This window comes from Geobacter argillaceus (genome assembly GCF_007830735.1).
Classification (GTDB): Bacteria; Desulfobacterota; Desulfuromonadia; order Geobacterales; family DSM-12255; genus Geomobilibacter; species Geomobilibacter argillaceus.
In genome coordinates this window covers 1-56,811 of sequence record NZ_VLLN01000024.1, presented here as the reverse complement: position 1 = coordinate 56,811, position 56,811 = coordinate 1, and the positions used below count along the sequence as shown (strand labels likewise).

General features: G+C 56.8%; 54 protein-coding genes and 1 pseudogene (1 of these 55 only partly in view). 23 read left to right on the top strand and 32 right to left on the bottom strand.

The genetic code is table 11. The features are described from left to right. The 3 genes from tnpA to JN12_RS16270 form a co-directional block, all read right to left on the bottom strand. Positions 1–108 carry part of the coding region annotated (gene tnpA / locus JN12_RS21125) for an IS200/IS605 family transposase (RefSeq protein ID WP_145024678.1) on the bottom strand (this coding region is incomplete at its 3' end). Its footprint begins 170 nt before the window's first position, so 108 of the 278 annotated nt are shown. A 460-nt stretch (positions 109–568) separates the two neighbouring features. Continuing rightward, the gene (locus JN12_RS20855; RefSeq protein WP_246125894.1) at positions 569–1,021 is read right to left on the bottom strand and encodes a hypothetical protein; all 453 of its coding nucleotides are present in this window, start codon (positions 1,019–1,021) and stop codon (positions 569–571) included. Between the two features lie 51 nt (positions 1,022–1,072). Next, positions 1,073–1,339, bottom strand: a complete 267-nt coding sequence (locus tag JN12_RS16270; RefSeq protein ID WP_145024677.1) for a hypothetical protein — start codon at positions 1,337–1,339, stop codon at positions 1,073–1,075. An 89-nt stretch (positions 1,340–1,428) separates the two neighbouring features. Between JN12_RS16270 and JN12_RS16265 the strand changes: the two genes are divergently transcribed. Together JN12_RS16265 and JN12_RS20535 are read left to right on the top strand one after the other, a co-directional pair. Beyond that, the gene (locus JN12_RS16265; RefSeq protein ID WP_211360565.1) at positions 1,429–2,013 is read left to right on the top strand and encodes a hypothetical protein; all 585 of its coding nucleotides are present in this window, start codon (positions 1,429–1,431) and stop codon (positions 2,011–2,013) included. Between the two features lie 225 nt (positions 2,014–2,238). Continuing rightward, positions 2,239–2,382 (top strand): hypothetical protein, encoded by a 144-nt coding sequence (locus tag JN12_RS20535; protein ID WP_170241982.1) that lies wholly within the window; start codon positions 2,239–2,241, stop codon positions 2,380–2,382. Positions 2,383–2,398: 16 nt separating this feature from the next. Here JN12_RS20535 and JN12_RS16260 read toward each other — a convergent pair whose 3' ends face one another. The 6 genes from JN12_RS16260 to JN12_RS16235 all read right to left on the bottom strand — a co-directional run bounded on the left by JN12_RS16260 (position 2,399) and on the right by JN12_RS16235 (position 11,620). Beyond that, on the bottom strand, positions 2,399–4,810 hold the full coding sequence (locus JN12_RS16260) for a glycosyltransferase (protein WP_145024675.1): 2,412 nt from the start codon (positions 4,808–4,810) through the stop codon (positions 2,399–2,401). A 192-nt stretch (positions 4,811–5,002) separates the two neighbouring features. After that, positions 5,003–5,806: a metal ABC transporter permease gene (locus JN12_RS16255; RefSeq protein ID WP_145024674.1), complete on the bottom strand. Its 804-nt coding sequence runs from the start codon at positions 5,804–5,806 to the stop codon at positions 5,003–5,005. An 11-nt stretch (positions 5,807–5,817) separates the two neighbouring features. Next, complete coding sequence (locus JN12_RS16250; protein WP_145024672.1) at positions 5,818–6,699, bottom strand: metal ABC transporter substrate-binding protein; 882 nt, start codon at positions 6,697–6,699, stop codon at positions 5,818–5,820. Between the two features lie 12 nt (positions 6,700–6,711). Continuing rightward, positions 6,712–8,064: a TonB-dependent receptor gene (locus JN12_RS16245; RefSeq protein WP_145024670.1), complete on the bottom strand. Its 1,353-nt coding sequence runs from the start codon at positions 8,062–8,064 to the stop codon at positions 6,712–6,714. Positions 8,065–8,619: 555 nt separating this feature from the next. After that, a complete protein-coding gene (locus JN12_RS16240) occupies positions 8,620–10,806 on the bottom strand; it encodes a hypothetical protein (RefSeq protein ID WP_246125893.1) in 2,187 nt (728 codons plus the stop codon). 85 nt (positions 10,807–10,891) lie between these two features. Further along, positions 10,892–11,620, bottom strand: coding sequence for a hypothetical protein (locus JN12_RS16235; RefSeq protein WP_145024668.1), 729 nt, complete (start codon positions 11,618–11,620; stop codon positions 10,892–10,894). A gap of 139 nt (positions 11,621–11,759) precedes the next feature. Here JN12_RS16235 and JN12_RS16230 point away from each other — a divergent pair, with 139 nt between their 5' ends. Then, complete coding sequence (locus JN12_RS16230) at positions 11,760–12,224, top strand: DUF2062 domain-containing protein (RefSeq protein WP_145024666.1); 465 nt, start codon at positions 11,760–11,762, stop codon at positions 12,222–12,224. On the opposite strand, the gene phoU is transcribed toward JN12_RS16230, so the two are convergent. The 7 genes from phoU to JN12_RS16195 form a co-directional block, all read right to left on the bottom strand. Next, the gene (gene phoU, locus JN12_RS16225; RefSeq protein ID WP_145024664.1) at positions 12,221–12,892 is read right to left on the bottom strand and encodes a phosphate signaling complex protein PhoU; all 672 of its coding nucleotides are present in this window, start codon (positions 12,890–12,892) and stop codon (positions 12,221–12,223) included. The genes JN12_RS16230 and phoU overlap by 4 nt on opposite strands. 151 nt (positions 12,893–13,043) lie before the next feature. Then, complete coding sequence (gene pstB / locus JN12_RS16220; protein ID WP_145024662.1) at positions 13,044–13,826, bottom strand: phosphate ABC transporter ATP-binding protein PstB; 783 nt, start codon at positions 13,824–13,826, stop codon at positions 13,044–13,046. Positions 13,827–13,841: 15 nt separating this feature from the next. After that, positions 13,842–15,431: a phosphate ABC transporter permease PstA gene (pstA, locus tag JN12_RS16215; protein WP_145024660.1), complete on the bottom strand. Its 1,590-nt coding sequence runs from the start codon at positions 15,429–15,431 to the stop codon at positions 13,842–13,844. Between the two features lie 10 nt (positions 15,432–15,441). Next, on the bottom strand, positions 15,442–17,673 hold the full coding sequence (locus tag JN12_RS16210; RefSeq protein ID WP_145024658.1) for an ABC transporter permease subunit: 2,232 nt from the start codon (positions 17,671–17,673) through the stop codon (positions 15,442–15,444). A 79-nt stretch (positions 17,674–17,752) separates the two neighbouring features. Next, positions 17,753–18,721: a PstS family phosphate ABC transporter substrate-binding protein gene (locus JN12_RS16205; protein WP_145024656.1), complete on the bottom strand. Its 969-nt coding sequence runs from the start codon at positions 18,719–18,721 to the stop codon at positions 17,753–17,755. Positions 18,722–18,825: 104 nt separating this feature from the next. After that, entirely contained in the window at positions 18,826–20,607 is a 1,782-nt protein-coding gene (gene pnpS, locus JN12_RS16200) for a two-component system histidine kinase PnpS (protein ID WP_342795417.1), read from the bottom strand. Next, on the bottom strand, positions 20,604–21,278 hold the full coding sequence (locus tag JN12_RS16195) for a response regulator (RefSeq protein ID WP_145024652.1): 675 nt from the start codon (positions 21,276–21,278) through the stop codon (positions 20,604–20,606). Before JN12_RS16195 ends, pnpS begins: the two co-directional genes overlap by 4 nt. A gap of 230 nt (positions 21,279–21,508) precedes the next feature. Between JN12_RS16195 and JN12_RS16190 the strand changes: the two genes are divergently transcribed. Then, entirely contained in the window at positions 21,509–22,588 is a 1,080-nt protein-coding gene (locus JN12_RS16190) for an alpha/beta hydrolase (protein ID WP_145024650.1), read from the top strand. 18 nt (positions 22,589–22,606) lie between these two features. After that, on the top strand, positions 22,607–24,214 hold the full coding sequence (locus tag JN12_RS16185) for a GH3 family domain-containing protein (protein WP_145024648.1): 1,608 nt from the start codon (positions 22,607–22,609) through the stop codon (positions 24,212–24,214). A 61-nt stretch (positions 24,215–24,275) separates the two neighbouring features. Here JN12_RS16185 and JN12_RS16180 read toward each other — a convergent pair whose 3' ends face one another. Together JN12_RS16180 and JN12_RS16175 are read right to left on the bottom strand one after the other, a co-directional pair. Continuing rightward, a complete protein-coding gene (locus tag JN12_RS16180; RefSeq protein WP_170241980.1) occupies positions 24,276–24,650 on the bottom strand; it encodes a response regulator in 375 nt (124 codons plus the stop codon). After that, on the bottom strand, positions 24,640–25,842 hold the full coding sequence (locus JN12_RS16175) for a sensor histidine kinase (RefSeq protein WP_170241978.1): 1,203 nt from the start codon (positions 25,840–25,842) through the stop codon (positions 24,640–24,642). Before JN12_RS16175 ends, JN12_RS16180 begins: the two co-directional genes overlap by 11 nt. Positions 25,843–26,239: 397 nt before the next feature. On the opposite strand from JN12_RS16175, the gene JN12_RS16170 reads away from it, so the two are divergent. The 4 genes from JN12_RS16170 (at position 26,240) to JN12_RS16155 (ending at position 29,244) form a co-directional block, all read left to right on the top strand. Beyond that, positions 26,240–27,136: a M28 family peptidase gene (locus JN12_RS16170; RefSeq protein WP_145024642.1), complete on the top strand. Its 897-nt coding sequence runs from the start codon at positions 26,240–26,242 to the stop codon at positions 27,134–27,136. Between the two features lie 36 nt (positions 27,137–27,172). Then, positions 27,173–28,216: an alpha/beta fold hydrolase gene (locus tag JN12_RS16165; RefSeq protein ID WP_145024640.1), complete on the top strand. Its 1,044-nt coding sequence runs from the start codon at positions 27,173–27,175 to the stop codon at positions 28,214–28,216. Between the two features lie 123 nt (positions 28,217–28,339). Continuing rightward, complete coding sequence (locus JN12_RS16160) at positions 28,340–28,999, top strand: ParA family protein (protein WP_170241975.1); 660 nt, start codon at positions 28,340–28,342, stop codon at positions 28,997–28,999. Then, positions 28,996–29,244: a ribbon-helix-helix protein, CopG family gene (locus JN12_RS16155; RefSeq protein WP_145024636.1), complete on the top strand. Its 249-nt coding sequence runs from the start codon at positions 28,996–28,998 to the stop codon at positions 29,242–29,244. The genes JN12_RS16160 and JN12_RS16155 overlap by 4 nt, the downstream gene beginning before the upstream one ends. A gap of 21 nt (positions 29,245–29,265) precedes the next feature. Here JN12_RS16155 and JN12_RS16150 read toward each other — a convergent pair whose 3' ends face one another. The 3 genes from JN12_RS16150 to JN12_RS16140 are packed head-to-tail and all read right to left on the bottom strand — an operon-like array spanning position 29,266 to position 33,670. Next, positions 29,266–30,318 (bottom strand): prolipoprotein diacylglyceryl transferase family protein, encoded by a 1,053-nt coding sequence (locus JN12_RS16150; RefSeq protein WP_145024634.1) that lies wholly within the window; start codon positions 30,316–30,318, stop codon positions 29,266–29,268. After that, on the bottom strand, positions 30,315–31,325 hold the full coding sequence (locus tag JN12_RS16145; RefSeq protein ID WP_145024632.1) for a phosphatidylserine decarboxylase: 1,011 nt from the start codon (positions 31,323–31,325) through the stop codon (positions 30,315–30,317). Before JN12_RS16145 ends, JN12_RS16150 begins: the two co-directional genes overlap by 4 nt. After that, positions 31,322–33,670, bottom strand: a complete 2,349-nt coding sequence (locus JN12_RS16140) for a hypothetical protein (RefSeq protein WP_145024630.1) — start codon at positions 33,668–33,670, stop codon at positions 31,322–31,324. Before JN12_RS16140 ends, JN12_RS16145 begins: the two co-directional genes overlap by 4 nt. 386 nt (positions 33,671–34,056) lie before the next feature. Between JN12_RS16140 and JN12_RS16135 the strand changes: the two genes are divergently transcribed. The 7 genes from JN12_RS16135 to JN12_RS16100 all read left to right on the top strand — a co-directional run bounded on the left by JN12_RS16135 (position 34,057) and on the right by JN12_RS16100 (position 39,826). Continuing rightward, entirely contained in the window at positions 34,057–34,581 is a 525-nt protein-coding gene (locus JN12_RS16135) for a helix-hairpin-helix domain-containing protein (RefSeq protein ID WP_145024628.1), read from the top strand. Then, positions 34,578–34,979 carry a hypothetical protein gene (locus JN12_RS16130; protein WP_211360564.1) on the top strand — a complete coding sequence of 134 codons (402 nt, stop codon included), beginning with the start codon at positions 34,578–34,580 and terminating at the stop codon, positions 34,977–34,979. Before JN12_RS16135 ends, JN12_RS16130 begins: the two co-directional genes overlap by 4 nt. 338 nt (positions 34,980–35,317) lie before the next feature. Next, the gene (locus tag JN12_RS16120; protein WP_145024624.1) at positions 35,318–35,875 is read left to right on the top strand and encodes a SixA phosphatase family protein; all 558 of its coding nucleotides are present in this window, start codon (positions 35,318–35,320) and stop codon (positions 35,873–35,875) included. 40 nt (positions 35,876–35,915) lie between these two features. After that, positions 35,916–36,605, top strand: coding sequence for a dTMP kinase (locus JN12_RS16115; protein WP_145024621.1), 690 nt, complete (start codon positions 35,916–35,918; stop codon positions 36,603–36,605). A gap of 10 nt (positions 36,606–36,615) precedes the next feature. Then, entirely contained in the window at positions 36,616–37,296 is a 681-nt protein-coding gene (locus JN12_RS16110) for a dTMP kinase (protein ID WP_145024619.1), read from the top strand. Between the two features lie 107 nt (positions 37,297–37,403). Then, entirely contained in the window at positions 37,404–38,288 is an 885-nt protein-coding gene (locus tag JN12_RS16105; RefSeq protein ID WP_145024617.1) for a CHAD domain-containing protein, read from the top strand. Further along, positions 38,285–39,826: a Ppx/GppA phosphatase family protein gene (locus tag JN12_RS16100; protein WP_145024615.1), complete on the top strand. Its 1,542-nt coding sequence runs from the start codon at positions 38,285–38,287 to the stop codon at positions 39,824–39,826. The genes JN12_RS16105 and JN12_RS16100 overlap by 4 nt, the downstream gene beginning before the upstream one ends. Positions 39,827–39,844: 18 nt before the next feature. Here the strand turns inward: JN12_RS16100 and JN12_RS16095 are convergent, their stop codons facing one another. From JN12_RS16095 to JN12_RS16080, 4 genes are read right to left on the bottom strand one after another with little or no spacing between them, the layout of a single operon-like run. Next, a complete protein-coding gene (locus JN12_RS16095; protein WP_145024613.1) occupies positions 39,845–40,462 on the bottom strand; it encodes a DsbA family protein in 618 nt (205 codons plus the stop codon). Between the two features lie 3 nt (positions 40,463–40,465). Continuing rightward, positions 40,466–40,966 (bottom strand): response regulator, encoded by a 501-nt coding sequence (locus JN12_RS16090; RefSeq protein WP_145024611.1) that lies wholly within the window; start codon positions 40,964–40,966, stop codon positions 40,466–40,468. A 49-nt stretch (positions 40,967–41,015) separates the two neighbouring features. Further along, positions 41,016–41,219: a hypothetical protein gene (locus JN12_RS16085; protein ID WP_145024609.1), complete on the bottom strand. Its 204-nt coding sequence runs from the start codon at positions 41,217–41,219 to the stop codon at positions 41,016–41,018. A gap of 45 nt (positions 41,220–41,264) precedes the next feature. Continuing rightward, on the bottom strand, positions 41,265–41,681 hold the full coding sequence (locus JN12_RS16080; protein WP_145024607.1) for a hypothetical protein: 417 nt from the start codon (positions 41,679–41,681) through the stop codon (positions 41,265–41,267). A gap of 141 nt (positions 41,682–41,822) precedes the next feature. Here JN12_RS16080 and JN12_RS16075 point away from each other — a divergent pair, with 141 nt between their 5' ends. The 5 genes from JN12_RS16075 to pap all read left to right on the top strand — a co-directional run bounded on the left by JN12_RS16075 (position 41,823) and on the right by pap (position 47,943). After that, a complete protein-coding gene (locus tag JN12_RS16075) occupies positions 41,823–42,659 on the top strand; it encodes a sensor histidine kinase (protein ID WP_145024605.1) in 837 nt (278 codons plus the stop codon). Then, complete coding sequence (locus JN12_RS16070; protein WP_145024602.1) at positions 42,659–43,558, top strand: DNA-binding transcriptional response regulator; 900 nt, start codon at positions 42,659–42,661, stop codon at positions 43,556–43,558. The genes JN12_RS16075 and JN12_RS16070 overlap by 1 nt, the downstream gene beginning before the upstream one ends. Before the next feature lie 41 nt (positions 43,559–43,599). After that, positions 43,600–44,271 (top strand): VPLPA-CTERM sorting domain-containing protein, encoded by a 672-nt coding sequence (locus JN12_RS16065; protein WP_145024596.1) that lies wholly within the window; start codon positions 43,600–43,602, stop codon positions 44,269–44,271. Between the two features lie 409 nt (positions 44,272–44,680). Then, positions 44,681–46,453: a SulP family inorganic anion transporter gene (locus JN12_RS16060; protein ID WP_246125892.1), complete on the top strand. Its 1,773-nt coding sequence runs from the start codon at positions 44,681–44,683 to the stop codon at positions 46,451–46,453. Between the two features lie 2 nt (positions 46,454–46,455). Then, entirely contained in the window at positions 46,456–47,943 is a 1,488-nt protein-coding gene (gene pap, locus JN12_RS16055; RefSeq protein WP_145024594.1) for a polyphosphate:AMP phosphotransferase, read from the top strand. A gap of 149 nt (positions 47,944–48,092) precedes the next feature. Here the strand turns inward: pap and JN12_RS16050 are convergent, their stop codons facing one another. The 6 genes from JN12_RS16050 to JN12_RS21235 form a co-directional block, all read right to left on the bottom strand. After that, positions 48,093–49,454: a hypothetical protein gene (locus JN12_RS16050; protein WP_145024592.1), complete on the bottom strand. Its 1,362-nt coding sequence runs from the start codon at positions 49,452–49,454 to the stop codon at positions 48,093–48,095. 87 nt (positions 49,455–49,541) lie between these two features. After that, positions 49,542–51,008 carry a fibronectin type III domain-containing protein gene (locus JN12_RS16045; protein WP_145024589.1) on the bottom strand — a complete coding sequence of 489 codons (1,467 nt, stop codon included), beginning with the start codon at positions 51,006–51,008 and terminating at the stop codon, positions 49,542–49,544. 106 nt (positions 51,009–51,114) lie between these two features. Further along, positions 51,115–51,879: a formylglycine-generating enzyme family protein gene (locus JN12_RS16040; protein WP_145024587.1), complete on the bottom strand. Its 765-nt coding sequence runs from the start codon at positions 51,877–51,879 to the stop codon at positions 51,115–51,117. Positions 51,880–51,894: 15 nt separating this feature from the next. After that, complete coding sequence (locus JN12_RS16035) at positions 51,895–52,485, bottom strand: hypothetical protein (protein ID WP_145024585.1); 591 nt, start codon at positions 52,483–52,485, stop codon at positions 51,895–51,897. Positions 52,486–52,755: 270 nt separating this feature from the next. Then, a complete protein-coding gene (locus JN12_RS16030; protein ID WP_145024583.1) occupies positions 52,756–53,991 on the bottom strand; it encodes an ATP-binding protein in 1,236 nt (411 codons plus the stop codon). Positions 53,992–54,220: 229 nt separating this feature from the next. Then, positions 54,221–54,496, bottom strand: a complete 276-nt coding sequence (locus JN12_RS21235) for a hypothetical protein (protein WP_170241973.1) — start codon at positions 54,494–54,496, stop codon at positions 54,221–54,223. Positions 54,497–54,684: 188 nt separating this feature from the next. On the opposite strand from JN12_RS21235, the pseudogene JN12_RS16020 reads away from it, so the two are divergent. Further along, positions 54,685–54,975, top strand: a pseudogene (locus JN12_RS16020) (type II toxin-antitoxin system RelE/ParE family toxin); the annotation flags it as partial. Between the two features lie 58 nt (positions 54,976–55,033). After that, complete coding sequence (locus JN12_RS16015; protein ID WP_145024579.1) at positions 55,034–55,387, top strand: helix-turn-helix domain-containing protein; 354 nt, start codon at positions 55,034–55,036, stop codon at positions 55,385–55,387. A gap of 137 nt (positions 55,388–55,524) precedes the next feature. Here the strand turns inward: JN12_RS16015 and JN12_RS16010 are convergent, their stop codons facing one another. Continuing rightward, positions 55,525–56,673, bottom strand: coding sequence for an IS4 family transposase (locus tag JN12_RS16010; protein ID WP_145024577.1), 1,149 nt, complete (start codon positions 56,671–56,673; stop codon positions 55,525–55,527). Positions 56,674–56,811 lie beyond the last annotated feature (138 nt).

Below are 56,811 nucleotides of genomic sequence, written 5' to 3'. Positions count from 1 at the left end.
CCGAGTGCCCACTTCTCCTCGTAATACAGGCTTCCGATACTTGGTGATCCACACAAAATGGCACTTTAGGTCAAACCGTGTATGCGATGATGTTCGATAGTGTTCCATCCAGCGAGTTTAACTGAAGTTTTCGCCTGAAGGCGAGGGTTTTTCTCCCATAGTCGGACAATAAATGGCTGAAGCCTCGAAAAGACCTTTTTCTAACACCAACAATAGTAGAAATGAAATTCGTTGCCGAAATATTTTCGATTCCCCACTTTCACAAGCTCATAGGAGATAAGCAACGATTAAACGGATGGCCGGTTGCTGACCCTTTTGTAATTGCCTGTGCCAAGGTTTTTGGAGGAACACTGGTAACGGAGGAACAAGCAAAGCTTCGAAATGTTCTTCATCTGTTACGCTCATACGTAACCTCGACCATACAGGGTGATCGAAATTGCCGATCTACTCTCTCTTTGATCGGGACAGCAACCAAGGTTATCTGTGTCTCGCTGGTCATAGTTTTTCCATGCCTGCCATCCTTGACGGCAGGCATGGAAAGTTGTTGTTTGATTTCAGCTTGCCATGCCTACTTGAATGCACCCAACGCCCGGCGCTTTTCGAGGACGAAACCGTCATCGACCCAGGAGCACACGCCATTAATTATGGGCTTGGTAAGATCCGGGAAGCGCTGGCGGAGTTCCTTTTTGCCGGTGGTTTCCGAATACGTGAGAACATCGATCATTGACAGGCGGAAAAGCACGCCTACGACAATCGATTCCTTTTCCTGGAGATAGCGACAGATCCTCCGGAAGTCGTTCACGGAAATGCCGATTCTCTCGCTATGGAACGCTCTTACGCCGGCAACCTGCCACCCATCGGCTGTCTTCCTCCACACGGGCAGTTGCATGTAATCGACTGGAAGCTCATGCACCATCTGTTTGCCAAACAATGCCGTCGAATTGACCAAGGCGCGCGAGAACTTTGCCAGTAATGTGAAGTCGGCTGATGTCATGTCTTTTCTGTGGACTGTTGTGCTCATGTCATTGCTCCTCTCTGTAAGGACTGAAGAAGGTCAGATAGACCTCCTCGGTTATGGTTCTTGGGTCGAAGAAAAGTTCGGATACGGCTGATGACGGTTGCTGTCGAGGTGCTGGTGCCACTGGTAGACGAGCTCGTTGGGCAGCTTCTTTAACTCCCGGTTGTTTCCCGCCAGCCCCCGGACCTTGGTGCCCAGCCACTGCTTCAGTTCCATGATCTCGTCCCCGGAAGAGCGGGCGAACTTTGCCCGCTCGCACAGGTCATGGATCTCCTCCCGAATCCGAAAGAGTTTGTGCTCCGGATTCGCACTTCCCCGCACGATCTCCTTGACCGCTGATCTACAGCTGGCAAATTTCAAATTGCTGAATTTGCCGTCACGGAGTCAGGTTCTGGGTTGGCGGACGCGGATTGGACGATGCCCGGCAGATGCTGAAGGATTTGACCGCTCGCTGTCAAGGCAAGCCCTTGTTTGTCTCTGATGAACTGCCCCATTACGGCACTGTACTGGGTGAGCTGTTTCACGAACTAGTTCCGCCAGTGCCGACGGGTAAGCCGGGACGACCTCGGAATCCAGAGAGAGTCATTGATTCGGATCTGGATTATGCCACGGTTCATAAGACACGCCAGGGTGCGCGGGTGATCAAGGTCGAACGCAAGGTGATCTACGGGAGCGAACAGCAAGTTCTCGCGCGATTGGAGGATTCACCAAGTCAGACGATCAACACCGCATATATCGAACGTTCCAATCTGGACTGGCGATTGTGGGATGCCCATCTGGCGCGCAAGGCACCAACGGTCGCCCGTTCAATAGACTGGTTGAAGGCCAAGTTCGCCATCTGCGTGGCCTGCTACAATTTGATCCGACCCCACGAAACGCTCAGTCGCGGCGAGGATCGTATTTTCCGGCCTAAGACCCCGGCTATGGCCGCAAGCGTGACGGATCATCGGTGGACGTTTTCTGAACTGCTGGCTTACCCATCACTATGTCAATGATATGGGGACATCACCACACATTCATCATGCTTTTTATAAAGCTCTTGGAGGCCAAACTTCACAGATAAGTGCACTGACAAAAAAGGCATAAACCGGCTGAGTGGGCAACAATTCAGGGAAATACGTATAAGGCGGAGCTGGATTCAGGACCAAATGGAGGAGTTGACAGGGACGACAAGAGGTTATATCGCTGCCATTTAAAACGGCCGCGGCATCGGCAAGAGAATGCTCAACCGGCTTTGCGAGGTGTTTGAGGTTGAAGAAGAGGCGTTCACAACGCGTGAGATTCCGAAAAGTTATCCGGTGACCGATACCCTTCCCAAGGTCACGCTCGTGATTCTGGATGAACTGGAAACCATGCTGGCCTGAATGTCTCGGCTGTTTATCACGCGGCCCCGGCCAGCGGTTGTCTGCTCGTGAGAATGGTGCTGTAGGTTTCGGCGCTGTCCGGCGCTTTCTGCTCGGTGAATAAGCGGGCGTTTCTCCCCATTTGATCAAGCAGGCCCCGGTCCGCCGCCACTCCGGCTATCGACCTAACCAGGCTTTCCCGGTCACCCGCCTGAAACACCACCCCGGTCTCTCCGTCCACCATCAACTCCCTGGGGCCGCCGGCATCGGAGACGATGACCGGCAGGCCGGAGGCCTGCGCCTCCAGGACCACGTTACCGAAGGTGTCGGTGGCGCTGGGGAAGACAAAGAGATCGGCCGAGGCATACGCCCGCTGCAGCTCTTCGCCCTGCATGAAGCCGGTGAAGTGCACGGGAAGGCCGGCCAGGAGCGTCTCCATCTCCTCGCGGTACGGACCGTCGCCGATGATTATGAGAGACAGGTCCGCGTTGTTGTTCACGAGTTCCCGGAACGATTCGGCGAGCAGTTCGAGTGATTTTTCCCGCGAGACCCTTCCGACATACAGGAGCTTGGTGGCACCGTTGACGCCGCGTCCCTCCCAGTAGCGGGGCGTTTTCCTGGCCGGCGTGAACAGGTCCGTATCCACCCAGCGGGGGAGGGGCTGCATCTTGTCCGCCGGCAGGCCGTGCGACAGCAGCTGTTCCCGGGTTCCCGACGAAGGGACCATGACCTCTTCCATCTGGTTGTAGAACCAGATCATGTAGCTCCAGGCGGCCTGTTCCAGGAATTCGTCGTCGGTGAGGCTCCGGACGTACTGGGGAATATCGGTGTGGTAGGTGCCGGCCACCGGAATATCCATCATTCGGCCGATCAAAAGGCCCAAGAGCCCCACCGTCCCCGGCGTGCTGACGTGGATGCGGGTGATCTCCTCGCGCTCGATGAAGTCCATGACATCGAGTATCGGGGGAAAGCTCAGCTTCAACTCGGGGTATTCGGGGAGCACAAAGTCTCCAACCGCCTCGAACTTCCTGACCCCTTCCCCCCCTTCATCCGGACCGGTGCCGGAGGTTACCACCGTTAACTTGACACCGCGGTCCCGGGCGGTATTGATCAGTCGCCGGATGGTGATCGCCACACCGTTGATCTCGTCCAGGGTATCGGTGAATAGGGCTATCTTCTCCGTCGCCTTCCGGGGGGCCGCATCGGGGAGGCGCTCTGCGAGCTCCTGGATCAGCTCCTTGCTCTTGTGCTGGTGGTGGAAGGCGAGGTAGTAAGGGGAGATCAAGAGGTGTACCAGGCCGATGGTGCCGACGGTGTTGAGGTAGTCGAAGAAGCCGGCATTCAGCGGCAGGGACATGAAGCGCTTGGCATAGACGTAGAGGATGCGGTTTGCCAGCCGGCTCGTCACGGCGAAGATCTTCCGGTTCTGGTCGGCATGCCTGATGCCGTCCAGAAAGGCCGCATCGTTCAGGAGCTCTCTCGCCTCGCTGTCGAGGATATCCTCGAAGCTCCGGTCGGTCGCGCTGCGGGAGGCGGGGAGATTCTTCCGGATGAAGAGCCTGACCTTGTCGATAAGGGACATGGTATCGGTTCCGACATTGAAGAATCGGTCCAGAAGCGCGCTGACGAACGGCGTCGAACTGCGGCGCCGGTCGCCGAAACGCTCCTTGTAAAAGCTGTGAGCGATACCGTACATACTATGGGCCATGGTCAACGGCCCGCCGTCATCCCCATCTGCCGTACTCTTACCCTCCAGCACGGCACCAATGAAGTCACTGACCGATGCCCCCCGGCTGGCGACCGTATATGCCTTTGCTATGAACAGGCCGCCATGGTCGTCGGAGCCGCCGACCATCCCCTTGACCCAGGGGTAGACCCCATAGGGCTGGAGGTCGTGCTTGTCGGCCAGCCGTTCGATCGTCTCCTGGTCAAGCGACGCAACCAACTGCTTCGTGAAGTCGTTGAAACGGCGGGCACGGCAGCCGTTCTTCACCTCGATGGTGGTGAAGAGGAGCAGGCTTTTTTCAATGATTTCAACGGTCAGTTTGTCGTTCTGGGCGTAGAGCGGATGGGCCAGGAAGTGGGCGATCTCTTCCTTCTGGAGATAGGTGACCAGATCGTAGACATTCTTCCGAGCCCGCATGATCTCCCGAAACTGGGTCTCGGAGATGTTCAGGACAACCACATGGGTCTTGCAGCCGTTTTCCGGGAAATGGGCCGTGATCTCCGCACTGATGAACGTCTGCGGCAGGTGGGCGATTTCCAGCGCCCCGTTGATGGAGTTGTGATCGGTAATGGTGACGAAGTCCATGCCACGTTCACGGGCAATCCGATAGAGGTGGTGGGGCGAGGTATAGCTCTCGGGGCAGTTGAACTTGCGCATGGCCCAGTAGGTGGGCTTGTTGGAATGGCTGGAATGGACATGAAGGTCTGCTCTGTATGCTTTCATGGAAGTACATCATAGCAGCGGAGCATTACAGGCAGGTTAAGGTGTTGTGAATTTTGCGTTGAAACTCAATTCGTTCAGCAGCTACACGTTCAGCAGCTACTCAGCAATGATTCCCACAAGACTTCAAAAAAGTCGCTCCCCGTGAGGAGAGCGACCCAAACCAAACCGTGCAATTCTCAATTCGGTGAAACATCAGGAGGATATCTGAACGTCCTTCTTGGCGTAACGTATTTTGACCACGAGCATCGCAAAAAACATCAACGCCAGCCCGGCAACGATGACCGGTGCCGTTGGGATGTCCAGCTTGAAGGAGAGAAATATTCCCACCACACTCACCAGAACCCCAACCAGCCAGCCGGTAAGAAGGATCTTTGCCGTTTCCCGGAAGAAGAGCCGACCGATCAGGGCCGGAATGACGAGAAACGAAAAGACCTGAAGAATCCCGGCCATGAGTACCGATTTGATGAGGACCAGGGCAAAGCTTGCAAAGAAGAGGAATTCCAGGAAGATGTTCCCCTTTCCCTCGAAGGTCAGAGCGAAGAACTGCCGGCGCAGCAGAAAGTGGAAGAGGCCGACCGCCGCGTAGAGCCCCAGGGTCGCGAGGAGCTGTTGCGGGGTGACCCAGAGGATGTTGCCGTTCAGGATGGTCTTGAACTCCTCCAGCCCATGGGGGCTCTTGTCCAGGATCAGGATGCTGGCCGAGAAGGAGAAGATGTAGAGGACGCCGATGAACGCCTCGATGTTCACGTACTGTGACGCGTGCTTGGAAAGGGAGAGAATGAACGCCCCCAGGAAAGCGAAGACAAGGGAGAGCAGAAAGACCTTCTCCTCTCCAAGAACGAACGACAGGGCGATGCCGATGCCGATGAACTGGGCCAGGGCAAGGTCGACGAAGATTATCCCCCGTTGCAGGATGTGGATGCCGAAGTAGGCGTGGATCAGTATCAACAGCAGGCATGCCAGAAAGGGATAGATCAGAAAAGAGAGCGCTTCCATGGTATCTCCCGTTATCGTAGTGACGATACAACCTTATCCACAAAGGCTAACCAGTCGTCAGTCCCCTTCATGTCGCCCACATCCTGCGGCAGAACAATGACCTTGACCCCGGTCTTTGCCCCCAGCGACTCGGCCTCATGCAGACCATGCGCCTCGGTGACGAGGATGCCGTCCGGCTTGTGGCGCCTCATTTCTTCGATCAGCTTCTCGATATGCGCCGCTGACGGTGGGATGCCCGGTTTCGGCTCCAGATAGCCGACGACCTGAAAGCCGTACTCATGCGCCAGGTAGCCGAACAGCTTATGGTAGGCCACGTAGCGCTTCCCCTTCAGGTTGAGGCTCTGCCACTGTTTCTGCTTTTCCTTGAATCTGGCGGCAAAATCCCTGAAGTTGGCCCGGTAGGCGTCGCCATTGGCCCGATCCAGTTCTGCCAGGGCATTGGTCATCCCTTCCGCGACCCGGATGATATTGTGCGGGGAGAAGTGGTAATGGGGATTGCCCAGGGGATGCACGTCCCCCATGCTCCGCTCCACGTTGGCCTGCTTTTCAATGGCGGAGACGAACCTGGAGCAGTCGAAGTTCCCGGACCGCCCCGGCATGAGCTTGGAGTTTTTCGACGATTCGATGATCAGGGGGAGATAACCGACCTCCAGGTCTAACCCGTTGTACATGATGATATCGGCCTTGCGGGCGGCCAGGATCATGCTCGGTTTCGCCTCCACATAATGGGGGTCCTGGCTCGGCTTCACCAGGGTGGTCACGGTGATTTTATCTTTGCCGATCTCCTTGGCGATGCTGCCGATCCAGGGGAGCGTGGCAACCACGTTGAGTCCGGCAACGGCGGGGCTGGTCAGGGTCAGAGTCAGCACTATGGCAAGAAATAGTTTTCGCATGGCGTGTTTCTCCTAAAAGGTGTGGGCGGGGTGAGCGCCGATGGTGAAGATGAACTGGAGAATCCCCTCATTGTTCACCCGGGCGTCGCGGCCCGAGTGGTCGCTGGTGAACTGAGTGCGAATGGTGGAGAATTCGGTCGGATTGAACTCCAGGCTGCCGGTTGCCCGCCACGGCTTGCCGCTGAAATTCTCCTGAACGCCGCCCCGTTCAAAGGTGTCGGCAAATAGCTCCAGCCGGTCATAGCGAGCCCCGATCCGCCAGCGCCCATAGCGGTAAAGGGCCTGGATATAGGCGCCGTCCTGGTGCCGGTGCAGCGGGTGTACCGAAACAGCGGCGCCGGTGGCGGCACTCTCGGTCAGGTCACCGTTCTGCACCAGGTAGAGATACTCGCCCTGCAGATTGACCCCGTGCAGGCCGGACTTCCATTTCCAGACCGCCTCCATGCCGTAGAGGGCGCTGTTACCGCGCAGGCCGAAGGTGTTGCCGGTTCCGGCATCAGGAGGACGTATCCCGGCACTCCGGGTGGAGCCAAAGATTACCGATGGCCCGGCGTATAAGGTGGAGTCATCGCCGGTGTCGACCGAGACCTTGGCAAAGGCGGTGAAGGCATGGGGTCCCCAGTTGTCGTCCTTGCCGAAGAGCAGCGGGTTATCCCCCTGGAGGACTTCGATCCCCAACAGGGTATAGACAGGCAGCGCTGGCAGCCAGGTGAGCTGAACGCCGTTTTCGCCGCCGACCCCTTCGGCGCCGAGAAACGCCTTGTAAGGGAGAGCTATGTCGGCAAAGTCCCATGCATGGGGGTGCTGGGCGTTGAGGCGGGTGGAGTTGCTTTTGAAGCGTCCCCCCTTCACCTGAAAGCCTTCCGGCAGGGCAGTGGTCACAAAATACCCCTCTTCGAGGGTGGCACCATCCGCGTTAACCGGAATGTTTGCGTAGAGGTCGAAATACGGATCGACCGGAGCGAAGACGAACAGTTCGGCGCCATCGGTGTTGAAGCCGTTTTTCAGGCCTCGTCCCTCGGTGGTAAAGCCCGGTACGCCCCGGTTGTTCAGCTGGCTGTTTTTCAGGTTGGAAGCGTACCCTTTGGCATCGAGCACCACCGAAATATAGGGATTGGTCATGAGTGAGCCGCCGAACAGGCCGGTCAGTTTGGACGACAGCGAAGATGTCTCCTCAGGCTCTTTCGCCTTCAGCTGTTCCTTTAGTTCGTCTATGGATTTTTGTTGTTCTTCAATGGTTGCTGCCTGACCTTTCAGCGCATTTTCAAGCAGGTCGAGCCGTTTTGTCGTATCCTCGCCGTACGCAGAAACCGAGAAAAATAGCGAGCCGAGAAAAAGACACGATACTGTTCGTAAAGAGTTCATGGCTCCTCCAAATGGTAATAAGAATGGGCATAAAGCTGGCAATGACTGCCAGCAAGCATCATCCGGGCGAACGGATGGCACCGGAATCACTGCATCAACGATTCTGTCAGAACGTTCTTGAAAGGATTCAGGCCGGAGGAGCCCGGTTATTGGCGGGTGAGTAAGGCGCGGTGGGGATTGGGCAAGAAGTCTGCTGTGGATAGAGCGTTGCTACAATATAGGTGGTGATGTGAAAAGTGGGTTTCGCCAGGTCGACATTAGATGATCGCTGATGGGTCGCAACGCAGATGGCGCATTCCGGATGGTCTGCGCCATCGACATGGCTGTGAAACGACTCTGCCAGGAAAGAAAAGCATACGATGAATAGAATGAGTAAAGAAAGGCGTTTCACGACCCACTGCCCCGTAATCGTCATGTGAACAAAATATATACGGGGTGGAATTTGTCAAGTTGTTTAGGGACCTATTAAAGGCATGGACTCCGACCCGGTCACCGGTGGATCGAAATTCCATGCGGACCCACAAAAAAACGGAGGGTCGGTTCGTCAGCCGGGAATTACTTCCCGAAGAAGAGGCTCTCCAACCCCAGTGTTCGGCGGAAGTTCCACAGGTTCATGAAGAGCGGGTCGAAGCGGCCCTTTTTTACCTGTTTTTCCTCGCGTTCCCAGAAAAAAAGAGATGAGGCAGGATAGAGATAGCCGAAGGGATAGGCGGTAAGGCTCTCTCTGCGGCGTGCAATAAGTTCGACCGGATAACGGTAGCGCGCCTCCTGGCGGCGGACAAGTCGTAGTGCCTCGCTACGGACTGTCCCGGCCCGGGCCAGGATGCGTGACGACTCCTTTCGATCCCGTGAAAAAACGCCCCTTTCATCCCGCCCGGCCAGGAGCGCCCGTAGCGTCAGCGCTCGGTGACGGGCGCGCAGGGAGCTCACCTGCAGCCCGTCGGTCAGTTCGACGGCCAGGGAATTCAGTCCGGCGGTTAACGTTCCCTCCTTCTCCAGCACCCCGATCCTGTGGCTGAGCCGCGAGGTTATCCGCTCCATGCCGGACGCAAAGGCCTCCAGGTCGGCGACCGGACCGCGGAGAACGGCCATAGCCTGATCGGGAGTGGCCTTCTTCAGCAGCCAGGAGGAATGGAAGGCAGGATCGGGCTGGAACGGCTTGTCGAGCGGATGGGGGAGCTCGGAAAACGGGGTGAGGGCGGAGAGATACCGCTGCAACTCACGCTCCTTGAGATAACTTTTCTGCAGGTCGAGGGCCTCCTGCCAGAGAACAGTCAGGACCGGATCGGGAAAGAGTTCGCCGAGCCGGGAAAGGGGAGCGGTCTCCCGGGGCTGCCCGTTGTCGGCGAGGCGCCACGACCAGCGGGCTATGCTCCAGTCGGTCAGCCAGTACCCCCATTCCCAGCCGGAGGTGAAGGTCAGATGGCCGCTGACACCGATTTTAGCCATGGTTTCAATGTCGTCCCAGCGGGCATCCAGATAGGTCAGGAGCAGCAGGGGGACCGAGGTGTCAAAGCCAACCCAGTAGGATGATTCGGGCCAGTACCAGGTCTCCCGCCGCCGGGTTTCGTTCTTGGCCGCTTCAAGCATGAAGCGCTGGTTGGCATTGCCGTAGACCGGCGCCTTTGGCTCGGAAACGGAATAGCTCATGACCGTGTGGATGAGGATGCCGCTCTCTGGACGCGAGGGTCGGCGTACCTTTTCCCCTCCATCCGCACAGATCACGTGGGTGGCGTACATGAGTCCGGCCCTGTAGCGCTTTTGCACCTGTTCTTCCAGGTACCCCTGTACACCGGGAAGGAGGTTGCCGAGAATGGGGAGATGTTCCCCCATGGTCGCCTCCAGGGTGACAAAGTCCCACTCCGCCCGGAAAAGCCAGGCCAGGGTGTCGTCTACCTGATGCCGGTAGGAGGGATAAGGTCTGAGCAGGGTGATCGCCTGGAACGCCTGCTGCTGGAGCATGGCCAGGGATACCTCCACCCCGCAACGGACCCCCCGCCTATGGGCGTAGTCGACGATCCGCCGGGCGTGGGCGGGCCAGGTGGATCGATCGACCCCGCGCAGGAGGAAGAACTGGAAGGTGTTCTGGCCGTTTCGCGCCAGCCAGTCCAGATATTCGGTGATCTCCTCAAAAGCCAGCGGCCGGGTGGGGTCGTGCAACTGCTCCGTAAGTTCCACCGGGTGCAAGGTATGGATGTGAAATCCCCGCTTATCGAAGCGTGGGGTGCCGGAAAAGGTGAAGGTCCGGGGTAACGGCCAGCTTCGGTGGTTGGGAAAGATCGTCTGACGCGGGTGGATGAACCGGATGCCGAGCTTTTCCTGTAACAGCCCGTAAAGCCCGTTGGACACGCCTTCAGGGGATGATGCGGCAAGGCGCAGCGTTGTGCCGCCGGTTGATGCGGCTGCTGTCCAGCGGTAGGATGCGTCGGGGGTCTGAAGTGTCGGATACGGCTTCGCTTGGGATGACCGGGCAGGGAAATGTCTTCTCGTCTGCGGGTCGGATAGAATGATCCTGACATCCGTTTCGGTGCCATTGAGGGTGATCGTTGCTTCGGGAAAGGCTTTTTTAAGCAGCCCGCAGCTGTCTTCAACGGCAAGTCGGGCAGGTGGATGGGCGAGGAGCGTCTGCGGGGCCTGAATGGTGATCATCAACGGCCGGGCAGTGGCCAATGATGGGATCAGAAGCAGGGCCGTTACCAGGCATGGGAGAAAGCGGATAATGCTGGACAATGATCTGCGCAAGCCCTTCCACCGCTGTTATTCTTCGGTAGCACTTCATCCTGTCCCAAATGGGGAAGAATTGTGTGCGCCTGTTGGCGACCTCCGGTTATGAGGTCCGTTCATTGACGATATCGGAGTGATTGATCATCCGGAGCGAATAGGAGCCGTTCTTTCCCCGTCCGTCCTGGCGGGTGATGATAACTCCGGGCTCATCGGGCTTGATCCAGCGCCGGCACTTCTTATTGGCATCCTCGAAATCGATGACCCGGCAATGGAAGGTCTTCCCACCCACAGTGATCTCCTCGCTCTTTATCCATGTGTATTTCCTCGTCACCACCGACAGGGTTTCAAAGTCCAGCAGGCGCAGTTCCAGGTGGTCCCCTTCCTTTTTCATGGCAACTTCCGGGCACTCCATGGTGGTGGAGTCATACTGGTTCCGATCGACGACAACGGTCCGGTTGACCCCGTTCTCCTGCACCTGCAGATGGAATTTGCCGTTGACGAGCTTTCCCTCGACGCGCCGTTTCGACTCGTTCTCCCGTTCCGTTCTCAGGTACGAAAAGGTTCCCCCTTCGCCTACCAGCGCCTCTTCGCGGTTTTCCATGGTGTAGGAGTAGACAACGAAATGTGCCTTAATGGAGCAGGTCGACACATACTTCAGAACTTTTTCGCCGCTAGCCGGGTGGTGGGAGATTGACGAGACCAGTTCGCCGACCCGTATCCCGCGGGAATAGATCTTATATCTGCTTTCTTTTGTCCCTTGGGTGGTGAGGGCCGACGAGGCGCCGAACAGCACGATCGCCAGCGCTACCGTTATGCCTTGCAGCGATTTCACCAATGTCCTTCTACGCATCAAGTCCCGTACTCCTTATTGAGGCTGGTTTGCACATATTTTACCCCGTTGTCGCATGCCTGTAACGACTGCAGGATAGAGTGGCCGTACTCAATGTCATCTTCGACACACCGGATCCGTCATGCGAATCTATGCAAAAATCCGCAATGCCCTGCTGATACTGTTGAGCAGCGGGCTTACCCCTCACAAGCTGGCGCTCACCGTTGCGTTTGGCGTTACTCTCGGCATTTTACCCGTTCTCTGGGGAACAACGCTCCTGTGTGTCTTTGTTGCCTTCATATTCCGGCTCAATCAGGCATGCATCCAGATCGTCAATTACCTGTCGTATCCCTTGCAGCTTCTGTTGCTCGTTCCATTCTACCGTCTGGGTGCACGGCTCTTTCCCCCGGCAACCGTCCACGCCGCGGCGGGAGGAGGGGCCGGGATGTCGCAGTACCTCTATCAGCTGGGGGGAGCGACGGTCAGGGCGGTAGCCGGCTGGCTGGTAATCGCACCGGGACTCGCGCTGCTGCTCTACGTTGCCCTGTTGCCGCTCCTCAGGTGGCGGCTGCGGCAGGAGCAGGCGCAGGAGGGCTGCACGGACTAAACGACCGTGTGCCGGATATCCTTCCCCTTAACCATGAAAATGACCATCTCCGCGACATTGGTGGCGTGATCGGCGATCCGTTCCAGACACTTTGAGATGTAGTTGATCTTGATGGCACGGGTAATGGTGCTGACGTCTTCCAGCATGAAGGTGAGGAGTTCACGCTGGATCTGTTCGTTCAGATCGTCGACGAATTGGTCATCCCTGCATACCTTGAGCGCCAGTTCGTCGTCGCCGCTGACGAAGGCGTCCAAGGCCTCCTTTACCATGACGCCGGCCCAGCGGGCCATCCTTGGCAGGTCGATGTACGGCTTCAGTGGCGGTTCCTCGTTCAACTCCATGACCCGTTTGCCGATATTGCAGCACTGATCGCCGATCCGTTCCAGGTCGGTAACGATCTTGAGCGCCAGGGTAAGAAAGCGCAGGTCCCTGGCGGCGGGTTGCCGGCGGGCCAGCACCTCCAGGCACTTTTCGTCTATTTCCATCTCCAGACGGTTGATTTCGTGATCAGAGGCAATGACCCTCTCGGCCAGCGGCGAGTCCCGTGCCACCAAGGCTTTGAGGGCATCGTAGATCATGAGTTCGACCTTTCCCCCCATTTCCAGGAGATTGGCGCGAATCTCGTTCAATTCGGTGTCAAACTGCTTAATCAGGTGCTGCTTTTCCATGGCGTCTCCCAGCAGGTTGCTGAAAAACAGCCATCTCGCCGCCGTCCTCACAAGCTCCTTTGTGCGGCGTAGCGCTGCTACGCCTCCGCAGGGCTTGCTGCGGGTGCGACGATCTGACTATTTTTGAGCAACCTGAGTTTATTGCGTCCTGTTAGCCGAATCTCCCGGTAATGTAATCCTCGGTCTGGGAGTTGTCGGGATTGGTGAAGATTTTGCGCGTTTCGTTGAACTCTATCAGCTCACCCATGTAGAGAAAGGCCGTACAGTCCGAGACCCGGGCGGCCTGTTGCATATTGTGGGTTACGATGACCACGGTGAAGAGCTTTTTCAGTTCGTGGATCAACTCCTCGATCTTGGCCGTTGCGATGGGGTCCAGGGCCGAGCAGGGCTCGTCCATCAGGATAACTTCGGGGTTTACGGCAATGGCCCGGGCGATACAGATTCGCTGGGCCTGGCCGCCGGAAAGGCCCAGGGCGGATTCGTGCAGGCGATCCTTCACTTCATCCCAGATGGCAGCACCCCGCAGGCTCCCCTCCACGGTCTCATCAAGGGTTCCCTTGTTATTGATGCCGGCTATGCGCAGGCCGAAGATGACGTTTTCGTAGATCGACTTGGGAAACGGGTTGGATTGTTGAAAGACCATGCCGACCCTTCGCCGCAGGTTGATCACGTCCATGGCGGGCGAGTTGATCTCCTCGCCATCGAGGGTGATGCTGCCGGCCACGCGGACGGTATCGATCAGGTCGTTCATCCGGTTGAGGCAGCGCAGCAGGGTCGACTTGCCGCAGCCCGACGGGCCGATGAACGCCGTTACCTTTTTGCGGGGGATGGCCAGATTGATGCTGTTGAGAGCCCGGGCCTGGCCATAGTAAAGGTTGAGATCACGGATGTTCAGGATGGTACTGTCGAGCAGGGGTGACTCATTGGACGCCATAATGACGGTTCTCCACTAAAAGGTTCTCGTTGTGTAACGTTTTTTCATGATGGTCCGCAGGTAGATGGCCGAACTGGAGGCTGCGATGACGATGGCCAGGAGGAGGAGCGTCGTCACGTAGACCATTGGCTTGGCAGCTTCCACGTTCGGGGATTGAAAACCGACGTCATAGATGTGGAAGCCGAGGTGCATGAATTTGCGGTCCATGTGGAAGAAGGGAAAGCGCATATCGATGGGGAGGCTGGGTGCCAGTTTGACCACGCCGACCAGCATGAGCGGCGCCACTTCGCCGGCGGCACGGGCCATGGAGAGGACCATGCCGGTCATGATCCCGGGCGTGGCCATGGGAAGCAGCAGGCGGGTCAGGGTCTGGAACTTGGTGGCCCCCAGGGAGAGCGATCCCTCCCGGATACCCTTGGGTATGGCGGCAAGCGATTCCTCGGTGGCGACGATGATGACCGGAACGGTCAAGAGTGCGAGGGTGAGGCTCGACCAGAGGATGCCGCCGGTGCCAAAGGTCGGTGTGGGGAGGCGCTCCGGATACAACAGCCGGTCCAGGCCGGACCCGATGCCGTAGACGAAAAAGCCGAGGCCAAAGACCCCGTAAACGATGGAGGGGACGCCGGCCAGGTTGTTGACGGCGATACGGACCATCCGGACCAGGAATCCCTCTTGGGCGTATTCCCTGAGATACACCGCAGCGATGACGCCAAAGGGGAGGGAAAAGAGGGTCATCAGGAGGACCATCATAACCGTACCGAAGATGGCGGGGAACAGCCCCCCCTCGGTATTGGACTCGCGCGGTTCGTCAAAAAGGAGTTCGCGCAGCCGTTCCAGGTAATACATGGTCTTGGCCCAGACCGTCATACTGTTGGGGCGGTATATTCGGACAATATCGGCAATAGGAATTTCTTTTCCCGTCCCGGCGGCGTCGGCAACTGTGACGGCGGCACGCCGCAGTTCGGTCGCTTCTCCGTTTTGCTGCTCCGCAAGCCCATCGATCCTGGCAAGCGTTTCGTCCAGTCGACCTTTCAATGCTGCTATCGTAGCTGTGTTACCCTGCCTGTCGTCATGTGAGAGCTTGGCCATCTGTTGACGAATTCGTTCTGCTTGATAAGTAAGGTCAGACACCTGCTTATCGAGTGAACTGGCAGTTTTCGATTTTCCGGCAACCTGTTTCCAGGCTGCGTCGAGACGCTGCGCCGGATCGCCGCCGGCTGCGGCCCGTTCTCCATCAACGGAGACGGTTTTGATAAAACCGTAGAAGTTGCCGTGCTCCTTTCGTTCAAGGACGATCAGGTCACTCGGGTAGCTGAGGCTGGTGATCTCGGCGCGGTCGACCCAGCGAAAATCCTGTCCGTACAGATCGCGGTTCCCTATCTTGAACTGGAGTCGCGGCGGTTGTCCCTTTTCCCTGGCTGTTATCTCCCCGGCAAGAACCGTCCCGTCTTTCAGCACTGTCCTGGCCACGCCGGCCGGCCAGAAAAAGCCCATGCCGTTGACCAGCACCACTATCACCAGTGTCAGCGTGAGGAGCAGGGTTATGCCAAGGGCCGCTGCCGTGGCAATGACCTGGGGCTCGCCTCTCAGCCAAAAGTGTTTCATCGTGTATCCTTTAAAACCTTCCGTATTTCTTGCGGAAATTTTGTCGGACCACTTCCGCTACCGTATTGACGATAAAGGTGAAGATGAAGAGGAGCACCGCCGACAGGAACAGGACCCGATAGAGGGTTCCCGCGACCGGTGCTTCGGGGATCTCAACCGCTATGTTGGCCGAAAGCGACCTGAATCCGTTGAAGATGCTCCAGTTCATGATCGGGGTGTTGCCGGTTGCCATGAGAATGATCATTGTTTCGCCAACGGCCCTGCCGAAGCCGATCATGATGGCTGAGAAGATGCCCGGTACTGCCGATGGCAGGACCACCCGCCAGGCTGTCTGCCAGCGGCTCGCCCCCAGGGCGAGGGAGGCGGCGGAAAGGCTTTTGGGCACATTGGAAAGCGCATCTTCGGCAATGGTAAAGATAATCGGGATGATCGCAAAGCCAAGGGCCAGCGATATGATGATCGAGTTTCGCTGGTCGGCACGGACCCCCAGCTGATTGTACAGCCAAAGCTTGAAGTCGCCATTGAAGAGCGCGGCCTCCAGCATGCCGCCCAGGTAATACGAGACCGCCCCGCCCAGCAGTATCGCCGGAATCAGGAAGAGAAATTCGTAGCCCCTGGTGGTCCGGTCTATCCAGGTAGCGGGCCTGATCCGCTGCCAGAACAGAATGACGATGAAGATGGCGGCCGGTATCAGCCCGATACTCAGGAAAAAGGCGACAATGGTTTTATCCAGCAAAGGTGCCAGCCAGAGTCCGGCAAGAAAGCCGATTACCACTGACGGAATGGCAGCCATGATCTCCACGGCCGGCTTGATGATGGCCTTGGTCCGCTGGTTGAGGAACTGGCTCGTGTAGATCGCGCCCAACAGCGCCAGCGGTACCGCGAAGATCATGGCGTAAAAGGTTCCCTTGAGGGTGCCGAAGATCAGCGGGGTCAGGGAAAGCTTGGGTTCAAAGTCGTCGTTGGCGGCTGAGGACTGCCAGACAAAGGCGGGCTCATTGTAGCTCTCGTACCAGACCTTGCCGAAAAGTGTACCGAAACTCACGTCGGGGTGGGGGATCTGCAGCTGCCAGACCGTCACCGCATTAGCGGCATCGATTGCCAGGAGCCCGGTTCCCTTGGCGGATAGCCCGATCTGCACCAGGGGGCTGGAGTGTTGCAGGGTGAGGAGATGCCGTTCCGAGGTCATGTGATCGACGTGCAGGGTTCCCCGTTCATCCAGGGACAGGAGGGTCTTGTCACGCTGCGAAGGGATGATGTCGATCACCTTCCCTTGGTGAGTGGACAACTGGTGGATCAGCTTCAGCCGCTTTTCGGAAAGTCCCTGCTCGGCCACGGGGAACCAGGTTGCAAAGCCGCCAGAGGCGTCCCCCACGGCGATGGAAATGTCGCCGAGGACCAGCCCCAGCGCCGTTACAGCCCTGCCGTCCGGAAATACCCGGATATTGTCGGTCAGCTGCGGTGCCCCGGCAGCGCCAAGGTCCCAGCGGAGGAGCGAGCCCCGGTCGGTACCGGCGTAGAGGTACTGACCCTTCTGATCCAGGGCAAGGGCACTCACCCGACCGGGGATCGGGTCGGTCAGTGGCGACGTGACTCTCTTGGCCGATTCAGTGCCGAAGATATCCTTGGTAATCTCCTGGCGGGTGATGGTGACGTGGCCGTCAGCCGAGAGATCGACACGGGTTGTCCCCTTTTCGTCATTCGAGCGCACCAGGGTTTTGACCGTTTGCGACGGCTGTTTCACCGGCTGCTCGACGAATGGTGCCGTAACCTCATGCCTGATGGTGCGTTTTCCCTCTCCGTCAAACCCCGGTGCGAACTTCACCTGGACCTTTGCCAGGGAACCGTCGCTCCAGAGCAGCGTGTAGCTGAGTTTGCCGGCCTTTTCAACGGAGGCGACCGTCCGCTTCCGCTCTGTGGTCGGCACTGCGGGCACACGGTCGAGGATCGTACCGTGCCGCAAATCGATAAAGGTGAAGGTGCCCGTCTCATCGAGGAGGTAGCCGGTTTCCCGGTAGTCGTCCAGACCTGCGGCGATGATCCTGGTTGCACCCAGTTCCCGGGGAACCGGGAATGAATTGACGACGTGTGCCGATGGCGGATAAAAGAGCGGCAATGCCACCTTGACGATGAGGATCAATATGCCAATGACGCTGGCCACGACCAGCAGCCCGCCGGTCTTGATGGCATGTCCGGCGATCCGGTCGCGTCGCTTGATCCGTTCGATGAGGTTTTGTTTCATTCGATAACCTGGTCAGACAAGAAAACGGCCGGAGCGGGTCCGGCCGTTTTTTGAGCACGTCGAGAATACGTCCTCTTGCTTACAGTGCCTTGAGCTGTTGATCGACGACCTTCTTGGGAAGCGGCAGAAAGCCGTCCTTGACGACGATCTCCTGGCCTTCCTTGGAGAGAATGAATTTGAGGAACTCGGCCTGGACCGGGGGAAGCGGCTTGTTCGGCTCTTTTACCACGTAAATATAGAGCATCCGACCAAGGGGGTATTTGCCGCTCAGGACGTTTTCATAGTTCGGAGCATAGGCCTCGGCACCGTCCTTCTCGGCAAGAGCGATCGCCTTCACCCCGGAGGTCCGGTAACCGATCCCGGAGTATCCCATACCGTTCCTGTCCTTGGTCACCCCTTGCACGACGGAGGCGGAACCGGGCTGCTCCTTGACGGTATCCTTGTAGTCACCCTTGGCAAGGGTGTGCTCCTTGAAGTAACCATAGGTGCCGGAGGCGGAGTTACGGCCGTAGAGGCTGATCGGTTGTTTGGCGAGTTTGCCGGTAACTCCCAGCTGATCCCAGGTGGTGATGTCGGTCGAATGGCCACGCTTGCGGGTCTTGGAAAAGGCGGCGTCGACCTTGTCGAGGGAAAGACTTTTGACCGGGTTGTCCTTGTTCACGAACACGGCCAGTGAGTCAAGAGCCACGCCGACTTTGGTCGGCTTGAAGCCGTATTTTTTCTCCAACTGGTCGATTTCGCTGCTTTTCATCTCGCGGGACATGGGACCGAATTGGGCCGTGCCTGCGATAAGGGCCGGCGGCGCCGTGCTGGATCCCTTACCTTCAATCTGGAGGTTCACGTTGGGGTATTTTTTGTGGAACCCTTCGGCCCACATGGTCATCAGGTTGTTGAGGGTGTCGGAACCGATGCTGTTCAGGTTGCCTGAGACACCAGCGGTCGATTTGTACTTGGGCAGCTTGGCATCAACCTTGAGCGCTTCCGCTGCAGCGAGGCTGACGGTAGCCAGTAGGCACGTCGCCACAATCAAGCTGATTTTCTTGATCATTTTTTGATCTCCCATTAGTTTGAGTTACCCGATTTCACTCGGACGCACTATAGCGAATAAGTGCTACAAATCCGTTACGACTGCGTAGTAGTTCCGTTAAAGGTTCAGGAACTGACTGCCTTTTTGAGGGAAAAGGTGAAGGTAGTCCCCTGGATCGGGTTGTTGGCGACACGGACGGTGCCACCGTGGAGTTGGACGATATGCTTGACAATGGACAGACCGAGGCCGGTACCCCCCTCGTCCCTGCTTCTGCTGGCATCTACCCGGTAAAAACGTTCAAAGATCCTGGAGATACTCTCGGGAGGGATACCCGGGCCGGTGTCAGAAACTGACACGTTCAGTTGACCCTCCTCCTCGGCAACATTTATGGAGACGCTGCCTTCGGCGGGGGTGTATTTAATGGCATTATCCAGGAGATTGACCAGTACCTGTTCCAACCGACCCTGGTCGGCCAGAACCTGCGGGAGCTCACCGGTCGGAGGGATAACGGTGATCTTTTTGGCCGCTGCCTTGGCTTCCAGCAGGGAGCAGGAGCGGCGGATGGTACCTTCAAGGGAAATCTTCTGCAACTGCAGGGAAAAGGTTGCCGACTCCAGTTCTGAGAGGCTCAGGAGGTCACCGATCAGGCTGGCCAGTCGCTCGGCATGATTCTGGATAATCTCAACGAACCGGATGGCACGCGTGGGGTCTTGGGAGATGACCCCATCCAGGAGCGTCTCGGCGTACCCCTTGATGACCGTAACCGGGGTGCGCAGTTCGTGGGAAACATTTGCGACAAAGTCCTTGCGTACTTTTTCCAACCGCTTCATGTCGCTGATATCGTGGAAGACCGCCACCACCCCCCGTAACTCCTCACCGGTTTGAAGCGGTACCCAGTGAGTGCGGATCGTTGTTTCCACCGGCATCTGGATGGTGATCTCCTCCTGCAGTTCGTTTCTGGTCCGGGTTACCAGCTTGTAGGAGTCATTGAGTGTCGGGTGACGGGAGATGTCGATCAGCGGTCTGCCGACAATGGTGTCGTGCACCCCGAACAGTCCGCAGAAGGCGGGGTTTACCAGGGAGATGGCACCCTTGCCATCCGTAACCATCAGTCCTTCTCCCATACCGCGCAGGATGGCATCCAGACGGTCCTTTTCCGACGAGAGCCTGCTGAGCTCGTTTTCCAGTCGCCCGGCCATTTCGTTCATAACCCTGGCCAGGTCCCCAAGTTCATCGCGCCATTCCACGGGCAAGCGACGGTGAAAGTTGCCACGGCCAATTTCAGTGGCAATGGCTGCAACCTGTCGCAATGGTCGGGAGGTGATCTGTGAGAGTAGCGTGCTGAAGACCGCTGCCAGGACCAGCGCCACCAGCAGGCTAATCCCCATGGTCGTTTCCATGCCATCAGTAGCTTTTTTAACCACCACCGTCAGGGGGAGCGCCAAGCGCACAATAGCTCCCTGTGTCGCACCAACAGCCAGTGGGACTGCTGCATAGAGCATGTCGGTCCTGAGGGTTGCCGAGTAGCGGGTGGCACTGCCGGTGCCCGATCGCCTGGCCTCCAGCACTTCCGGGCGGGTAGCGTGGTTATCCAGGGCTGTCAGACCCTGCTCGGGTACCTCGGAGTCGCCGACCACCTTGCCATCCGGAGCAATTATGGTCACCCTGGCGTTCACTGTTCGACCAATCAGTGTTGCCACACGCGGCGCGTCGCGGTGCAGGTCGGCAATCTCTCGGCCGGCCACGACTGACGCCAGTCTGACTTGGTTGACCAGGTTGTCCCGCTGGGTGGCAATGATTGAGGTGGGAAGGGCGTGGTGGAGATACCCATAGAGTGTCCCGGTCATAACTGCCAGCAGCAGGAGGTAAGTGGCCAGCAGTTTGGCGCGGATCGAGAATATCATCATGCCTCCATTTTGTAGCCGAAACCGCGCACGGTCTTGATCAGGTCGCCGGCCATTCCCAGCTTGTTCCGCAGGCGAGTGATGTGTGTGTCCACGGTACGGGAATCGGCCGTATGGCTGTACCCCCACACATCCCTCAGGAGGGAATCACGGCTCTGCATCCTTCCGAGACGTTCGGCCAGGGTGAGCAGGAGCTTGAACTCCGTAGTGGTCAGGCTCACCTCTTCGCCGGCCACCGCCACCAAGTGCCGGGAGGTATCGATGACCAGATTCCCTATACTGATGATCTTGGCGTCCGATTGCTCCGGCGAGGTCCGACGAAGAATCGCCCTGATCCTGAGCAGCAGTTCCCGGGTGGAGAACGGTTTTACCAGATAATCGTCGGCCCCCACCTCAAAGCCGACAACCCGGTCAATCTCCTCACCCCTGGCCGTCAGCATGATGATCGGGATGCCAACCGTGGAGGACTGCTTGCGAAGGAGTTTGCAGACCTCGGTACCGTTCATTTCGGGCAGCATGAGGTCCAGGATCACCAAGTCGGGCAGTTCACTTGTCACTCGTTCCAAGCCGGCCTTGCCGTCCAGTGCGATGCTGGTCTGGAACCCTTCCTTCTCCAGGTTGAAGGCCAAAAGCTCGGCCAGATCCCGCTCGTCTTCGATGATTACAATTTTCATGGGTCACCTATGGTGTTTTAGGTAACCGTAGCAAACCAATGTTACAAACAGGTGACCGTTGGGGTGAGAGTTTGTGAATTATAACGATTATTCCCGACAATACCCCATGATCACGATGGTTTCAGTTCCAAGGCAGACTTTGCAGTTTCAACATACCTTTTTCCCGACTGCAACACAGGTGTAACGACCCTGTGGGAGAATGCAGTGCAAACAGATGGGAGGAGGAACCGATGAGAGCTGCTTTGATGCCACTGGTTGAACGGACCATCCGGAGGAACCAGGTCGTGCTGAAAGTTACCGGCAAGGCCACCGCAATGCTGCGCAACCTGTCCCTGAAGCCGTATACGCCGAAGAGACGTACCCGTGAGTTCACTGCCGCTAATGCCTTGCCGAGCCTGCATGCGGTCAGAACCACCATTTTCCGGGAAAAGGGGGAGGGGACCATACCGACCATTGTTATCGCCGGTTTTGTCCCGGACGCCACCGAGGTGATCGAGTTCCAGCGCCCGCTCCTCAAAGAATTCGGCTCCATCTACTATCTGAACTATCCCCGTACCGGCTTTTCCCTCCCCCTGTTCTTTGCCCAACTGGCCGATCTGGTGGTGGAGATTAACCGTCAGGGTGAGCGTCCGGTCCTTTTCGGCGTCAGCTTCGGTGCCGGCCTCATCGTCAAGTTCATGCGCGAGGCGTTTCCCCATGAGAAGCTGCAGATCAGGGGGATAAGCCTGGTGAGTCCGGTACTCTGCAAGGATGACCTGGTCCGGCCCGGGGGTGAGAAAGGGGGTGGGGTAAGGATGCTGGAGAGTAATCTGCGTCGCATACTGCAGGCACGGTCCGACGACAAAAGCGGCATCGAGCGGCAGATCGAGCGGGCACGGCGCGGCTTCGTCGGCCTGTTCGAGGCCGGCGCCGGCAACCGGCGGCTGACCGGCCGGCACCTGGCCATCAGGAAAAAGATCTTCGACGTCCTGGAAAAGACCCCGGCCATTGGGGGGTATGAACGGGTCCTTGCTCTGCAATCGTTTCAGGAGCCGGGCGACGGGCCTCTGTTTGGCGGGCCGGTTCTGACCCTGCTGGCCGAAGCGGAGGAGAACCTGTTGGTGCCAAGCTCGCCGACCCTGGCCCTTTGCCGTGACCGGGAACGGTTCAGCCGCTTCTTTCCCCATGGTATCTGCCGTCGTGTTTCATCCGGCACTGACGACGACCCGGTTGCCCACGCCTCGCTGATCTTTCACCATCAGTATTACAATCCACTGCTGGCGTCATGGTACAACAGGCTGACCGCTCCCAAGCTGTTTGCTGCCATCTGAATTACAAGGATCGCTTTCATGCACCATCTTCTGAGACACGTGGCATCCCCCCTGGTCAAGCAGGGCGCCGGGCTCTTTGCCAAACGGTTTGAGCGGCGGGACCCGCTCGCTGCCCAGCAGGCACTCTTTGCCATGCTGGTCCGCCAAGCCGCTTCGACCCGTTTCGGCAGCGACCATGGCTTCGCCGAACTGGTAAAGCTTCCCTATCCCCTGGCCTATGAACGGTTCAGGCGCCAGGTGCCGATCAGGACTTACGCCGACTTCTGGCAGGAGTACTTCGGCCCGTGCTTCACCGACGACGGGGGAGGTAAAAGGCTGCTCCTGGACGATGTGACCTGGCCGGGGAGGATTCCGCTCTTTTGCGAGACCTCGGGCACCACGGCCCCCACCAAGTTCATCCCTTTTTCCCGTGAAATGTTCGCCGCCAACAAGCAGGCTGCGTTCGATCTGACGGCCAACTACCTGGCCCGCACCCCCCGCAGCCGGCTTCTGAACGGCCGTCTGCTCTACATGTCCGGCAGTACCCTGCTCAGCTCACTGGGAGACGAGATCCAGAGCGGCGACATGAGTGCCATCACCCTGCGCTACGCGCCGGCAATGCTCCGTCCCTTTGTGGCCCCATCCCCGGAGGTATCGGCTCTGCCGTGGGAAGAGAAGCTGGACGCCATGGCAGAGCTTCTCCTTGCCAACCGCGACATTACCGGCATTTCCGGGGTGCCGCCATGGATACTGCTGCTGCTGAACCGTTGTCTGGCACTGGGAAAAGGGCCGGTGCCGGAACTGTTGCCCGGCCTGGAATTGATCATCCATGGCGGCACCAGCATGAAACCGTACCAGCGGGAGTTCGCGGAACTGTTCGGGAGCAAGCAGCCGAATTTCCTGGAACTGATGCCCTCATCGGAAGGTTTCATGGGGTTTCAGGTGTCAGGCGAGCGGGAGATGCGGTTTACCCCCTACTATGGCGTTTTCTTCGAGTTCGTACCCTTTGCCCAACTGGACGACCGCGGTCGGCCAGCCGCCGATGCCTGTGCGGTACCCCTGGCAGAAGTCAGGATCGGCGAGCGGTATGCAGTGCTCATGTCCACCTGCGCCGGTCTGTGGCGCTACCATATCGGCGACACCCTCCGCTTTACCGGGACCGAACCCCTGACGTTCGAATTCACCGGTCGCGACCGCTTTCTCGACCGCTTCGAGGAGAAGGTGACGCAAGGGGAGGTGGAGCAGGCGGTGGCCGAACTCAACGCCATTGCCGGTGTCGAGGTGGCAGAATTCATTGTCGGGCCGGATATCGATACCAGGCGCCACCTTTGGGTCCTGGCGATGAAAGGGGTCGTACCGCCGGCCGAGAAGTTGGCACTGCTCCTGGATAACTACCTGATGATCCAGAATGCCGACTATGCGACGTTCCGCAGTCAGGGGCGGGTCAACGCGCCGCTGGTGCTGACCGTCGGCCAGGATCTGATCTACCGCTGGTCGAAGGAGGTGCGGGGTAAGCTTGGGGGGCAGAGCAAGATTCCCCATGTGGACCCGACCCTGGATGGCGAACTGGTACGGAGCCTCGCCAGCTATGCGGGCTGCGGCGTGTTTTCTGAATCGCAGGGTCGCCTTAGGATTGTCAGGGTGTGAGGAGATACTTTTGCCAGGCAGGGGATTTCCTCATCCCCCGATTTTTCTATGTTGTGCCGTTTTATGAACTGGCGAGATATTCGTTCACTTTTGCACGAAGTGCGGTGATGTCCCCTTTGCATATATATCCTTGAGCACCACGGGCCGCGACGAGCTCTTGCAATGTCTCTTCATCATTGGATGAATAGAAAAGAATCGGCGTATGCATTTCACCGCAGATCGGTTTGATGATGTCGGCAAGATTCGCGCCGGAAAGCGCCGGCATGTTCACGTCGAGCAGGAGCAGATCCGGCCTGACATCCTTCAGTCGGTTTGTTGCGCCGAATGAGCCTTGATGGGTAATCACCTCGATCCTGTCGCTGCAGAGCAGCTCCCTTGTCGTGTACAGGTGGATGTCGTCGTCATCTATAACCATTATGGTCTGTTTACGCTGCATGGCTGTGAACTCCTTTATTTTCGTTATGTTCCCATGGCATTGAAAGACTGAATGTCGAACCGTTGCCATAGCTGCTGGTGACGGAGATGCATCCTCCCAGGAGCTTCGCAATGTTCTTGCTGATTGTCAGGCCGAGACCGGTGCCTTCATGGGTCTTGGTCGTTGCATCCTCGACCTGACCGAACGCGCTGAAGATCAGTTGAAGGTCTTCTTCCCTGATACCGATTCCGGTGTCACGGATCTGGATCACGACTCTCTCTTCGAGGATGTCAAGGCACATTTCAATGGAGCCGCGTTCGGTGAATTTTGCCGCATTACTCGTCAGATTCGTCACTATCTGCCGCAGTTTGATCGCGTCCGTACATACGATCACCGGTTCAGCGGGCGCCAGGACACGGACGGTCACCGGTTTCTCCCCAATGAGAACACGGGTTGTCTCTGCAATTTCATGGAGTAACGATCCAACTTCGACCGTCTGGTGCGCCACTTCCATCCTTCCCGCTTCAATCTTCGACAGATCAAGGATATTGGTGATAACGGCCCTGAGATTCGTAGCCGTTGAGATCATGAACGACAGGCGCTCCTGTACCTGCTCCATTGATCCCTTGTCAGCCGCCAACCGCAGCAGTTCGGCCAGACCGATGATGGCATTCACGGGCGAGCGGAGTTCGTGGGTGACGTTGGCCAGAAACTGTGCCTTTACCTGATTGATCCTTTCCAGTTCCTTCGCCCGGGTTGTTGCCATCTCTTCCTGCAGGATGCTGCGGGACAGTGCATTGCTCTGCTCTAACACGAGCCTCTTTACGGACAGAAGACCGACGTAGGTTCCGTCTGCTTTCGCTACGATGATCTCGTCGTAGATGTTCTGCGGCGACCGTGCGAAGGCCTTTTCGATGACCTCGTCGAGCAATTCGTTGTCGCTGACGATCAGGGGGGACGTGTCGGCTATGGTAATGATCGGCTCACGTGCAAAGAGTTCGTTACCGTATCTACGGGACAGGGTAAAGAACAGTTTCGTCCGCGTAATGAGACCCCGGGGCATCACCCCGTCTACCACGGCCAATGCCTCCAGGTTAGGGGAGCTGAACAGACGGTCGGAGACCTCGCTCACAATGGTCTGAGGTGTCACCCGGTCGCTCGATGCGATCAGTTCTCCGACCTGAATCACGCTGTTCTGGGTGGCTGTCGGCATTGTGTATCTCCGAAACTTCTGTCTGTCTGCTTTCCTGTTGCGTAGCTTCATCTGTTTGCTCGTGCAGTTAGGCTATTCGGATCGGTTTGCCGGTGCTTGAGTTACGACTGCGTGAATTGTTGTGGGAAGTACATTGAAGTTGCGATGCGAAGAGGCGTCTTTTGTTTGGATATACACAAAGCCCCCGATGATTGCCTTCTGTATTGTTACAGTTGTGTGACAATTGATGCGACTGAGGTATTCCTGTTATGCATTCCGTTGAAAAGGACAAATCGTGTGGTTGACTATACAAAATGTTTCCATTCTGTCCGTGTCATCCGCTTCATAGTAACGAATCCGGTCTTGCTTCTGCTCACATAGTGTAACAACGTACGTCATGAGCATTAGAGGGTAGGGCATGGCATTCTCCGAATTGGTTTCCATCGACCGTATCCGTAACCACATCCGGGCACTGGAAGGGGTTCGCCATCCCGTTGCCGCGCCCGGGGCACTGGCGCGTTCGGCCGACTATATAACCGCCCATCTCATCTCTCAGGGATATGAGGTGGCGAATCACCTTTTTCCGGACAATGGCCATCAGTTCAGGAACGTTATAGCCACACGCCGTTGCCTCGGTCGTCATCAGGAGCGGGTTATTCTCCTGGCCCATTACGATACGGTTGCGACGACTCCGGGCGCCGACGACAACGCCAGCGGGGTAGCGGTAATGCTGGAGGTGGCGACCCTGCTCTCTCAGCTCCGGTTTGAGCGGACCATCCAGTTCATCGGGGTGAGTCTCGAAGAAAACGAACGGGAGGACGATCCGGAATCCGGCACCCGGGGAAGCCGGGCACTGGCGTCCCACGCCCGCGCGAACGGCTGGCACATTGAGGGGGTCGTGGTGCTCGAATCGGTGGCCTTTGCCGGGGATCGGGTCGTGCAGACCGTTCCGCCCGGAGTTCCTGTCCCGGTTCCCGAGTCCGGGAACTTCATTGCCGTGGTCGGGAACGAGCGGTCAGCGGATCTGGTGGACGGTTTCTCGCGGGCGGTCAAGCGGCAGGGGGACGGTCTTCCCTGCGTCACCCTGACGGTCCCCGGCAACGGGGAACTGCTCCCGGACAGCAGGCGTTCGGACCACGCCCCATTCTGGGACGAGGGGTACAGGGCGGTCATGGTGACCGACACCACGAACTTCCGCAATCCCCACTATCACCGGCCGACCGATACCCTGGAGACACTGAACATGGAATTTGCCGCCAGGGTCTGCAGCGCAACCGCTGGGCTCATCGCGGAGATGGCACGGCCCCGGTCGTAATGTTTCCGCACGCCAACACGTTCCGGGAGGTTGCATATGAAGATAGCCGCCCCGCATCCATTGCATGATGGCGCTGAGCCCTCCTACGAATTTCGCAGTGACCACCGCTTTTCGCCCGGGGTACAGCGGGTCTCCCGGCTTTTTACCTCCATCATCCCCTGCGTTACCGGTGTCGGCTGTCTATACCAGGCGGTTGCAGCGGCCCGGGATCGGCGCGTCTATCCTCCACCGGGCCATCTGCTCGATATCGACGGTTGTCGGATGCATCTGCTGACGGCCGGCTCAGGCAACCCCACGGTCGTCCTGGAGACCGGACTCGGTGGGATGTCCTCCGCATGGGGATGGATACAGCCGGAAACGGCAAAGTTCAGCCGGGTCGTTTCCTATGATCGGACCGGCCTGGGCTGGAGCGAGGCGGACACCGCTCCAAGAACGGCCCAACTTGCCGTACGCCGGTTGCGCGACATCCTGCGTCGCTCCCGCCTCTTGCCACCCTATGTCCTGGTCGGTCACTCCATGGGGGGGCTGTTCATGCGGGTCTTCGCCGACCGGCACCCGGAAGAGGTGGCCGGAATGGTGCTGGTGGACGCCGCCCACCCGGACCAGCACCTGCGAAGCCCCGCCATCGACGTGCATATGCGTTCCGGCTTTCGCATCCTGAGAGCAGTCCCCTTGCTGGCGCGACTGGGATATGTCCGCCTCACCGGGCTCTTCAACGCCTGGGCCAAAGGGCTCCCCCCACGGCAGGCCGCAGAGGCCGAGGCATTCCTCTCTTCGTACCGCCATCTCCGGACGACGCGGGATGAGTCGCTCGCCTGGGAGGCTCTCTGCACGGAAGTACGCGCTACGGGAGGGTTGGGGGGTACCCCCCTGGCGGTGGTGACGGCCGGGAAGGACGTCCTGCCCGGTCAACCTGAACTGCAGGCAGAACTTGCCGCACTCTCCGGCGACAGCATCCATCTGACTGTCAGGGGAGCCGACCATGTCTCGCTGGTTACCCGGCGCGAGCACGCCCAGTCGGTGGTGGAGGCGATCCGCCACGTGGTCGGGAGAGTGATGTCACGTGGACAAAAATACTGAAATCCCCGCTGCCGTACGACGCTGATCTCCCGGTCGTATGAATGGCGTCTTGACAAATGTGCCTCATGCCGGGAAAATGTCCCCTCATCCCGACTTCTGTCCGCAGTACCGGAGACGATGGGCATGGCAAAGATCATCGGCGTCATTCAGGCCAAGGGTGGGGTAGGCCGGTCGACAATCGCCACCAATCTGGCCGCGGTTTTCTCTCAGGACCGACGAACCGTACTGGTTGACTGTGATATGCCGCAGGGGACCAGTGCATCCTGGTTTACCCTCCGGCAGTCCGAGGTTCCGTCGGACAAGCTGCTTCTCACCACTGCCGGGAATCACCGGGAGCTGATAACTCGCCTGAAAAGCCTTGCCGACGACACCTCCTACGTCATCATCGACGGTCCCCCACGGCTTGCGGAAATGACCCGGGCCATCATGATGCTGAGCACCCTCTGCCTGATCCCTCTGGGGCCAAGCGCCGCCGAGATCTGGTCAACGGTTGATCTGCTGAAAACCATTGACGAAGCCGGCCATCTCAGGTCGGACCTGGACGTTCGCCTGGTCTGGAACCGCTTCCGCGGCCATACCCGCGAAGCCCAGGATATCTGCACATCCGTTTGCACGGAAATCCCTTTGAAGACATTGAATGCACGGTTTGGTTACCGTGTGGCCTATAGCGAGGCGCTCGCCAGGGGGCTTGCGGCTGATGAATGGCTGGACCGCCACGCCCATGGAGAGGTCCGCGAACTGGTTGCAGAGATACGACAGATTCTTGGAGAAAAAGGGCCATGACGAAGGAACGGAAAAAGCCGACCGTGACCAAGCCGGTAATCGATGAAGAGGCTGTGCTCCGCTTTGCCGAGGGGGGGGCTGCCGGTCAGGGAAATGGGGATGCCCGGCAGGATAAAGGAGAGTTGATCCCCATTACGGTGCCGGTAAAGAGGGAGCTCTATGCCGCCCTGGAACGGGAGGCTGCCCGCAAGAAACGGACGGTCGAGGAGTTTGTCCGCCGTCTTCTGGCAAAGCACTGCGGCTGAAAGATGAAGAAGCTCAGCCGGCTATATCCGGTGCTCCTCCACATGAAAGTGCATGGTGGCCCCGGTTACCGTGCTTCTGCCCGTGTACAGGAATATGACCACCCACAGGAGTTCCAGGAGCAGCAAAGGTGTCGGTCCCCACAGGGCCGCAGCACCCTTCGCCAGCTCGGGCAAAGCCGCTGCCGGGCCCTTCAGTATCGGCAGGAGCAGCCAGCCATAGGCGACGCTGATCACCGCCATGAACTGGTACGCCGAGATGGTTCCCCCACCGCGATAGTCGTCCCGCAGGAACTCGGAGAGTACCCGCCACCCCTGGGTCACGGTCAGTGCCAGCAGAAAACTGGCCGAAAACATCCCCCTGCCGAAGAGGGCTATCCCCACCAAGCCGCAGACGGTATAAATGACCGCGGTCATCCCTTGCACCGGCAGGACCTTCACCCCTTCCAGGCTGCCGGCATAGGCGGCCTTCTTAGTGGCCCCGTAAAAGACCGTGCTGTACCTACCGAAGATCCTTGCCAGGAAAGGAGGGGCCGCGGTGAGCGGTTTGCCGTAACAACAGCCGAAACTGAGGCAGGCCAGTCTGCCCAGCCCTTCGCCGAAGCCGTAGCCGATGGTAATGGCAGCGATGATTGCCGCTGCCGGCACCTCCACCCCCAACGACTTTCGGAGAAAGCTGCTGCCGGCCATGGCGACCCAGGGGGCGACCAGCGTGCCGACAAAAACGGCACCGCCGACGGTGAAGGTGTTGGCCTTCCTTTCCACCAGGCGGGCCACCAGGCGGGACGCGGGCACGCAGACCACGAGCATGGCAAAGAGCATGGCAAAGCTGGCCCGGGCCGGCAGGCCGATTGCGGCGAAGAGGCCGAACGCGATGCCGGTCGCCACGACGTAGGCATTGGCCGACAGGATGCCATACCAGGTCAGGTTCACACCGCGCCACGAGCCGGTGTTGTCCTTGGTCAGGGGGACCGCTGCCGCGATCTGCCAGCGCTCGGCCGGCAGGAAGCGGACCCCCCACCAGAGATAGCCCGCGCAGCAGACGGCCAGCATGGCAACCAGAAGCATATCGTTCATACGGCACCTCCCCGGGCGATCAGCGAGCGAACCTGCAGATCCGTTTCGACCAGCGGGATGTTGAACCCCTGTGAGAACCGGCTTTTCACATCAACACGCCTCATATTTTGCAGCAGGTCGTCGGCAAATTCGATCCTCCCGGGCTGGAAGATGAGAATGTCGGTGCTGCTTCCCGGTCGATAGAGACTCTTTGGCTGTCCCTTGCGCAGAAACTGGCCGGTCGAGACCGGAACCGGGTTGGTGTACTCTTCGGTTGAGTAGCATTGGACAATCTCGCCGATCATCAGCGCCACCACCTCGATCATTGCCACCAGTCCGACCCGGGTCCCCCCCGGGACATCGGTGTCGATGATCGTCACTACGCGTCGGTTTTTTGAGAAAGGGGTCGCCATCGCAACGACCGCGGCCGGATTGCAGGAATGGTAGGCGCCGTCCAGCTCGAAGATATCGCTGACAACACCGGCAACAGGTGTATGGTTGTAATGGTACTTGTCCGGGGTCAGCCGGAAAACGGCGAAGTCTCCGCCGCTAAACTGGTTATGCCAGTTGGTTTTTTCACCGAGCAGTTCCTCGAAGGAAAAGAACTTTCCCTTAACGAAGATGCTGGAAGAGTCACGGAACGATCCAACCAGGACCCGCGCATCGGCAGGTGAGACCACGGCCCCGGTCTCTTCAGGCATGGGCCGGTGTTCCCAGTAACGGATCCTGCGCTCAAAGACCTTGCGCGGCGTATCCAGGCTCTCCGGCGGATCAAGGCACTCCGCAAGGTCGATACCGCACTGCGACATGAATTCCTTCTGCCGCGAAACCTTGCCGATGAACGGCGCATCGTAGTTGACGAATGCCAGCAGATCGCTCATGCGGGCGCTGGTGAGGAGCCGGAACAGGATCGGTGCATTCTCCCTGGCGCCATGATACAGCAGCTTTACCAGGTGGTCAGCGATAAGCTTCTCGGTATGCACAGTGCCGGTTCGGCGTTCCACATACTGGTGCAACGACTGAATCATGAGATCATGTTCTCCATGGTACGTTCGGCGGCACGGCTGTCGTGATGGACGGAGAGCAGGAGCAGGTTGACGAGGTGAGTAAGGGTGCCGCTGTCGAGCCGCTCCCGGAGGAGGTCATCGCGGCATGCGGCCAGAAAGGAGCAGGCCCCACCGGTGGGGAGGCCATGCAGGAACTGCCGCGGTTCGGCATCCCCCGCATCTGCCGATTGCTCCAGGCTGAGCAGGTCGTCTGCCAGGTATCCGAGTGCTTCGACCAGATGTTCGTGACGCAGCCGTTCCCGGTAGTAACGTTCGGCACCACTGTTGAATTCCCCGGCGGTGACTGCCATCGGGTTTTTGGCGCCGATCTCGTCCAGGATGCCGGCAGTCAGGCGGCCAGCGGCAGAACGCTCGTCCGGGTGCTCCAACCGACCTTCCAGGTCGGCCAGAGTCCCTTCGAGCCCAAGGATCTCCACCAGGTCCGCCCCTTCGTTCCGGATAAAGGCCACCAGGGCACGACGGTAGTCGGCCACGGTGACCCGCAGATAGCCGGGATAGCGACGGCTGGCACGCGTTTCCCTGGTCAGCGATAGAATTCGCCGCAGCAGGGTGTTGCCGGTCTGTTTGCGGACGAAAAACGTGGGGATACCGATGGCTGCGGCGAAAAAAATCTGCCGCCGCTCGCTCTCGATTGATGGGTCGTCGGGGATATCACCATGATGCAACTCCCCCTTAGCCATCAGTTTGTAGGCCAGGGAGGTCACCAGCAGCTGCAGATCTACCGCCCGCGCCATATCGGCTTCAAAGCGGGCAAAGAGACTGTAGTGGCGTCCCTCGAAGCCGGAGAAGCCCATGACCCCGAATTCCCGCAATTTGTAGAGCAGATAGACCGACATCTGACTGTCGAACACCCCGAGTTCGTTCAGGTCCTTACGCAGCTTGTCACCGTTGCCCAGCCGGCCGTCCAGCGCCGGGCTGCGGGGAGTGCTGAGCAGGCAGACCAGGTAATCGATCAGCCTGAAATCCGGGACAAAGTCGCCCTTGAGTCCGAACATGCCGCTGATCATCCGGTCGAGCCAGGGTGGGCCAAAGGGGGTGACCGGCTGGCCGAACACCGACAGGCTGGCTTTTTTCTTCCAACGCCGCCAGATCATGCGCAGGTGGGTATAGTCCAGTTCATGGGGGAGAAAGCCGAGGGCACGCTCGGGGTGGAAGTCGGTATAGCCGAGCCGGTACGGGGCAGCGCTGTAACTGCCGACGAACAGGGGGAGAAAGTGCTCCACCTGCTTGATGGCCAGATCCCCCAGCTGCTTCTCGTTGCCTGCCGAAAAGCCGGAATCACCGTTCGCCAGCAGTTTGCCAAGACGCTGGCTCCCCAGGCTGACGTGCGTGCCGTTGTTGGCCAGGCTGACATTGGAGAGCGAAGGGAGTACCACCAGGTTGTTGACGATGATCCCCGCCTCGCGCAGCTTGGCGACGGCATTCAGTTGGCTGCGGGAAAGCACCTGGTGGCAGAGGTGCATGTACCGGTATTTATCCTCCCCGCGGTCCCAGCCGGACAGGCAGGGGCTCATGAAGAGCTCCCGGTAGAAGGAGTCGGAGATCAGGCCGTTGAGCTCTTTCTGGCGGACCGGCGGATGGGGGGCAAAGTAGATGAGGGCACGCTGACCACTCTCCCGCAGACAGAAATGTTCGTTGGCGTACATCAGCAGCAGATGGGTGAAGAGAAACCTTTTGGCTGCTTCCCTGGCCAGGGCGGAACCTGTTCCCGTCTTTTGCCGCAGGGGGACCACGTGAAAGGAAAAGGTCTCCGGCGAGGTGTTGTCGTTGAGGTAGTGCGCCATGAGACGCCGGCCCGTTTCGGCAACCTCGCGGGGAAGAGCCGGCTGGCTTCCGAGGATATCGGCCAGGGCCAGCTTCAGCAGATAACTGACCGGCAGTCGGAGCAATTCCTCGCCATCGGGACCGATCGTTGTGAAGCGATTGGCGTCGCTGCGCCGTCCGGCAGCGACATTACGCTTATCAGCCAGCAGATCACGCTCGAACACCTGTGCGGCAAAGGTGGAGAGCACGCGGCGTGGGAACCGGACCCAACTGTTTTCCCATACCTGCTCATCGTTATCGGCGAGGAAACGCTCCAGGTCGGTGATCAGCCTCTTCGGCGCCTCGCCGGCTGCCGCACGCTTGGCAATATTGACAAAATAGTCCGAGTGCTCGATCAACAGGGGGAGGTCGACGCTTTCCCGGCGACCGGCCACGGCTACCTGCATTTCCGTTTCGGAACCAGCTGTTGCATCGCCTGAAGCAAACGGCAGGCGTTCATAATCGGGATTGCCGCTTCTGTCTGACCAGCTGAGCCTGATCATCAACTCCCGCATGGAGAGCAAGGGAGAGAAAGTGGCAGGGGGGCGCCCTTCTTGTTCTGGTGTGATCAATGTCAATGCTGTGTTGTGGTGCACGTCATTCCTCGGAATTCGTCTTTAATGAGCAATATACACGGTCTCTGTTAACGTACGGTTACAGAGAGGTGAAACGTTAGCAACAATCGGCATCTGTGCGGGCTGTTGCACAAAAATAATCTGAAATGATACTGTCGGGCGGGTTGATTGTTACAATTGTGTGAAATGTTGGTGTTTGGAATGAATTGCAATGAGTTCCGGTTGCATCATCACCAAACGTCAGTTAAATTTTAAATTTATAAGTAGAAGGGATCTCACATCACACGGCACATTCATTAAGGAGAGTGAGCACTATGAAGGCACCTGACAGGGAGTTGCTGCAGTTGAAAGGGGTCGGCGAGATCCTGGGCAAGCGTTTCATCGAGGCAGGGCTTGATTCCTGTGCGAAGATCGTCGAGGCGGGTGTGGATGGTCTCAAGCGCATCAAGGGGCTCAACCCCCGCATTCTTGATTCCCTACTTGAGCAGGCTGGCCAGGTTGCAGCTGTTGCAACGGTCAACAGGGAAAATCGCGTGAATGAGCTTAAACAGTCCGTCGTAGGGTTGCGGGAGACGGTGCAGGGGCTCGTGACAGCATCCCGAGAGCGTTTCCCCAAAGATTTGTCCGGCAGGAAGGGACGTGCATTGACCAAGGATCTGGTGAAGATCATGGACGCCCTTGACGAAATCGAAAAGAAACTTCCCAAAAGGCTCACGCGGGCCGGCAAGGGGTTACTCAAGGCAGAGAAAAGGATGAGCTGTCTTACCGACGCAACCTTGCCCAAAATATCAAAGGGGTTGAAAAAGGCCCGAAAGTCATTGCGGCGGGTGTTGGCATGATGGTGAGCCGCGACAAGGGCTCGAAGACGGGTCACGATGAAACCGGGGACGAGCTGGTCAATGAGTTGAAGTACTTGCGCAGCGTCATACGTGACGTCGGCGAGGGATACATTATCCGCAAGGAAGGTGAGATTGAAGCCCTTCTCGGATATCTGGGCGCGTTGCCGCCACGAGCGGTGAGACAGATGTCGCGAGGCTGGCTCAAAGAGATGCGCAACCTGCCCGTCAAACCGTCCAAGGGACGTCTCAAGGACCTGAAGCGGATCGACATGCTTCTGGAAGATCTGCTTGATACGGTTATCGAACTGCAGGACAATACCAAGCCCAAACGACCCAAGGCAAAAAACGGACAGTGTGCTGCGATTGAGTGCGGTTTGGGGCAGGGGGAGGCGGCATAACGAAGGATTGCTCACCGAATTTTCATATTTTTCGATCTGTTGCAACATAACTGCAACATGCGTCTGCTATGGTGAACTAAATTAATAAGTCATCAAATGCGGAGGAGAGTTATATGAAAATTGTTCCCAGGGGAGATTACTACGTTTGGCACTGTGAATGGTGCGACAGCCGCAATTCGACGATCTGGACCAGGATCGACTCGCAGAGCGTCACCTGTTCGGCATGCAAGCAATCGTTTGGTATTGGCGAGGAAGGTCATTTATTCGCTCTGGACCAGGAGTTGCGGGAAGCAATATAGGTTTTGTCCATTTAATTCATGAAAGTGCATCACTAGGCAATGACGACGATCATCATTCATCTGATCAGGCATGCTGAAGCTGTACAAAGGGTACCCGGTGGGGTCGACGAGTTTCGCTACCTGACCTGTCGGGGTCGTTCGCGTTTCCGACGCGTGACGGCTACTCTCAAGAAACTCGGTATCGATCCGGATTTCATCGTTGCCAGTCCCAAAGTCAGGGCTATTCAGACGGCGGAGATTCTTGCCGAGGGGATCAGGTTCCGCGGCGAGGTTGTTGTCGCACCGCAGCTCGCAGACGACTTCCGGCTTGTCGGCCTGCGTGACGTGCTGATAAATTTCCCATCGGCACAGGAGATTGTTTTCGTCGGCCATGAGCCGGACTTGGGACACCTGACCACCGAATTGCTGTGTCTGTCGGGTGCAGCTACCATCAAGAAGGGTGGTGTTATCTCGCTTCTCGTTACCTTGAAGCACGGGTCACATTCCTCGGAATTCGTCAGACTCATTACTGGTGGTGGCAAGGTGGTGGAAAAGCGTGACAAGGGGATAGAGCGATTGCTGGTTGTGCGCGAAAAAGCCGAAGAGGAGGGGGCATGAAGTCATTGCTCAAGGAGTTGCGGATGCAGCAGGGATTAGTATGATAGTCAACCACGAGCGGGAATGCCTGCCCGGGAGGCTCATCGCTGTCGAGGGGCTGGATGGGTCCGGCAAGTCCACCCAGATCTACCTGCTGAAGCGCTGGCTGGAGATGAAGGGCTTGAAGGTGTTTTTCACCGAATGGAATTCCTCGTTCATCGTGAAAAAGGCCACCAGTAAAGGGAAAAAACGACAGCTGCTGACCCCCACCACCTTCAGCCTCATCCACTGCACCGACTTTGCCGATCGCTATGAGCGGCAGATTCTGCCGCTACTGAAAGCCGGCTTTTTGGTCCTGTGCGATCGCTATATGTACACCGCCTTTGCCCGTGATGCGGTTCGGGGCTGTTCCAAGCCTTGGCTGCACAAACTTTACAGTTTTGCCTGTCATCCGGACATCACCCTCTTTTTCAACACCCCGCTGCCGGTCGCCCTCAACCGTATCCTTGGCGGCAGGCCACAGCTGAAATACCACGAAGCCGGGCTGGATATGGGACTTTCCCACGACCCTTACGAAAGTTTCCGACTCTTCCAGGGGCGGATCTATGAAGAATATCTGGCGATGAAGGACCGTTTCGACTTTGTCGAGGTCGATGGCAGTGCATCCATCGAAGAGCAGCAACAGCGAGTCAGGGAAATAATCACCGCCAGTATTGACCTGCCGCGCTACCGCTGCAGAACCCATAGCTGAGAGATATATCATGTCTTTTTACGGAGAAGGAATCCCCGGTGTGGAGCTCTCGGAACTGACCGGTCGCCTCATCGTCATCGAAGGAGCCGATGGTTCGGGCCGCTCCACCCAGATCGAAATCCTGCGGGATTACCTGGAAAACAAGGGGCACGCCACGGTGAACGTCGGTCTGCGCCGTTCCACTCTGGTTTCTGAAGAGTTGAAAGAGGCCAAGGAAGGCAACATCCTCGGTGAAATAACCCGAAGCCTCTTCTATGCCACCGACTTTGCCGATCAGTTGGAAAACCGGATCATTCCGGCGCTTCGGGCCGGCTTCATCGTCCTTGCCGACCGCTACATCTATACCCTCATGACCCGCGATATCGTCCGGGGCGCCGATCGGGAATGGGTCCGCTCCCTGTACGGCATTGCCCTGGTTCCGGACCTAGTCATCTACCTCAAGGTAAGCCCTCCTCAACTGGTGGAGAGAAACCTGCGCAAGAACTCCACCCTCGACTACTGGGAATCGGGTATGGACCTGGGACTTTCCCGTGACAGCTTTGACAGTTTTATCCGCTATCAGCGGATGATCCAGAAGGAGTTCGCCCTCCTGGAGGGGCAATACGGTTTCATCACCATCAACGGCAATCTTTCGGTGCGCGCCGTGGCCCGCGAGATCAGCGCCCGCATGGTCAACATATTCGGCGAATGATCGTTTGAAGCGAAAATGAAGTTGCGGGACGATCACCCCCTGATAAAGTGGGCCGATGCGTTGCCTGACCGTGAGCAGATTCCAGCAGTATCCGGAGATGATATTTAATGATGCAGTTGAGCTCAAAAACGCACCTCTGGCTCGCTGCAAGGGCCATGCTGCAGGAGCGGGGCGATGATCTTTTCCGTCGATGGGACCGTGCCCGCAGGAGCTTTGAGCTGGATGATATCCACGATCTGAGGGTTTCCTCCCGTCGTTTGAGAGAAGCCCTGGCCATTTTCGGACCATGTTTCCCGGCGAAGAGCCTTTCCCGTGTTACATCGCGAGTCAAACGGCTGACGAATATACTTGGTATCCTGCGCAATACCGATGAAGCCATTCTGTATTTCACCGAGCTTGTTCCGTCACTCCCGACCGACAACATCGACAGTTTGAGAGAATTGCTGGACGAACTTGGAAATGAGCGGGACCGAGAACGCAAGAATTTGAAGTCCGGGTTGAAGGAACTTGATCCCGTTTCGCTCAGGACACTTTTTTCCGAGGCCTGCAATCGTCCGCTCATTTTCGTTGAAACCAAAGCCGATCCTTTTGTGCCGATCCATCTCTTTCTGCGTGAAGCCATGACCGGGCACGAGGCGTCTGTGTGCGACCTGTTGCCTCAAGCGGTCATTGAGGCGAACGTGAATGCCCAGCATAAGTTGCGGATCGTTATCAAACATTTCCGTTACCGGTTCGAGTTGGCTGCACCACTGATTTCAGACGGTTTCAACGAGTTGCATGCCGTCTTCAGGGGATATCAGGAGGTCCTGGGCCGACTGCACGACCTGGATGTCTTTGCCGACCTGGTACGGGACCGGTTTGACGTTACGGCTGCCGGACTACTGCTTGCAAAGATCGCTGAACAGCGTCATGATCAGTTCACAGCTTTTGAGCGGATGCTTGTCATCGACCCACTGGCTGACCTTGGCGAGCGGGTGCGGGGGCTTCTGTGAAAGGAAAGCGTCTGGCAGCCATCGACATCGGCACCAACTCGATCCGCTGCATTGTGGTCGAAGCTGATCAAAGGGGCACGTTCCGCATTCTTGACGACGAGAAGGCGACGGTGCGTCTCGGTGAAGGTTTGAACGAGACCGGCATAATCGCTCCGGCTGCCTGGCAGAGGGCCATGGATGACCTCTCGCGTCTGAAGAAGATTATTGACGGCTACGGGGTGAGCGTTATCGAGGCGGTTGCCACCAGCGCCGTACGTAAGGCTGCCAATGGCAAGGCCTTTATTGCCGCGGTCAGGGACGGGGTGGGGCTGGAGATCAGGGCCATCAGCGGAGAAGAGGAGGCCGAGTTGGCCGCCCTCAGCGCCTTCAACAATTTCGAGCTGGGGGGGGGGCGACATCTGCTGGTGGACATCGGTGGTGGCAGCCTTGAGCTGGTGACGACCGTTGGTCAGCACATTGAGGAGATCTTTTCGTTGGAGTTGGGGGCTGTCTACCTTACCGAAACCTTCCTTAAGGCCGATCCGCTTCCTGCTGCCGATCTGCTGCGGCTGCGCCGGCATGTACGTAAGACCCTTAAACAGGCCTTCGCCGACGAACGGCCGATCATTCCCACATTTGTCGGTTCAGGCGGGACCATTACCTCCATTGCGGTCATGACCGCCATCAGCCGGAAGGAAGCCTATGGCTCGGTCCATGGGTACGAGCTGCTCCGGTCCGACGTGGTCCATATTCTGGCCATGCTCCTGCGCAAGAGTGTCAAGGAGCGGCGGGCCGTTCCCGGGCTTAACCCGGACCGGGCCGATATAATCGTGGCCGGCGTTGTGGTGATCGATGAATTGATGGAGTTCTGCCAGGCGAATCTGCTCAAGGTCAACGAGCGGGGCATCAGGGAGGGGCTGATCCTTCGCGGACTGCGAACGCACGGACTGATTCCCGGCGAGCGGAAGCCGCGCTCCTGGCGCGAGTCGGTGCTGGAGTTCGCTGCTTCCTGCCACTATGATGAGAAGCATTCCCTGCAGGTTGCCCGTTTGGCGCTGGACATTTTCAAGGCCGTTGCCAAGCCGTTCAAGCTCGGCGATCGGGATCGCCATATCCTGGAAGCCGCGGCCATTCTCCACGATATCGGCTATTTCATAAACTACTCCAGCCACCACAAGCATTCATACCACCTGATCCGCCACGGTGACCTGTTCGGTTTTACCCCGCGGGAGCGCGAGCTCATCGCCAACGTGGCCCGCTATCACCGCAAATCCTTGCCCAAGAAAAAGCACGAGACGTTCATGCGGCTCTCCAGCAGGGATCGGGAGCTGGTCGCCAAACTCGGCGGAATACTGCGCCTTGCCGATGGTCTTGATCGGCGCCGCGTCAGTTCGGTCGTCACCATTGAGCCGCTCTTTTCCCCCTCCCGTCTCGTTTTACGACTGCATAGTGACAGCGACATCTCGGTCGAAATCTTCGGTGGCAGCGCCAAGTGCGATCTGTTTCAGGAGTCATTCGGCCTCAAGCTTGTCCTGGAGCCAGCTTCAGCAAGACAGTAGACCCATTCTCCCCGGCATCTACTCAACGCTTTTCAACGCATGTGCAATTCCGTCCGCTGTTATCTCGTTTCCACCGACCAGTGTCCTGGTCTTTTTAGTTTTCGTATTGAAAAACACCAGGGTAGGGGTGGCGGCAACCTTGAACTGGCCGGCAATGGCCTGGAATTTCCCCATCTGTTGGGTGACATCCATGAAACTCAGTTGCCTGTAGTTGACCTTCAAAGGGGCGATAGCCGCCGAGATGTCAGCCACGGTCGGGTTTTTCGTTTTTTTTGCCACGCCGAAGAGTGCCTTGCGAAGTTGCAGGTACTTCTCCTTTTCGTAGGCCGCAAAGGAGAGATGATAGGGGGTAAAATTCATCGATTCGGGATAGATCGGTTTATCAACAAAGGTGACTTTCGCCTTCTGGGTAAGGGTGGGAATAGCCGTCTCGACTATCGGCTCTACCTTCATGCAGATCGGACAGAACCAATCTGAAAAGATATAGATCTCCACGTTGCTTTTCGTCTTGCCGAAGGAGAAATCGTGCTGGATGGCAGCAGCTTCCCTCTCCGGGAACCCGGCGAAGGAGACGAGAAGGGTGGCAAAGACGGCCAGGGACAGCAGCAGAGCTTTGAAGGCATGGTGTCTGTTCATGTTTCAGAAATCCTTTAGTTCGATTCTGTCAGATGCATTGCCGAACCGGAGCGGGGCATGATATTGGGTTGTGTCGAAACGACTGCAGTGTTCATACCGGCTGCCGAACGCCTCTTTCATGACATGTGCGAAGGCTATGTGGTCAAGAGGTTTGTTGAGGTAAGCGGTGATGCCGAGTTCGAGACACTCATTCTTGTCGCGTTCGCGGGATGAGGATGTGAGGACTACGACCGGAAGGTTGGCAAGGTGTTCCGTCCTGCGAAGGATGCGAATGAAGTCAATACCGTTGAGCCTGGGCAGATTGATGTCGACCAGGAGCACTCTGGGGAGGTGCGAGCCGGTCCTGTCGCCTTCCAGTGCCTGCCGGAGATGATTGAAGGCCGAGACGCCGTTCTTTTTGACCATTACGTTACTGATGTCGAGTTTACTGAGCGCATGGAGAGTGAGAAAAGCATCGTCAGGATGATCTTCGACAAGGAGGATCGGGAAATCGTTCATATTCATACAAATATGCCTTTAATGTTGCTGCTGCCAGCCGCCAGCAGATGGTTTGTCATACGGCACAGCAGTATTCCTCCGAGTCGAGATCGGCGGTGGCGATGCAGACACCGGGCAGCTGGTCGTGCAGCCGCTTGACCGTCACCATGGCGGAGAGGATCAGGCCTTCCATCTTGAGACGTTCTCCCTGCTGGAATGCCTGATGCAAGTCGTTGAGAACCGCATGGGTGAGAATATGCAGATTGTCCGGGGTGTTCATATAAATCTCTCCATTGAGCCTCTTGCATCTACTTTTGCAAAAGGCTCATCGTATATGGTTGCTGTTGTCTGGATTATAGAAGGTGAATATTTCAGATGCATTGAGGCCTTGTGACAAAGTGGAAAAAAGTTGCAACAGGTGTACATCGTACGCAAATCTCTCTTGGTAATACGATCCAATATTGGGTACAATCACGCGACAACAGAGCTTTCTGCCGGCAATTTCCAGCCGTACGCGCATTGCCGACCAATGGGATTCATGTACCTGCTCACCAGAATTCGAAATACGTTTACAGCCGCTGGCAGGCAGGGTGCCTTTCTGGCCAACCTCCTCATCGGTGGGGCCATAGCCTTTTTCGTGTATTTCATCCAACAGACCGGTCTGATCGAGCTTCTGCTGAACCGCATTTTGTACCTGTTGCTCCTTGCCATAGGCACGGTCATCCGTTACAAGCAGTTTCATAGCCTCTCTTTGTCAGGCCTGCTCGTTGACGCTGTAATCATCTTCCTGGCTGCAGGGTGTTGGACATACCTGAAAACTGTGCCGGCCAGAATTCTGTACAATGGCCTGCTGTTACTGGCACTGATACCATTGACGTTTGTCTTGTCCAATCGGTATGGCATCTTCAGCAGCGGGCTTCCCATCGTGATTGGCATACTAGTCGCAATCCTCCTGGATGCCACCAACGACCTGGCGAAGAACAGGTTCCGGCAGCGGATTGCCGAAGAAAAGCAGGAGGCGGAATACAGCATCGTCCGCCATCTGGCCCACAACGTCAAACCGAGCCTGCAGATTGTCCGATCGCCTCTGGTTGCTCTGCAGGGTTTGATGGCTGAACGCGGGCTCATGGATGTCGAGCTCTCGCGTCGTCTGGACGGTTCCCGTGAGACCGTGGGCGAAGCCCTGGTCAATGCTATTGCCAGTCTTGGCCAAATCAACGGCATCATCGATAATACACGCAAGCTGGTGACACGGGAGATCAACCGGGAGGAGTTCGGTGAAGTGGAGCTGAAGGAACTGCTGGAGAAGGAGGTGTTTCCGCTCCATTCCGGCGGAAAGTTCCATCTCGTAGTCGAGGGGGCGGCAGTAAGGTTGCGTCTCCATCGCGACTCATTTATCGAGGCGGTCAACAATCTCCTGCGAAACGCCGATGTTCACGGGTTCCCCGCGTATTGCCCCAATGCCGAAGTCCGATTTCTGCTCCGCCAGACCCGAAAAAATGTCGTAATCGATTACGTTAACAACGGCAGGCCGTTTCCTGCCAACCTTTCCACTGAGGAATTTCTCTCCTTTGGCAGAAAAAGCGTTGAGAGCCCCGGTGAGGGATTGGGCGGTGCCTGGGTCGGCAAGGTGATCGAGGCCCATGGCGGGAAGTTCGAGATCGTCCGGGACGGGGAGCCGGTCCACTTTCGCATTACACTCCCCAAGAGAGGAAACTGATGGCCTACTCTGGACAGCCGGATATCCGGATGCTGGTGATAGACGATAACCGACCGTACGTTGAGGCTCTGCACCGTGATGCCCAGCGTTTTGGCATTGTGCTGACGCATGGAGGCAGCCTGGAGGAGGGGCGGGAATTATTCGAGCAACAGGACGCCTGGTCGCTGGCCGGGGTCATCCTGGACGTGAAATGTCTCAAGGAGCGACATCAGCAGGTGCCGGATAACAGTTTTATCACCGCAGCGGTGCGTTATTTCAGCGAAAGGGCGCCCCATCTGCCGATGGTGGTCCTCACCGGTGAGCCGGACCAGTACCGTAATCTCAAGGAGCTCTATGCCGGGACCATGAGGGTCTTTTCCAAGGGGCGGGATGAGGAGGAGATGCTTGCCTTTCTCCGTCAGGAGGCGGGTCGGCTGGACTATGTGCGGATCAGTGGCAGCCATCCGGAGGTCTTCGCAACCGTGCGCACGTTCCTGGGGAGCGATGCCGAACAGGAGTTGCTGAGTTGCCTGCGGGATATGGCCAGCACCGATATGACGACTATCAAGAATACCCTTGGTTGCCTACGGCGCCTCCAGGAGCGGCTCTATATCACCCTGAGCCGTAGCGACGAAAACCTGGTGCCGGTGCAGTTCGTCAGTGGCGAGGTAAATGTGGTGTCAAGCTATAAACATCTTTCAGAAAAGGGGGTTGTTGAACGCTACAAGATCATCGACCGTTTTGCCGAGCTGGTATATAAGATCGCAAGCGATAACGGTTCCCATACCCCCTATGCCAATCCCAAATACCCTCCGACCCCTTACACCGTGCAGGCGGTAACGTTCGCCTTTCTTGATCTGATGCTCTGGTTTGGGGATCTGGTGTCGCGAAAAAGTAACCAACCTGTCACCCGAACGTGACATCAAGTGCGATATAGTTAGAAGTCTGCCATTGTCATGGCATGGCTAACTATACAGATTTGGGGGGTAAGTTACGTATGAGGGTTATTTGGGGCTTGTTGTTCGCTCTGGCACTGATGACGGGAGCAACCCCGGCTGAGGCGAATTACACCATTGCCGGAGAGTTTACCGCGACTGCCGACTATTTCTCCGGCGCAAGGGATTTCTTTCTGAACCCAAGCCCCCTGGACGTTGACAAGGTGGTCGGCTCCCTAACACTCAATGCAACGACTGCCCGATTTGCCGGCAGCGACGTTGTCGGGTATTCCGGGACCGCCGATTACAGCCTGTCGCTTATCGGTTTGGGTGGTCAGTTGCTCTACAAGTACAGTGATACGGGGAGTGACGCGTATTACCGTGTCGACAATGGAACAGGCAGCACACCAGCCACATCCGGGTTTGGCATATCCTCCGCAAACATCGGGACTTCCTTTGGCAATAATTTTCAACCCTCTTGGTTTTCGGTTTCAGATTTCACCACTGTTCCGAACAGGTTCGAGCTGGCATTCAAATCCCTCGACGGCAAAACCGGCTCCATTCAAGGGAGCTTTCTCACCACGTCAGTAACCGTCACACCTGCACTGACCACACCTGTTCCCGCCGCACTGCCGCTTTTCGTTTCCGGTCTGGCCGGCCTTGGATTTCTGCGGAGAAGGTCCGGATTTACCTGGTAAACCAGTTTCACGAAGTTTGCCCGAGGACGGACGGTAAAGCTTCGCACAATTACAGATTGGAATTGACCAAAGGCATGCTTACCAGTGTGCCTTTTTATTTGGTGCGCCCGATAATTGACGTCCTCTTGTTTCTAAGATAGCTTTAAATCTGAATCCGCGACGGATGCCGCGCCGACGGAGCGACTGTGCCCGAGCGCCAGCCGCTGTAGGCGAAATGGAGCGGCTACCGGCCTGATTGTCTGAACCCGTTAGGGTGAGTTTCAGGCCGGTAGCGAAATGAGCCGTACAGCGGCGGTGCGAGCGGCACGCGGAGCGAAGTGGAGTGGTGTCCGTCACGAATCCACGTTAAAGATATGCCGTAATCGGCTGCAAATGCACTGTCAGCCACGTGTCGTGTGAGGTTTTCCGATTGCCTGCCCATGAAACCACCACAACCTTGATCCGCCATACCCGCACACGTGGGGTGCGCCGCTGGCTGCCCGGCCTGGCGATGCTTAACCGCTATAGTCGCCACCGCTTTTCTCAGGACCTTGTGGCAGGGCTGGTGCTTACCTCGCTCCTTGCTCCAGTTGGTATGGGGTATGCCGAAGCAGCCGGCCTGTCCGCCATCTACGGGCTGTATGCCACTATTATCCCATTGCTTGTGTACGCCGTATTCGGGCCAAGCCGAATTCTGGTGCTGGGTCCGGATTCGGCGCTCACCGCCCTTATAGCCGCAACCGTACTGCCACTGGCCAGCGGGGATGCCATACGTGCGGCGGAACTCGCCGCACTTCTTGCCATCATTTCGGGTCTGTTGTGCGTGGTTGCAGGTCTCGCCAGGTTCGGTTTCATAACCGATCTGCTTTCCAAACCGATTCGCTACGGGTACATGAACGGCATTGCGCTCACCTTGTTGATTGGTCAACTCCCCAAGGTTTTGGGTTTTTCCGTAAATGGCGGCAATCTTTGCCACTCAACAAACGAACTTGTCAAAGGCATTGTCATCGGTCGGATCAACTGGACAGCGTGTGCCATTGGAGTATCCAGCCTGGCCGTTATTTTCGCTCTGAAGCGTTGGGCGCCGCGCATCCCGGGCGTACTGGTCGCGGTGGTCGGATCTACCATGGCTGTTGCTCTGTTGGACCTGAACACAAAGGCCCATATCTCGGTGGTCGGAGCGCTGCCACAGGGATTGCCGGGTTTCAGCCTTCCGCATGTCACGGTTGTCGAATTCACCACCCTGTGCACCGGAGCGGTGGCAATCGCCCTGGTCTCAATTACCGACATGAGCGTGCTGTCGCGAATCTATGCGTTGCGTGGCGGTTATTATGTCGATGACAATCAGGAATTGATCGCCCTCGGTATCGCCAACATAACTACCGGACTCTTTCAAGGTTTTTCGGTGAGCAGCAGTGCCTCGCGCACACCGGTGGCCGAAGCAGCGGGAGCAAGGTCACAGATTACCGGTGTGATAGGTGCATTGTGCATTGCCGTACTGTTGATCTATGCGCCAACGTTGATGATGTATGTCCCCACTGCGGTCCTTGGTGCAATCGTCATTTCCGCCTGCAGTTCGATAGTTGAGGTGTACGATGTCAAACGCCTCTATTACCTGCGGCGCGGTGAGTTTTACCTGTCGATGGTCTGTTTTCTGGGAGTTGCCTCGCTCGGGGTCATACAGGGTATTTTCATTGCTGTGGGGTTGGCACTGCTGGTTTTTGTCTGGCGGGCCTGGCGACCATACTGTGCGGTTCTGGGTCGTGTCGACGGTATGAAGGGCTATCACGACATCACGCGCCATCCTGAAGGACGACAGATCCCCGGACTGGTTCTGTTCCGCTGGGATGCTCCGCTGTTCTTCGCAAACGCGGAGTTTTTCCGCGAGCAGGCACTCAGGGCAGTATCCGGAGCACCGACCCCAACCAGATGTATTGTTGTCGCCGCCGAACCCGTAACAGACGTTGATATAACGGCTGCCGACGTACTGGCCGAACTGGAAGATGAGCTGCAACGGGCCGGGATCGAGCTCTGCTTTGCGCAGATGAAAGGCCCGGTCAAGGATCATCTCAAGCGCTATGGCCTCTTCACCAAACTCGGCACGGAGAACTTTTTCCCAACAATCGGGCAGGCGGTGGATAACTACATTATCCGGCATCGAGTCATCTGGCGTGATTGGGAAGATGAACAAACGAGGAGATAGCGATGTTCGAATCTGCGGAACTCGGTCACAAGATCGACAAGGCTACCTATAAAAGGGAGGTGCCGGCAGTGCGCGAGGCCCTTCTGGACGCCCAGATAGACCTTCTGCAGTCAAAACGGTTTCCGGTAATTATCCTGATCGCCGGCGTCGATTGCGCCGGAAAGGGTGAAACCGTCAATATCCTCAATGAATGGATGGACCCACGCCACATCGAAACCCACGCCATTCGTGACCTGACCGACGAAGAGCTGGAACGCCCCCCCATGTGGCGATACTGGCGCGATCTCCCGCCAAAAGGAAAGATCGGCATATTCATCGGCACCTGGTACTCAAGCCCGTTGATTGAGAATGTCTATGGTGACATCAAGAACTCCGAACTCGACCAGCGTCTGGAGCGGATCATTCGCTTCGAAAAGGTGCTCTGCGATGAGGGTGCGCTAATTCTGAAATTCTGGCTTCACCTCTCTGAAAAACAGCAGAAAAAACGCCTGAACTCCCTTGAAAAGGACCCCGGCACACGGTGGCGGGTTACCGATACCGACTGGAAAAACTTCAAGCTGTACGACCGGTTTCATCAGGTGTCCGAGCGGATGCTGCGGGTCACCAGCAGTGCAGAAGCCCCCTGGCATATTGTCGAGGGGAGCGACCCGCGCTATCGTTACCTCACCATCGGCACGGTCATTCTTCAGGCCCTGCAACAACGATTGGGCTCCACGAACGATTCGAAGAAAGAAGAACCGTTTCCGCCGGTCACGTTGGCCATCGACGGGGTGCGAATCATTCAGACGCTTGACCTTGGGAAAAAGCTGGGAAATGAAACGTATGATAAGGAGCTTGAAAAGTGGCAGGGGAAGCTCAATCTTCTCTCCAGGCATCCCCGTTTCAGGAAACTGTCGGCTGTCGTGGTCTTTGAAGGAAACGATGCTGCCGGTAAGGGTGGGGCGATCCGGCGCATCACGCAGGCACTGGATGCCCGTCACTACAGGGTAACGCCCATTGCGGCCCCGACCGAAGAAGAAGCGAGTCAACCGTATCTCTGGCGTTTCTGGCGCCATCTTCCGCACCGGGGGAGATTTGCCATTTTCGATCGCTCATGGTACGGCCGGGTCCTGGTGGAAAGGGTCGAAGGATATTGTTCCCATGCCGACTGGATGCGGGCCTATGGGGAGATCAACGATTTTGAGGAACAATTGGTCCGGCACAATACGGTTATTGTCAAATTCTGGCTCGCCATCGACAAGGAAGAGCAGTTCAAACGCTTCAACGAGCGGGAGAAGATCGGCTTCAAGCGCTTCAAGATTACTGAAGACGACTGGCGAAACCGTGAAAAATGGGACGACTACGAACTGGCGGTCTGCGACATGATCGACCGCACCAGCACGGAAATTGCCCCGTGGACCCTGGTCGAGGCAAACGACAAGAATTATGCGCGTATCAAGGTGTTAAAGACCCTCTGCCAGTCCATAGAGGCGTGCTTGGAGAGGTCCTGAAGCGTTCCGTCAGGAGTAACCACTCAGAAAGGCCTGTGTATCCTCGATCCGCCGGGTGGTGAGGTCCTGTTTTTCGGTTTCGTCCCCGCGGACCCAAAGGGCCTAAAGGACAGAATGCCGGTAGCTGGGGGATTCATCCCTCATGGACTTCATTTCGACAGATTCGACAGAAAAGCCTGCAAATCTTCGATCTGCTGGGTGGTTAGCGATATTCCCCTGTGCCCGGAGGTGAACTTGACCGGGACGAGCACCGCCTTCTTAAGCAATGACGGCCTCCCCACCGTATCGTTCGTGTCCAGGGTATGACAGCCGCTGCAAAGTCTGTCGTAAACTCCCTTCCCCTCAGTGGTCGGAAACGCCAGCAGTGCCGCGGATACGGTGCCGCCGGAGAGTTTCTGCCGCTTGTAGATGTCACCGTACAGTTCCGCCTTCAGCACCGTGAAGTCGGCGGCGGAGACAGTTGCCAGAGCCGCATAGGAGACAACGCAGCGCAGGGTGAGGAATTCGCCGCCGACAAAGCCGTTCAGGGACGAGAGTTCCAGGGTCAGTTCGTTGTTGGTCGCCGACAGCGAGGGGAGGGGGTAGATGACCGCCCCGCCGGCACCACCGGAGGGGATCGCCGTGTTTACCACGGCCGTTCCGGTCGGCAGCTGCGTGGCCGGATCTCTAACCTGCTCGACGGTCACCCCCAGGGGGAGCCTGATGGTGGTCTTGAGCCGCCTGACCAGGGTGCCGGTCGGCAGGCCGTTCAACTGCAGGGTCAGGCGGATGTTCCCCGGTTTGGGATAGGTAATCGGCGTAGGGAGGCTGGCACTGGTCAGGGTGCCGTTGGCCAGGTTGTCGAGCGTGGCGGAGTAGATGACGGCCCCGCTGCTCCGGTTGGTGACGGTTACGTAACCGTTGGCAATGTTTATGGCCGCGTCGTCGAAGAGTCCGTCCAGCCCCTGGTGGTTGACGTGGTAGGCCGAGGAGAACGGGTCGAGAGTATCGGCGCCGTACAGGGCAAGGAGCGGCTGGAGCGCGGTCCGCAGGTTCACGGTCAACTGCGGCATCTTGTTGGCCACGGTCTGCAGACTGGCCCGGTTGTGGGACGAATAGAGCGCGAAGAGGTCGGCCCTCTGCTGGGTGCCGGACGCGCCGGCGACCAGCAGGTCGGTCAGGGGATTCACCTGTACGCTCCCCGGTGCCATGGCAAAGGAGAAGAGGGTAACGGCGCTGCCGGATGCAGTGCCGACCGCCTTGACGAGCAGGGGAGAGGTCAGGCCGGAGACGTCCACCGAGAAGGTGCCGTCCTGGTTGATGGGGGCACTGGTTTTCTTTGTCGGATAGGACGAGTCCGTGATGTAGACGGTGCCGGTGAGTGGAGCGCCGGCGGCGGCGACCCCTTCGAGCAGCGACCCGGTTGTCTGGGCCGTCGGGGAAGTGGTGCCGGAACCACCGCCGCAGGCGGTGAGAAACAGGGAGAGAATGAAGACCACAATAACGCGGCAGGAATGCTGCAAGTACTTCATAACGACTCCTTGCTTTTGATGAAAAGGGGGGAGCGGACAATGCCCGTCTCCCCCCGGATGTGACGCTATGCGGTTGCTATGGGCGTACTAAGGGGTGGCCGCTACCAGAGAACAGGGAGCACTCTCCCCCTCGGCCACGGAGGTGACCGTATAGTAGTAGGTCGTTCCGCTGGTAAGCCCGGAGTGGAGGAACGAACTGTTGGTGGTGCTGGTGATGAGGTACTTGCCTTTATTGTTGATCATTGTCGCCGTGTCGATTCCTGCCGTGCTGCTGGCGTACACGTTGTAATAGACGTTGGCATAGCCCGATTTGTCCTTGTTCCAGCTCAGGGCCACCTGCTGGCTACCGGTCGCCGCGGTAAGGCCTGAGGGAATCGCGGCGGTCTTGGCCGTCGGGGTGACGCATTCCTTGGTCAGGACTGCACTTGCGAATGCCGGGTTGAAGGTGTTCAAGTCCGACGGCGTGGCAACGGCTGAAACGGTGTAGCAGTATGAGGTGCCGTTGGTTAGTGCCTGGTGGACAAAAGGTTTAGTGATATCCGAAATGGTGATCGTACCGCTGGTGCTCAATATGGCGTTAGTCCAGTTGACATTGTATTGAATCTTTGTAGTTGTGCTATCGTACGTAATCGAATTGTCTTTTGCTTTGAAATAGTAATTGGGATTGCTGAGCTGAGTGCTGGCCGGTATTGTCAGTGCCACCTGCTGATTCCCAGCATAGGCGGAGAGTTTGAACGGGATGCTCGGCTTGCCGTTAGTGCTGGTGGAGTTGTTCGTTAAGATGGCGTTCTTGGCAGCAAAGCTGGATTGTGGCCACACCGTCACTGAAACTTGCTGGCTCAGATCGCTTTCGCCGTCGACGGTCTGGGCTGTGACCGCGTAGTAATAGGTGGAGAGACTTGTCGGCGTGCTGTTGGTGAGGCCGGTGTGGGTGAACCCGGTGCTTGAAAATGTGACGTTGCCGATCTTGTTGCTGGCCAGGGTTACGTTACCGGACTGGCTCCAGTAAATGTTGTACGTTGTTCCGGTGGGAGGCGTGATATGGGCTCCTGTCGAATCGACAAGATCCAGGGTCACTTGGCCGTCATCGGCAGTGACCTTGAGCCCGACCGGTGCTGCGGGTTTGTTTACCTGGGGGACGGCGGAGACCTCATTGCTTTCGGCCCCTTCCACGCCGGAGGTGGAGACCGCCGTGATGACGTAGTAATAAGGTTGGCCGTTGGTCAGCCCGGTGTGAACGTAGGGGCTCGTCACGTTGCTGATCTTCGTTACCCCGGACCCGACGCCGCTTTTTTTAACGCCGGGAGCGGTTGCGTAGTAGATGTTGTAGGTGGGAGCCGGTGACGTCGAGCCTGCGGCAATGGTTGTGTCGGTCCAGCTCAGGGTGACTTGCTTGTTGCCCGAGGCGATCGTCACATTGGCCCACGATGCAGCCTTGCTGGTCGAGGTGGCGGCTGTCGTCGAAGATGAGCCCGAACCGCCGCAGGCGGAGAGGCCGAGAACAAGCGCGCCGCAGAGCAGGGCGGCTTTGATGGTCGAGAAAACGTGCTTCATACTGATACTCCTTATGGGTGGATGGTGTATTGGCATCTTGTCCAGAATGATCTTGGCTCCGGGACCCGCATTCCTTCTGTCAGGGGAGCTGATCGTAGTTTTGTCGTCAACGTGCTGGCAGCAGCAGGCGCAGGCCGATCCCGTCGGCATGCACGTCCGGTGCGATATAGTCGCGGTACGAAGTACGGAGTTGACCGCTTTCGCTGGTACAGCTGCCGCCCCGTAGAACCCTGTTGACGCCGAAGGGATCGCCCTGGGGATTGTCTTTGGGGCTCTGGCGGTAATAGTAGGAGTCGTAACGGTCCTGCACCCATTCCCAGGCATTGCCGCTCAGATCGTAAATGCCTAATTCGTTGGGGAGCTTTTTCCCCACCGGCTGGAGCGAGCCGCCGCTGTTGTCTCCATACCAGGCGTAATCCTTCAGGCTGCTCTGGTTGCTGGTGCCGGCATATTTCTGGCGCAGGCCGCCGCCGCGGGCTGCAAACTCCCATTCGGCCTCGGTCGGCAGGCGATAGTCCATGCCGGTGCGTGCATTCAGTTTCTTGATGAACTCACGTGCATCATTCCAGCTGACACCGGTAACGGGATAGTCGGCACCCTGGGCCGGACCGGGCAACGAGCCCATGACGCTCCGCCATTGGCCTTCCGTGATCTCGTAGGTACCGAGATAAAAATCGCGCACACAGACGTCGTGCGCAGGCTTTTCATCTGCGCCCCCCTCGCCCGAAAAATCCCCCATTGAGAAACACCCCCCCTTGACGAAGGTGAGCGGTATCTCCGAACCCTTTGGGGGAGTTGCGGCAAGCAGTCTGGTGCCGAAGAAGACCAACAAGAATGCCGACAGCAGCCAGCGTTCGCGAAACCTCATCATACGCCCCACAGTCCGTTACTGGCCGAACATGCCAAGGCGACGGGTCACCGGGAGTCCGAACAAAGCTGAGGCGAACAGGATGGCTGTCGGCGGCAACGGTACATTTTGTTGTCCGGGAGCAGGGGAAGTGGACAGTGGGATAATCGGTGAGTTTGCTAACACGGGAGAGCCGCTGCTGGCAGCGACTATCGGGGCACTCGCGCCACTGATTTCCCCACTGCCGACCGAATGGGTACCACCCGTTGCCGCAGCCAGGCTTGTCGACTCCGGATCAGCGCCTCGGCGTGCCGGATAACGGGCGTTGAAACCCGTACTATCATGATCACCGACGATGAGCGCCATTTCGGCGCCTTCGTGGCCATAATTGCCGGCCATTGGTGTCTTGGCTGGCAATGCTGAACGCGCATGCTGTCTAAGAACCGATTCGTTCAGCCCGGACTGATTTGTCTCATCCAGGGCTTGCATGAGTTGCAGGTTCGATGGGGAATCGCTCTCAGAAAATTCAATGCTCACCCCTTCTGCTGCGGGTGACAATGCCGCTCCGGCTGTGCCGGTGGTTGCAGCCGTCAATAGTAGCGCCGTCAGGACAAGGTTGGTAATTCGCATGGCTCTAATCTCCGGGGGTACCGTTTTGCGATTGTAGATTTTGGGGAGGATTTGAAAGCGACAGGATACTATCAGGGGTTCGTTACATCTGGAGGGCGTTTCTGCAACAAAATTGACAATATTTGCTTGTGATTACTCCTTTGGTCAAATGGGGTACAATTTGGGATAGAAAAACGCGAAAAGTGACTTGCACTATGTGCAAGTCACTGAATTTATTGGTTGCTGAGACAGGATTTGAACCTGTGACCTTCGGGTTATCATAAGGCCCCGTCAATATATGAATCCGAATAGCCAGAGTGGTATTCGCCTGCCATGCCCCGTCTCAATATTGTCCAGCGCCAGCCAGGCATTCTCGATTTCCTTGATCTGGCCTGCATCCTTGTTCTTACCCCCCACCTCGAAGATGATCGAGTCATCCACCATAAAATCGCCTTTTGATGGAACTGACACAGTATGTGTAGTGCGGAGCATACTCATAAAAAAGGTTTCCCGCATTGCGCCAATATCCGGATCACGTGTGCGTGAAAGTGCGTGATAGAGATTAGGGTTGTTCAGGTAAATCTTCTCCGGCTTTTCCATTTCCCGCAGCCCCTTGCCACTCTTTGGTACTGACAGAATTACACCGGCGTCTTCAAGAAATTTCAGGTAGCTCTTGAGAGTGCGCTCGTCGCCGATCCCGAGTAGGTTTTTAAGGTGTTTCATGTCCGGGGTAAAGGGTACAAGTGAAGCAATAATCGAAAGCAGCTTTTCAATCTTGCGGATGCTGGAACCATTGAGCGACTGGTGGATGGCTGGCAGGTCGGATTCCAGGGTGGTGTGGATATTCTGCTCAAGAGTCATGAAGAAATGGCTCACATCCTCATATTCCTTGAAATAGGGGTAATAGCCATGCTCCATATAATCTCTGAACAGTGCAAGAACCTTCAGGCCATTTTTATCAAGCTCTGCCACGATTGAATCGGCTGATTCCTGATGGTTTGCCAGCAAATTTTCAAGAGGCAGCGCGTCAAAGTAAATACCGTTATTCATGCCGATGAATTCACGGAAGGACATCCCGTACATCTGAAATACAATGGCCCGCCTGCTCAAGTCATGGCTTCCCTTGGCGATCTCCAGGGCAGAGCTTCCAGATGCGATAATCTTCAAGCCCGGGAAGGTGTCACAGATGCTTTTCAGTTCCATGGACCATGCCGGATACTTGTGGATTTCATCAAAGCAGATCAGCTCGCCACCCATCTTGCAGAACTCATCGGCTATTTCGTACAGAGACGAACGGGCAACCAGAAAATGGTCTGCCTGAATATAGAGAGCTTTACTGCCTGAGCGGTCATCGTTATACTTCTCCAGCAGGTGCTGGATCATGACCGTAGTTTTGCCGATACCGCGCTGTCCGATGATGATTGAGAACCGGTTAGGCAGTGGGTGGTCGCGCAGAAAATACCGCTTAAAATCTCGGTTGCGGATTCTCAGGAAAGTCTGGCTCAGGGGAATGAGGTCATCAAGCATTGCAAAACTCAAAATAGGATTTAAAAACTATTTTATATGCCATTTATTAGTAATGCAATACTATTTTACTGACAGTAGCAAACGGGTCATAATCAGCTTGATAACCGAAGCATACCCGGTTCCTTGCGGATACATGATTGCAGAGCAGCACTAATGATGGCATCACCGGCTTTAAAAGCATCGAGAATTCCTCTACCAGCTGGATTGCATATTTGATCGTTGGGCATGACTAACACCGAATCGAAACCAGGTTGCGCAGATTGATAATTCCGGCTTTAGCCACGGTCTTGCGGTAGAGACTCTCATGTTCAAACGGAAGCGTTACAATCGCAACAGTATAGATACCGAGAGAACGGGCAACTTCAGCAAATAGCTGACATGCATTCGAGCCAGTATTTCCACCAAGGCCAGCGATTAGGAAGACTATAGTCGCTCCTCCGATTGCTAACTCGATTTGTTTGATTGTTTCTTGACGCGATTCACAATCTACTGAGGACGCTCCCAACTCCTCCTTTAAGTAGTATTTTCGTGGGAGCAGATGACAAGTTCAGCACCTGGGGGACCGTGTTAGCGGCAATATAGTCAATTCCATCAATCTGATCCTGCATTATGTTTTCAAGGATGGTCCCACCAGCGGTCCCGATTCCGATTACTTTGATTACAGCATATTTTTTTAGATGAAGTTTTCCCGATGAGACGCGACAAAGCATGGGGCATGCTCTCCATGTCGCACAAGAGGGAGGTAAAGTTTCATATGCCAAACCGCTTAAAGGAGTTGGCGGTGGAGCAACAACGGTCATAGAAATTTGTGATGGCCACGATGGGAATACATACCGAGTTATGTATACTGCAAAAATTGGTAATAAAATTTACGTCTTGCATGCTTTTCAGAAAAAGGCGAAGAAGGGGATTGAAACTCCGAAATCTGTAATTGATCTCATTAAGGATCGCCTCAGAAAAGCAAAGGATTTGGCAGACGCCTAAGACAATCGATGGCCCATTGTTCGGCGGGCGCTATTCGACTAAAACGAGGATTATAAGAATGAGAGAGAGAAGAGTGAGAGAGGGATCAGAAGAAGAAATTATCGTAACGCCCTCCACTGGAAATGTATTTGCTGATTTGGGGCTACCTGACGCTGAAGAATTGCAGGTAAAAAGTACCCTCGCCATGAAGATTAACAATATTATAGATAAACGTCATCTCTCGCAGACACAGGCTGCGGAAATCCTTGGGATTCCGCAGCCTAAAGTTTCCCTTATTCAGCGTGGGGTTCTCAGAGGTTTTTCTTTGGAAAAATTGTGTCATCTATTGACGCTTCTTGGCCGTGATGTCGATATTGTGGTTAAGGACCGTAAGAAAAATGGCCATGGACATATGCGAGTGACCTACGCATAACTCTGAATCGTGCAATGGAGCTTTATTCTGTTATCAAGAGGTATGAGCGGCACGACTATAGATTTTTGAGTGCGGAGCGGAACTATCGATCTATGACCTTCACAAATGATTTTCCGTCATTAGTGTCCGGAATAATTTTAGAACAAATTCAACTGGTTAGGTTTTTGAGTAATTTTGCTTTCGTAATCACAAAATGTAAGTAGCTGGTTTAGTTCAGTTTTTTCAAAAGCCGATACGCTCAGAATCTGTAGAATTGTGTAGAGACTGGCTTCGATTCTCAGCCTCTTCTTGATAATCGCAACCATGAGGTAAACGCTTACGGCAATCCATATCTGGGTCTTTACGGCATTCTCCGACGTGCCGTAAAAGGTCTTGATACGCAGGTTCTGCTTGATCCATTTGAAGAAGAGCTCCACCTGCCAGCGCTGCTTGTAAAGATCGGCAATGGTCTTTGCCGGCAGTTCGAAGTTGTTGGTTAAAAAGACCAGCACCTTGTCGGTTTCCGGATCACGGTATTTGACTCTACGCAACTTATCCGGATACTTCTTCGCGGTTGCCGGTACCGTCAGCTTTATCGTCTGGTCGCAAATCAGACCGGTGCTCTTATCAACCGGATGCGAGTAGATGCGCTCAAAGCTGAAGGTTGATTTTGCTCTGGTTACGAAGAATGCCAGATTTCTGGTGATTCTGTGGAGCCTCTCAAAGTCTACATACCCGCGATCCATGACATAGATGGAACCAGCTTCAACAGGCAATTCATCAAGGATGTTGAGATCGTGAAGCTTGCCATTGGAAATGTGAATGAACGTCGGTATGTTCCCCTTGAGATCGATCAGCGTATGCAGCTTAACCGCCGCCTTGGTTGTGCGGAAGTGAGCCCAGGGGAATACGGACAGACACAGGTCAATCGTTGTGGAATCCAGGGCATAGACCGTCTGCTCGATGTTAATGGCCAGTTGATCTTTCTGATACAGCTTTCGGGCTACGCCAATCAGATGCTGGGCAAAGTCGGCATAGATACGCCAGTCCCGAATTTCATTGGCGTCAGCGAGCGTACTTTTGGAAACCTTGCTTCGGATACCCATCCGATACAGCTTGCTATTTTGGGAACGAAGACAGGTTACAGTGTCCCGCAAGCTTTCACGGTAGGTTAGCTGGGCAAACTGTTCCAGGCAGTTGAAATGCTTGACGCTGAAATTGCCTTGATAGCGCTCAACACAGCGATGGAACGTCTTCAGAGGCATGACGTCCATGACCTGCGCGAAGATCATCTGACCTGAATTCATAGCCGCTCCCGAAATTTTTCGGGTAACAGTGCCAGACTTCAGAGCAAATTGAAATCGGCGACATGAACAATTACGATATTTTTCAAAGAACTCATAATGTTACAGAAAACCAAACTCAATTATTCCGGACACCAGTGA

Bases quoted from the DNA above. Each gene is read 5' to 3' on its own strand.
- JN12_RS16180 (WP_170241980.1), bottom strand. From the start codon at position 24,650: ATGCAGCGTAAACAGACCATAATGGTTATAGATGACGACGACATCCAC.
- JN12_RS16065 (WP_145024596.1), top strand. From the start codon at position 43,600: ATGGCTAACTATACAGATTTGGGGGGTAAGTTACGTATGAGGGTTATT.
- JN12_RS16135 (WP_145024628.1), top strand. From the start codon at position 34,057: ATGAAGGCACCTGACAGGGAGTTGCTGCAGTTGAAAGGGGTCGGCGAG.
- JN12_RS16120 (WP_145024624.1), top strand. From the start codon at position 35,318: ATGACGACGATCATCATTCATCTGATCAGGCATGCTGAAGCTGTACAA.
- JN12_RS16145 (WP_145024632.1), bottom strand. From the start codon at position 31,325: ATGATTCAGTCGTTGCACCAGTATGTGGAACGCCGAACCGGCACTGTG.
- JN12_RS16140 (WP_145024630.1), bottom strand. From the start codon at position 33,670: ATGATCAGGCTCAGCTGGTCAGACAGAAGCGGCAATCCCGATTATGAA.
- JN12_RS16205 (WP_145024656.1), bottom strand. From the start codon at position 18,721: ATGATCAAGAAAATCAGCTTGATTGTGGCGACGTGCCTACTGGCTACC.
- JN12_RS16130 (WP_211360564.1), top strand. From the start codon at position 34,578: ATGATGGTGAGCCGCGACAAGGGCTCGAAGACGGGTCACGATGAAACC.
- JN12_RS16255 (WP_145024674.1), bottom strand. From the start codon at position 5,806: ATGGAAGCGCTCTCTTTTCTGATCTATCCCTTTCTGGCATGCCTGCTG.
- JN12_RS16230 (WP_145024666.1), top strand. From the start codon at position 11,760: ATGCGAATCTATGCAAAAATCCGCAATGCCCTGCTGATACTGTTGAGC.
- JN12_RS16095 (WP_145024613.1), bottom strand. From the start codon at position 40,462: ATGAACAGACACCATGCCTTCAAAGCTCTGCTGCTGTCCCTGGCCGTC.
- JN12_RS20535 (WP_170241982.1), top strand. From the start codon at position 2,239: ATGCTCAACCGGCTTTGCGAGGTGTTTGAGGTTGAAGAAGAGGCGTTC.
- JN12_RS20855 (WP_246125894.1), bottom strand. From the start codon at position 1,021: ATGAGCACAACAGTCCACAGAAAAGACATGACATCAGCCGACTTCACA.
- JN12_RS16035 (WP_145024585.1), bottom strand. From the start codon at position 52,485: ATGCGAATTACCAACCTTGTCCTGACGGCGCTACTATTGACGGCTGCA.
- JN12_RS16155 (WP_145024636.1), top strand. From the start codon at position 28,996: ATGACGAAGGAACGGAAAAAGCCGACCGTGACCAAGCCGGTAATCGAT.
- pnpS (WP_342795417.1), bottom strand. From the start codon at position 20,607: ATGATGATATTCTCGATCCGCGCCAAACTGCTGGCCACTTACCTCCTG.
- JN12_RS16105 (WP_145024617.1), top strand. From the start codon at position 37,404: ATGATGCAGTTGAGCTCAAAAACGCACCTCTGGCTCGCTGCAAGGGCC.
- JN12_RS16175 (WP_170241978.1), bottom strand. From the start codon at position 25,842: ATGCCGACAGCCACCCAGAACAGCGTGATTCAGGTCGGAGAACTGATC.
- JN12_RS16260 (WP_145024675.1), bottom strand. From the start codon at position 4,810: ATGAAAGCATACAGAGCAGACCTTCATGTCCATTCCAGCCATTCCAAC.
- JN12_RS16010 (WP_145024577.1), bottom strand. From the start codon at position 56,673: ATGAATTCAGGTCAGATGATCTTCGCGCAGGTCATGGACGTCATGCCT.
- JN12_RS16090 (WP_145024611.1), bottom strand. From the start codon at position 40,966: ATGAATATGAACGATTTCCCGATCCTCCTTGTCGAAGATCATCCTGAC.
- JN12_RS16185 (WP_145024648.1), top strand. From the start codon at position 22,607: ATGCACCATCTTCTGAGACACGTGGCATCCCCCCTGGTCAAGCAGGGC.
- JN12_RS16070 (WP_145024602.1), top strand. From the start codon at position 42,659: ATGGCCTACTCTGGACAGCCGGATATCCGGATGCTGGTGATAGACGAT.
- pstA (WP_145024660.1), bottom strand. From the start codon at position 15,431: ATGAAACACTTTTGGCTGAGAGGCGAGCCCCAGGTCATTGCCACGGCA.
- pap (WP_145024594.1), top strand. From the start codon at position 46,456: ATGTTCGAATCTGCGGAACTCGGTCACAAGATCGACAAGGCTACCTAT.
- JN12_RS16015 (WP_145024579.1), top strand. From the start codon at position 55,034: ATGAGAGAGAGAAGAGTGAGAGAGGGATCAGAAGAAGAAATTATCGTA.
- JN12_RS16080 (WP_145024607.1), bottom strand. From the start codon at position 41,681: ATGAAACTGCTTGTAACGGATGACCGTGCCTATGGCAAGGAGCAACAG.
- JN12_RS16245 (WP_145024670.1), bottom strand. From the start codon at position 8,064: ATGAACTCTTTACGAACAGTATCGTGTCTTTTTCTCGGCTCGCTATTT.
- phoU (WP_145024664.1), bottom strand. From the start codon at position 12,892: ATGGAAAAGCAGCACCTGATTAAGCAGTTTGACACCGAATTGAACGAG.
- JN12_RS16115 (WP_145024621.1), top strand. From the start codon at position 35,916: ATGATAGTCAACCACGAGCGGGAATGCCTGCCCGGGAGGCTCATCGCT.
- JN12_RS16045 (WP_145024589.1), bottom strand. From the start codon at position 51,008: ATGAAGCACGTTTTCTCGACCATCAAAGCCGCCCTGCTCTGCGGCGCG.
- JN12_RS16165 (WP_145024640.1), top strand. From the start codon at position 27,173: ATGAAGATAGCCGCCCCGCATCCATTGCATGATGGCGCTGAGCCCTCC.
- JN12_RS16170 (WP_145024642.1), top strand. From the start codon at position 26,240: ATGGCATTCTCCGAATTGGTTTCCATCGACCGTATCCGTAACCACATC.
- JN12_RS16085 (WP_145024609.1), bottom strand. From the start codon at position 41,219: ATGAACACCCCGGACAATCTGCATATTCTCACCCATGCGGTTCTCAAC.
- JN12_RS16160 (WP_170241975.1), top strand. From the start codon at position 28,340: ATGGCAAAGATCATCGGCGTCATTCAGGCCAAGGGTGGGGTAGGCCGG.
- JN12_RS16040 (WP_145024587.1), bottom strand. From the start codon at position 51,879: ATGATGAGGTTTCGCGAACGCTGGCTGCTGTCGGCATTCTTGTTGGTC.
- JN12_RS16050 (WP_145024592.1), bottom strand. From the start codon at position 49,454: ATGAAGTACTTGCAGCATTCCTGCCGCGTTATTGTGGTCTTCATTCTC.
- JN12_RS16195 (WP_145024652.1), bottom strand. From the start codon at position 21,278: ATGAAAATTGTAATCATCGAAGACGAGCGGGATCTGGCCGAGCTTTTG.
- JN12_RS16210 (WP_145024658.1), bottom strand. From the start codon at position 17,673: ATGAAACAAAACCTCATCGAACGGATCAAGCGACGCGACCGGATCGCC.
- pstB (WP_145024662.1), bottom strand. From the start codon at position 13,826: ATGGCGTCCAATGAGTCACCCCTGCTCGACAGTACCATCCTGAACATC.
- JN12_RS16150 (WP_145024634.1), bottom strand. From the start codon at position 30,318: ATGAACGATATGCTTCTGGTTGCCATGCTGGCCGTCTGCTGCGCGGGC.
- JN12_RS16250 (WP_145024672.1), bottom strand. From the start codon at position 6,699: ATGCGAAAACTATTTCTTGCCATAGTGCTGACTCTGACCCTGACCAGC.
- JN12_RS16030 (WP_145024583.1), bottom strand. From the start codon at position 53,991: ATGCTTGATGACCTCATTCCCCTGAGCCAGACTTTCCTGAGAATCCGC.
- JN12_RS16110 (WP_145024619.1), top strand. From the start codon at position 36,616: ATGTCTTTTTACGGAGAAGGAATCCCCGGTGTGGAGCTCTCGGAACTG.
- JN12_RS16190 (WP_145024650.1), top strand. From the start codon at position 21,509: ATGAGAGCTGCTTTGATGCCACTGGTTGAACGGACCATCCGGAGGAAC.